Genomic DNA, 57,671 nt, shown 5'->3' on the forward strand with positions numbered 1-57,671 from the left:
CAACTTTTGATACTGATCCGACAATTGACTTTTTAGATGAGGTTCCTAGCGGATTCGAACCGCTGTGGACGGTTTTGCAGACCGCTACCTAGCCTCTCGGTCAAGGAACCATTCCCGTTGTTTTGGATTGCAAATATAGCAATAATTTCAGAAAAAAAAAGTTTAATACGATTTTTCTAAAATAACACTCACTTTTTCTACATGCCCACCAATAGGAGGATTCAGCTTTGATAATTTTACTTTTGCATACGTGACATTCGTAAGTTCTTGACCTATACGATCTAACACTCTTTTACAAACATGTTCCAAAAGTTTTGAACGTATACCTACTTCTTCCTTCACAATTTTATTTAACGAAACATAATCCAAAGCATCAACCAATTCATCCGATTCTGTTGCTTTCGTAAAGTCTGCATGCGCTTCCAAATCAACCAAATAATCAGAACCAATGCGCGCTTCTTCATCCAAACATCCGTGATTCGAATATATTTTTATATTTTCTAAAATTATTACTCCCATAGCCCAAAGATAAAAAAAGACTTGCGTATTTCTACACAAGTCTTGTATTGTTTAATTTTTTTAAACCTTATTATTTTGCAGATGCAAATCTTTCCGCAACTTTATCCCAGTTAATTACAGAGAAGAAAGCCTCGATATAATCAGGACGACGGTTTTGGTAATTTAAGTAATAAGCATGTTCCCAAACATCTAATCCTAAAACTGGAAATCCTTGTACATCAGCAACAGGCATCAAAGTAGAATCTTGATTTGGAGTTGATGTTACAACTAATTTTCCATCTTTTACGATTAACCAAGCCCATCCAGAACCAAAGCGTGTTGCAGCAGCTTTAGAAAACTCATCTTTGAAAGCTTCAAAAGATCCAAAAGCAGCGTTAATTGCATCAGCAACTTCTGCAGTTGGTTGATTAGCACCACCTGGAGTTAAAATTTCCCAGAATAAATTGTGATTATAGAAACCACCACCATTGTTACGAACAGCTGGTTTGTCAGTTCCTTTTGCTAAAATTTCTTCGATTGTAGCATTTGCTAAATCAGTTCCTTCAATAGCAGCATTCAAGTTATTTGTGTACGCAGCATGGTGTTTGTCATGGTGAATTTCCATTGTTTTTGCGTCAATATGAGGTTCTAATGCATCAAATGCATAAGGTAATTTTGCTAATTCAAAAGCCATAATATTTATTTTTTAGATTTAATTTTCTTGTATAAAGATACACAATAACTCAACAAATATGATTCCGAAATGATAGAATTTTAACATTATTTAATAGTAAAAGCTTATTTTAGTAAAAGATTCTAAATTTTTGAAATGAAAATACTTTGGAAAATAATAAAATGGTTCATCATAATCATTTGTGTATTAATCCTAATTCTTTATGCAACAGGGAATGACTACATTTTTCGTGGCGTAAAATTAACCTATATGAAAGGTGAAAGCACTGCAAATATCAACGATTACAAAGATTTTGATAACAATGTAATTTTGGCAGGTGCACCGCGAGTTTGGCATCAACATTTAGATTATAATCAATTTCCGTTGTCAGCTAATTTCGAAAAGGAGATGAACGATTTCGGAACTGCTGGGTTAGTTATTATAAAAGATAATCAAATTTTGAGCGAATATTATTTTAATGGATATGCGCAAAATGATATTACCAATTCTTTTTCGATGGCGAAAACATTCACAACAATGATGTTGGGAAAAGCGATTGAACAAGGTTATATCAAAGGTTTAGATCAAAAAATAACAGATTTCATTCCTGAATTTAAAGATGATAAATTTGGAGCTGAATGTACCGTTGGCGATTTATCTGCGATGACATCTGGTTATGATTGGGACGAAGATTATTATTTCCCACTCAATCCTACTGCTAAAGCGTATTATGGTGATGATATCGTTAAACAAATGTTAGATCGAAAATTTGTTTCTCAACCTGGCGGACATTTCAAATATCAATCGAGTGACACGCAATTATTAGGAATTGTGATTGAACGCGCAGTGAAAAATAAATCGTTATCACAATATTTTCAAGAAGAATTTTGGCAACCAATGGGTATGGAATTAGATGCGCAATGGTCGAAAGATAATCCGAAAGGAATGGAGAAAACCTATTGTTGCTTCAATGCAACAGCGCGAGATTTTGCCAAACTTGGACAATTATTATTGAATGATGGAAATTGGTACGGTAAACAAATTTTAGATTCAGCATTTGTTCAGAAAATGGTTTTACCAAACAAAAAAGCATTCGGACCAAATGAGCCACAAATTTATGGTTATTCAGTTTGGATGGATTACAATTACAAAACGCCTTTTTATGCAATGTTAGGACATTTGGGACAACGTATCATTGTAATTCCTTCAGAAAAATTAGTTGTTGTTCGAACTGGAAAAACGCATAATGATCAACCAAACAATCATCCAATTGCAGATGGCGATGTTTACCGATTGGTAGACGAAGCAATGCGAATTAATCAAAAAGTGAAAGAAAATGATCCAACGAATTCCTTACAGTAAAATATTATTTTTAGATATCGAAACGGTTCCACAAACCGATGATTGGAATCTTTTGTCTGAAAGAACACAAGCTCTTTGGGAAAAGAAAACGGCTTATCAACGCAATAATAATGAAATTTCTCCTGAAGAATTTTACCACGAACGTGCTGGAATTATGGCTGAATTTGGAAAAATTGTATGCATTTCAGTCGGAATTGTAGTTAAAGATTCTTTTATTCATATCAAAAGTTTTTATGGTCACGACGAAAAGAAATTGTTAGAAGATTTTAATTCAATGTTGATTGAAAATTTTTTCAAGCCTGATCATATTTTATGTGCACACAACGGAAAAGAGTTTGATTTTCCGTACATCGCTCGCCGAATGATGATTAATCAAATTGAAATTCCAGCTATTTTGCAATTATTTGGTAAAAAGCCATGGGAAGTTCAGCATTTGGATACAATGGAATTATGGAAATTTGGCGATTACAAGAACTTTACATCGTTAGATTTATTGGCAAATGTTTTCGAAATTCCAACACCAAAAGATGATATCGATGGTTCACAAGTTGCACGAGTTTATTACGATGAAAACAATGTAGAACGCATCAAAGATTATTGTGAAAAAGATGTTGTAACCTTGATTAATGTTTTCCGAAAAATGCGCTACGATCAACCTTTACAACGAAAAGAAGATTTATAAAAACAAAAAAATCCGCTAATGAGCGGATTTTTGTTCTATATTTTTTAATGATTAATTTTCATCATCTTCTGCTGAATCTGGTTCGTCGCGAAAGTTTTCAATCAATTCATCTTTCACTTTCAATTGAACTTGCTCAACAGAATTTCGGTACATTTTGATAATTGTTCCTGTATATTCTTCCAAATCAATCAAATCTCCTTCCGTTAATTCTTTATCAGGATAACATTCAGAAATCAATCCAGCCAACGTATCATAATGTTCACTTTCTTCGAATCTAAACGGTACTAAACGATTAATATCGCTTATCGCGTTGTGTGCATTTATATTATAAACACCTTCAGAAACACGAGAAACTATCGGATCTTCGTTATCATATTCGTCTTGAATTTCTCCAACCAACTCCTCCAAAATATCTTCCATCGAAACAATTCCTGCAACTTCACCAACTTCATTTGTTACAATTGCAATTTGCATATGTTTTTTCTGAAATTGTTTCATTACATTTTTAATCAACGCATTTTCTGAAATAAAAATTGGCTCACGCAACAATCCTTCAATTTCAGTTTGATTTGGATTTTCTAACAATTGCTTGATTAAATCTTTTGCGTATATGACACCTTTTATATTATCAAATTCTTCTTCGTAAACTGGATAACGCGAATAACCTTCGTTAATCGCATAATCTAATGCATCTTTTACAGAAGTATTAATATTAATTGCAGAAACATTTTTTCGTAAAGTTTGAATATTCATCACACGACGATCATCAAACTCAAACACATTTTGAATTAAATTACGCTCAGACTCCTCAATTGCTCCACCTTCAGAACTTTCTGTAATAATCATTTTCAACTCTTCTTCTGTGTGAATTTCACCTCCATGAATAGGATGAATTCCAATCGCACGAAGAATTACATTTGCCAAACCATTCATTAAAACAATAAGAGGTTTGAAAACAAAATAAAATGCACGAAGAGGCCAAGCTACTGTAAAAGTAGTTTTTGTTGGATACTGAATCGCAATAGATTTCGGCGCTAACTCACCAAAAACAATGTGCAAAATAGTAATGATAACGAAAGCTGCTGGGAATGCAACATTATGCGCAATCGCTGTCCAAGAAGGAGAAGTTAAACCAACTACTTCAAAAAGTTTTACGATTACAGGCGTTAAAGAGCTTTCTCCAACCCAACCAAGACCAAGCGAAGCTAATGTAATACCTAACTGTGTTGCGGCAAGATAAGAATCTAAATGATTAACGATTCGTTTTGCAGCATTTGAAGTTCTTTCGTTAATATCTTGATTAACTTCAATTTGTGACGAACGTACTTTTACAATTGCAAACTCGGCTGCAACGAAAAAACCATTTAATAAAACAAGGAAAATTGTAAGCAAAAGTTTTGCTACAGAAATTTCATCGGCGACATTGTGATTAGCGACTAAAAACAATGTCGAAATCTGGGAGTATGTATCCATTCTTCGAATTTAAAAGACTGACTTGTTATAAGTTTTTATAAGTCAGTAAATCAATACATCTAAATTAATAAAAAAAATTAAAAATCACAACGTTTTGATTCGTAGCAAAATTACAAAATTTATAAATACAAAATCTTAGAAATTATTGATTCGAGAAAATGACTAAAAAATCACTAAATTTCCACTTCATTTACCAAGCAACAATTTGCCATGCAAAAGCAAGATTTACATTATATTATCGAAGTCAAAAATTTATCGATTTCTTTTGGAGATAAACAAGTTCTGAATAACATCAATTTCAAAGTAGAACAAGGTGATACATTAGGAATTGTTGGAGAATCTGGCTCTGGAAAGTCGTTAACTTCATTAGCTATTATGGGTTTATTGTCTCCTAATGCAACAATTCATCCCGAAAGTGAAATTCTTTTTCGTCAAGATGATAAAATGATAGATTTGCTTAAACTTTCGCCTAAAGAACTGGAAAAAATAAGAGGAAATGAAATCGGAATGATTTTTCAAGAACCAATGACTTCTCTAAATCCAAGTTTACGTTGCGGGGAACAAGTGGAAGAAGCGATTCGTTTGCATCAAAATTTATCGAAAGAAGAAGCTAAAAAGAAAGTTCTTCATCTTTTTGAACAAGTAAAATTACCAAATCCCGAACGTATTTATAAAGCCTATCCGCACGAATTATCTGGCGGACAAAAGCAACGTGTAATGATAGCAATGGCGATTTCTTGCGAGCCGAAATTATTGATTGCGGATGAACCTACAACAGCTTTGGACGTTACGGTGCAAAAAGCGACGTTAGATTTATTGAAAGAATTACAAGAAAAAAATAACATGAGCATGTTGTTTATTTCTCACGATTTGGGTGTAATTGCAAATGTTTGCGAAGAAATTTTGGTGATGTTTCGTGGTGATGTTGTAGAACAAGGAAATGTTGAAACTATTTTTAATCATCCGAAAGAAAATTATACAAAAGGTTTAATTGCTTGTCGACCTCGATTGGATGAACGCGCAAAACGTTTACCTACGGTGAAAGATTTCTTAGAAAATCCAAATTTCAAAACTGAAATCTATACAGAAGAAGAACGCGAAGCTTTTCACGAAAAAATTTATGTAAATCCTCCAATTTTAGAGGTTAAGAACTTGAAGAAATATTTCTATCCTTCGACTCTATTTGGAAACGCTACAATCCCGAATGTAAAAGCTGTCGATGATATCTCGTTCAAAGTTTATCCAGGTGAAACAATGGGCTTGGTTGGCGAATCGGGTTCTGGAAAAACAACCTTGAGTAGAACGGTTTTGTTATTAGAAAAACCAACTGCCGGCGAAATTTATTATAATGGTATAGATATTACGAAACTGAAAAAAGAGGAAATTCGTAAATTAAGAAGAGAAATTCAGATTATTTTCCAAGACCCATATTCAAGTTTAAATCCTCGCCATACCGTTGCGCAAATTATTACGGAGCCAATGCAAGTACATAAAATTGGTCAGAATAAATCGGAACGATTACAAACGGCTTCATCTCTTTTACAAAAAGTAGGTTTATCAGATCAAGATTTGAACAAATATCCGCACGAATTTTCGGGTGGGCAACGTCAACGTATCGGGATTGCTCGTGCTTTGGCTTTAAATCCTAAATTTATCATTTGTGATGAATCTGTTTCTGCGTTGGATGTTTCTGTTCAGGCGCAAGTCTTGAATTTATTAAATGATTTGAAAACCGAGTTTGGTTTTACCTATATATTTATCTCGCACGATTTGGCGGTTGTAAAATATATGAGTGATCAATTATTGGTGATGCAACACGGAGAAATGAAAGAATTGGACGATGCAGACAAGGTTTATGCGCATCCGACAACAAACTATACTAAAGAATTGATCGAAGCGATTCCAAAGCTATAAAAGGAACCTGTATAAAAGCAAAAAGCGTTTGAAGTTTATTTCCTCAAACGCTTTTTTATTGATCGCAATAAATCAATATAAACTAAACTATTTCAAAATATAAAAAGCATCCAAATCTGAATGCTTTTTTGTAGTCCCTAGGGGAATCGAACCCCTCTTTCTAGAATGAAAATCTAGTGTCCTAACCGATAGACGAAGGGACCTCCTTTCGTATTATTGTGGTGCAAAAATAAACGTTTATTTTTTATTACCAAACAATTTTCGAAAATTTTATACTATTTTTTTTAATCAAGTCAAATTGTAGTCCCTAGGGGAATCGAACCCCTCTTTCTAGAATGAAAATCTAGTGTCCTAACCGATAGACGAAGGGACCACTTAATATGAATTAATTAATTCGAATATTCTTTATTTTGAATGAACGTCATTTTGTGTTGGGAGTTGTAGAAAAGTCGATGTATAATTCTAATAATTTGAACCAAGTTGAATTATACAGCGACATTTTCATTCCCGATTAATCATCTAAACATTATGATTAACCTTTACAAACAAAACACAAAAAACAATTTCCTTTACACAGTATTCTACTGGTTGTTTAAAAAATCAACAACTATGAACAAGGAAAAAAAAGATTGCAATAATGCAATCCATCTATTAATTTGTAGTCCCTAGGGGAATCGAACCCCTCTTTCTAGAATGAAAATCTAGTGTCCTAACCGATAGACGAAGGGACCACTTTTATTTTATTAAGCTAATCCCGCAATATGTTTCGCTAACTTTGATTTTAAGTTTGAAGCTTTATTCTTGTGAATAATGTTTCTTTTTGCTAACTTATCAATCATTGAAGAAACTTTTGGAAAAACTGTTTCTGCTTCATTTTTATCAGATTCAGATCTTAAAGCTTTAATAGCTGTACGAGCTGATTTGTGATAATATTTATTACGATCGCGTCTTACCGCTGATTGTCTAATTCTTTTTAATGCTGACTTATGATTTGCCATAACTTAAATCTCTTTCTATTTTAGTTCGGCAAAGATATAAACAAATATTTTATCTCGCCAAATTAATTTAATAATTTTCTAAAACACTTTTATGTAGCCCATAGGAGAATCGAACTCCTGTTTCCAGGATGAAAACCTGATGTCCTAACCACTAGACGAATGGGCCGCATGACGGCTTAACCACTTGTTGTGAAAAGCGAGTGCAAATGTAGAACTATTTTTTGTAGTTCCAAATTTATTTGAAAGTTTTTTTGAATAGATTTTTGTTAAAAAATGTTAAGGAAGTTAATATTTTGTCAAAACATCTCTTATATATAATGAGTTATATTTTTAACAATTACTTTAGCGGTGCTATTAAAATTTATACAAACGAATACTCAATATATGAAAGCATCGATATTAGGTGTAGCTGCAGTGGTTTGCACGATGTTTATTACATCATGTTCATCTTTAACCCCAGTTAGTGAAGCTACAGAATATTCTTCGAGAAGTTTCGTACCGAAACCAAGAGCTATTGAAGCTCAAGCTAAAATAATCAATAAACATGCCAATTTAGATGTTACACCAATAGAAATTAACGATGAAGCGAAATCTATGGTCGTGTTAAACAGCGTTTTAGAAGAAACGAATGAATTGTTTGCAGGATTTTTATTAAAAGAAGCAGAAACGTATATTGGTACACCTTACCGATACGGAGGCACAACAAGAAGTGGTATTGATTGCTCTGCCTTTGTTAGAAACGTTTTCGAGACTTTCAATAAAAATTTACCTCGTGTATCTGCAGATCAGGCAAGAGAAGGTTTTACAGTTAGTACAGACGAAGCAAAAGAAGGAGATTTAGTTTTCTTTGCAACAAGAGGTCGCGGTAGAGTTTCGCACGTAGGAATTGTTCATGGAAGAAATAAAGATGGAGTTTTAGAATTCATTCATTCATCTACTTCTCAAGGCGTTATGGTATCTTCTTTAAATGATAGATATTGGGGACCAAAATTCTTATATGTAAAAAGAATATTATAATATTATAATAGTATAATTTCATTATCATATAAAAAAAGCATCAAGTAATCTTGATGCTTTTTTTTGTCTTATTTTTTATTTTCGATGTTCTCGTAAAATCATCACAAACAATACAACTAATGGAACAATCATTCCTAAAATATAATATGTATTGATTTGTAAAATAGTTGGGTAAAATAATATTGCAGATAATAATCCCACAATTGCTCCACCTAAATGCGCTGAATGTCCGATGTTCCCTAAATTAGTTTTCATTCCATAAACTGAATATCCTAAATATAAGATCCCGAAAATCCAGGCTGGAATTGGTAAAGCAAAAAATAATCTTAATTCCATTTCAGGAAAAGCTGCAATTGCAGCGAATAAAACCCCTGTCACTCCACCAGAAGCTCCTACTGCCGAATAAAAAGTTTCTTTCTTGTGAATCAACAAAGACAAAAGATTTCCGCTAATAACCGCTGCTAAAAAAACTAAAAGAAACATTCCGTAACCTACATTTAGTTTTGCATTCGAGAAGTCGCCTAACAAAAATCCTTCTGGACTCGCAAAAAAAGCAATCACAGGATTCGCAAAAAAGTAAAGAGTTAACATATTGAATAACAAATGAGTAAAATCAACATGTAAAAATCCTGAACTTAAAATTCTATAGTATTCCTTATTATATAATATCGACCCTACTTGGAATTTATATTTTTCAAAAAAAGCTAAATCGTTAAAACCTTTCCAACTTACCAAAACATTCAATCCAATAACGACTAATGCCACAATAGAGATGTCTCCCATTATTCTTCTATATTTTCTTCTTCATTATTATCCTCCTCAATCGCATCAAATAGCGTCGGCTGCGGCTCTTCTTCTGACTCCTCCTCTTCTTCTGGTTCTTCGAATGGAAGCGGTTCTAACACATTAATCTGTTTTAATTTATATGTCGTCAATTGATTTCCTTGCGCTTTAATTCCTTTAACAGTAATAAATTCTTCTAAATTTATCACTTCTGGTTCTTTTTCTAAACCTTTTACTTTCGGGAAAATCAACTCAATAACTGGTAAGTAATCGGTCGAAACAACTTTGATTGATGATTTACCATCTTCTAACGTATAAAAAGCTTGTGGAGAAAACGTATCTTCTAAAAGGAAACGTTTCACAAAATAACGATCTTTTTCTGCATCATAATACACGCAAGAAATCGGTTTTGCAGGTTTCCATTTCTCGATAATCTCTAAATCTTCGTCAAAACGATTACTCAAATCAAACGAAACCAATTTCGCTTCACCTTTTTTATTAATCGTTAAAATTTTATCATCACCTTTGAAAGAACCTAATAAAAGTCCCAATCCATCAGCATTTAGACGTTTTGTATCCGTATCAAACCAAATTTGACGAGGAGCTAAAGTCGAAACTCCTTCCTCTTTCAATTCTACTTTTTTGATTGGATATTTTGTTACTAAATTACCTTTTGATGCACGACCTTTAATCGCTAAATCAGCAAAATTAATATCAAATTTTAATTTTTTGATTCGTTGATGAGTTTTTAAAATAATTGATACAACTTCGGCTTCTCCATTTGGATTTGCTGAAAAATACAACACTTCCGAACCTTTATTACCAGCCGTTAAATCATATTCTTTATCGCGAGTAATTCCCGTTACAGCAAAACGTTTTTGATAAGCCGGACCATTTTTACCATCGCGATAAATCAAGTTATAAATGGTACGTTTATCATTTTTATGCCAAATTCCAACATGAATAATTCCTTTTCCAACAAAAGTTTTTGCATCAACTTTTGTCACAATCATCGAACCATCATGTTTGAAAACCACAATATCATCAATATCAGAACACTCGAATAAATACTCGTCTTTTTTCAATGAAGTTCCGATAAAACCTTCGTTTCTATCCACATAAAAACGTGTATTTGCAACGGCAACTTTTGTCGCATCAATCGTATCAAATGTTCTAATTTCTGTTTTACGTTCTTTTCCTTTTCCGTATTTTGTCTTTAGGTTTTTGAAATAATCGATCGCATAATCAATCAAATTTGCTAAATGATGTTTTACATTCTCGATTTTATCTTCTAATGATTCAATAAATTGTTGTGCTTTATCTAAATCAAATTTTGAAATACGTTTGATTCGAATTTCTGTTAAACGCGTAATATCTTCTTCCGTAACTGGACGAATTAAATGCGCAATATGTGGCTTCAGCCCTTTATCAATCGCAGAAATTACACCTTCCCATGTTTCTTCTTCTTCAATATCGTGATAAATTCTATTCTCGATAAAAATTCGTTCCAACGAAGAAAAATGCCATTGTTCTTGCAGTTCATCTAACTCAATTTCTAACTCTTTTTTCAACAATTCAACTGTATTGTTTGTATTGTGAATTAAAATTTCAGAAACTGTTAAAAATTCTGGTGTTTGTTCATTAATCACACACGCATTTGGCGAAATAGAAATCTCGCAATCCGTGAATGCATACAATGCATCAATTGTTTTGTCTGGACTACTTCCTGGAACAAGATGAATTAAAATCTCAACTTCAGCCGCTGTATTATCTTCAATCTTTTTGATCTTGATTTTACCTTTATCATTGGCTTTCAAAACCGAATCAATCAAAGATCCTGTCGTTGTTCCGTACGGAATTTCAGTGATTTTTAGCGTCGTTTTATCTTCTTGCAAAATCTTTGCACGAATACGCACTTTACCTCCACGTAATCCATCATTATAATCGGAAACATCAACCAAACCAGAAGTTAAAAAATCTGGAAAAATTTGAAATTTCTTTCCTTTCAGATGTAAAATTGACGCATCAATTAACTCATTGAAATTATGCGGTAAAATCTTTGTTGACAAACCAACTGCAATTCCTTCAACTCCTTGTGCCAAAAGCAAAGGAAATTTGATTGGAAGATCGATTGGTTCTTTATTTCGACCATCATAAGAAGGTTGCCATTTTGTAGTTTTTGGATTATAGACAACTTCTAACGCAAATTTAGTCAATCGAGCTTCGATATAACGCGACGCAGCCGCTCGGTCACCAGTATAGATATTTCCCCAGTTTCCTTGCATATCGATCAACAATTCTTTTTGACCAATTTGAACCATTGCATCAGAAATCGCCATATCACCATGCGGGTGATATTTCATCGTATTTCCTACAATGTTCGCAACTTTGTTATATCGTCCGTCTTCCAACTCGCGCATTGAATGTAAAATTCTACGCTGAACTGGTTTCAACCCATCATAAATAGATGGAATTGCTCGTTCTAAAATTACATAAGAGGCATAGTCAAGAAACCATTCTTGGTACATACCAGAAACCTTCTTGATGCTCTCTTGATTGTCTTGCATCATGTTAAATAGCTACTTCTACATTGTTTTTGACCATACAATTAGACTCCACAATTTTGTCTAATTCAGTCAAAATAATATTAATATTTCGGTTAGAAATGAATGCTAAACGAAATTTGACTTTTGTTAAATTGGTAGGATTCTTTTTACTGTTAATATAAAAGACAACGTTTTTTGAAAGAATTCCTTTCTGAAAATCGTATTTGATCAATTTATACTTCGGTAAATCGATTTTGTTCGTTTTTGAATCTAAGAAGGATAAAAATCCAACATTCTTCGTTTCAAAAGTTATGGTTTCACCTTTTGTGTCTATCGCAAAAAATTGATTTCCACTTTTATAGCTTACATAAATAAACAACGCTATAAAAATTGCAACAACATAAGGTGGTATTATGTGATACTTGTAAGGTAAAATACCAGCATACATAATAAGGTTTAGAATGATTAAAATAACGATGGTGAAATTTAGCATTTTAAAGAGCTGTATCACATTTTTATTATTCTTCTTCATATTTATAAAATAGGTGTTTAGGTTAGATAGAAAGTAAGTTTTTTATATAATATTCTAATTTTTAATAGCTTCTACAGCCAAATTGTTAATAATAAATTCTTGTCTTGTTGGTGTATTTTTTCCCATGTAAAATTCTAAAAGACTTTCGATGGTTTGATCTTTTCCAATCATTACTGGTTCTAAACGAATATCTTTTCCGATAAAATGTTTGAACTCATCTGGCGAAATTTCACCTAATCCTTTGAATCGTGTAATCTCTGGATTTTTAACTTCTTCCAACGCTTTTATACGTTCTGGTTCAGAATAACAATAACGTGTTTCCTTCTTGTTTCTCACACGAAAAAGTGGTGTTTGCAAAATATACAAATGTCCCTCTTTGATCAATTCTGGGAAAAATTGTAAGAAAAATGTAATAATCAACAAACGAATGTGCATTCCATCGACGTCAGCATCAGTTGCAATTACAACATTATTGTAACGTAAATCTTCTAATCCTTCTTCGATGTTTAATGCCGCTTGTAAAAGATTAAATTCTTCGTTTTCATAAACAATTTTCTTTGTCAAACCGTATGAATTCAACGGTTTTCCTCTCAAACTAAAAACCGCTTGCGTTTCTACACTTCTACTTTTGGTAATCGATCCACTTGCCGAATCTCCCTCGGTAATAAAAATAGTTGTATCTAAACGTAATTCAGCTTTCGGATCATTATAATGTTGACGACAATCGCGCAATTTCTTGTTATGTAAACTAACTTTTTTGGCGCGATCACGCGCTAATTTTCGAATTCCAGAAAGCTCTTTTCGTTCCGTTTCTGATTGTTTAATCTTGCGTTCTAATGCTTGCGCAACTTCTGTATTTTTATGTAAAAAGTTGTCAAGATTCGTTTTGATAAAATCATTTACAAACGTGCGAACCGTTGTCATTCCTGGTCCAATTTCATTCGAACCAAGTTTAGTTTTTGTTTGCGATTCAAAAACTGGCTCAATTACTTTGATCGAAATTGCTCCAATAATTGATTTTCTAATATCCGCAGGATCATAATTTTTATTATAAAATTCGCGAACAGTTTTCACAACAGCCTCTTTAAAAGCTGTTAAATGTGTTCCTCCTTGCGTTGTATTTTGACCATTCACAAAAGAATAATACGTTTCCGAATATGATTTCGAGCTGTGCGTCATCGCAATTTCGATATCTTCTCCTTTCAAATGGATGATATCATAAATTGTTTCTTCCTCGATATTATCATTCAATAAATCTTTCAATCCGTCTTTCGAAAAGAATTCTTCTCCATTGAAAATAATTTTCAATCCTGGATTTAAGTAAACATAGTTTTTCAACATTTTGTCTACATATTCTTTTCTGAATTTAAAATTCAAGAAAATCGATTTATCTGGGATAAATGTAATTTTAGTTCCTTTTCGTAAAGATGTTTCTTTTTCATCTTCTTGATTTGCTAAAATCCCTTGCTCAAACTCTGCAATACGTGTTTTTCCATCTCGAATAGATTGCACTCGAAACGATGTTGATAACGCATTTACAGCTTTTGTACCAACACCATTTAAACCAACCGATTTTTTGAAAGCTTGTGAATCATATTTACCACCTGTATTCATCTTAGAAACGGCGTCAACCATTTTTCCAAGCGGAATTCCACGTCCATAATCACGAACCGTTACCTCATCTTCGCGCAGATTAATTTCGATTGTTTTTCCTGCACCCATCACAAATTCATCGATACAGTTATCTACAATCTCCTTCAACAAAATATAAATTCCATCATCTTGAGACGAACCATCTCCCAGCTTCCCAATATACATCCCAGGTCGCATGCGAATATGTTCGCGCCAATCAAGGGTTTTGATATTGTCTTCCGTATAATTTACTTGTTGATCTAATTCTGACATTTGAGTTGTTGAGTGTTAAACGAGTTTTACAAAAATAAGAAAAAATTTCCTAAAAATATTAAGGTTCATTGTTTTGATTTTGAGCAAAAACGACCTAATTTACCAATATGATAAAATCTAAACTACCCAATGTTTCGACAACCATTTTTTCGGTAATGAGTCAATTGGCAAATGAACATCAAGCGATTAATTTAGCGCAAGGTTTTCCTGACTTTAATGCAGATTCTGAATTAATTAGTCGTTTAAATTATTATTCAACACAAAATTACAATCAGTACGCGCCAATGACTGGCGTCGAAAAATTGCGTGTATTACTTTCAGAAAAATATTCTAATCTTTATCAATCTGATTACGATTTTCAGAATGAAATTAACATTACAAGCGGTGCAAGTCAAGCTATTTTTAATGTTATTTCTACATTAATTCTCCCAAATGATGAAGTGATTATTTTTGAGCCTGCTTACGATTTATATCAACCAACTATCGAATTATTTGGAGGAAAAATTATTCCAATTCAGCTGAAATATCCTGAATATTCAATCGATTTTGAAGAATTGAAGCAAAAAATTAATGATAAAACGAAATTAATTATCGTTAATAATCCGAATAATCCAACTGGAAAAATTTTATCCGAAAATGATTTAAAACAATTTGAACAAATCCTAAAAGATTCAAATTGTTATTTGCTTGCAGATGAAGTTTATGAGCACATTACATTTGATGGAAAATCGCATCAAAGTTTTGCAAAATTAAAATCAGTAAAAGACAAGATTTTCATCGTAGGTTCTTTCGGAAAATTATTTCACATTACAGGCTGGAAAATCGGTTACATTTTAGCCGAAAAAGAATTAATGAAAGAGTTTAGAAAATGTCATCAATTTAATACGTTTTCTACCCATACACCATCACAATATGCAATTGCAGATTATTTAGAAAACCCAGATCATTACTTGTATTTGAATGATTTTTTTCAACAAAAAAGAGATTTATTTGTTAAAGGTTTAACTTCAACAAATTTTGAAGTTTTGCCTTGTGAAGGAACTTATTTTGTAAGTGCAAATTATGCTAAAATAAGTGATTTACCTGATGATGAATTTGCAAAACAGTTAACCATCAAAAATAAAGTTGCAACGATACCAATTTCGGCATTTTACCATGATAAAACAGATAACAAAGTCATTCGATTTTGTTTTGCTAAAAAGGATGAAACACTTTTAATGGCTTTAGAAAATTTGAAGAATTTGTAGAAAAATAAAACGAGCCCTATTTCTAAAGCTCGTTTTTACAATTTTATTATTTTACAATTTTTCTTGAAATAACATTATCTCCAGAATAGAAATTAACGATATAAATTCCTTTTGGTAAAGCGGAAATATTCGCCTCTGATTGATTTACCTCTCTAACAAGATTACCTGACATATCAAATATTTTAATTTTTTTGACATCGTTTATTCCTGAAACTTTAACCAATCCATTATCTTGATAAACAGAAATAGTTGATTTATTAAGATCAGAAGTTGCTAATTTTTCTTGCGTGACTTTTACATCATCTAAACCAATGTATAAAATATCTGTACATTTATAATGTCTGAATACCAATTGAACATCTTGTCCAGCATATTTTGAAATATCTACATTAACTGTCTTAGCAACATCAAAATATCCAGCATCTAATGTTTCTTCAAAAGCTGCTGTTTCTGTACCAGTAAAAGTTGAATTTGCAGAAATTACATAAACCGCGTAATGTTCTTCAAAAAAACCTTCTTCATTATCTGCTGCAGAAACCTTAAAAGTCAATTCTGTTTTGTTTCCTTCAGGAATTTTAAAAACTGGACTTGTTAATGTATTATCAGGTGTTAAAGCCTCAAAAAACCATGACCAAGACCAAGCAAAAGAACCACTAAAAGAAGGAGTTTCAGCTTCTGCAGCATCTACAAACTCCCAAGTATCTTCGTCTCCATCTAATTCTCCAATCGTCCACAATGCTTGTCTTTCTGGGGTATCAAAGTTTTCTTCAAAAACGATTGTTTGTGCAAAAAGTTGAGGAGTCAAAAATAGACATCCTATAAAAAATAAATTTTTAATCATATTATTATGTGTTTAACTGTAAACTTAATAATTCAACAACAACAAACATAAAAAATTAAGAAAAAAGTAACTATTTTTAAATATTATTCAATTTTAAATAGGAAAAAATATTTTTAATAAAAAAAGCCGATGTATTTCTAGATCGGCTTTTACTTTTATAATTGAATTAATTATTACGCTTGTTGCGCTTTAATTAAATTTAATGCTGATCCAGCTTTGAACCATTCAATTTGTTGTGCATTGTATGTATGATTTGCAACAACTAAATCTTTCGATCCATCTGCATGAACAAACTCGATTGTCAAAGGTTTTCCAGGCGCAAATTCTGTTAAGTCTATAAAGTTGATTGTATCATCTTCTTGTACTTTATCATAATCTGCTTTGTCCGCAAATGTCAACGCTAACATTCCTTGCTTTTTAAGATTTGTTTCATGGATACGTGCAAAAGAACGTACCAATACTGCTACAGCACCTAAATGACGCGGTTGCATTGCAGCATGCTCACGAGAAGAACCTTCTCCGTAGTTTTCGTCACCAACAATTACAGAAGGCACACCTGCCGCTTTATATGCACGTGCAGTGTCTGGAACTGGTCCGTATTCTCCTGTTAATTGATTTTTAACTGAATTAGTTTCTTGGTTGAATGCATTTACAGCACCAATCAACGTGTTATTCGAAATATTATCTAAGTGTCCACGGAAACGTAACCAAGGTCCAGCCATAGAAATATGGTCAGTTGTACATTTACCAAATGCTTTTATTAATAATTTAGCTCCAATAATATTTTCACCATTCCAAGGTTTGAAACCTTCTAATAATTGTAAACGCTCAGAATTTGGATTTACGATCACTTCTACACGAGAACCGTCTTCAACTGGTGCTTGATATCCATTATCTTCGTAAGCATAACCTTTTGTTGGTAATTCCTCTCCTTTTGGAGCATCTAACATTACTTCTTCACCAAATTTATTGATTAATTTATCTGTTAATGGATTAAAATCTAAACGTCCAGAAATTGCAATAGCCGCAACCATTTCAGGTGATGTTACGAAAGCATATGTATTTGGATTTCCGTCCGCACGTTTTTTGAAGTTACGGTTGAATGAGTGAACGATTGTATTTTTTTCTTCTTTATCCGCTCCTTCACGATCCCATTGACCAATACAAGGTCCACAAGCATTTGTAAAGATAACTGCATCTAAATCCTCGAAAGTTTTTAATAAACCATCACGATCAGCAGTATAACGAACGACCTCTGAACCTGGATTAATTCCGAAAGATGATTTTGCTTCTAAACCTTTGTCTAAAGCTTGTTGCGCAATCGAAGCAGCACGCGTCAAATCTTCGTAAGAAGAGTTTGTACAAGAACCGATTAATCCCCATTCAACATCTAAAGGCCAACCATTTGCTGCTGCAGTTTCTTTCATTTTAGAAACCGGTGTCATTAAATCTGGCGTAAAAGGACCATTCAAACGAGGCTCTAATTCAGATAAGTTGATTTCAATTAATTGATCATAGAAGTTTTCTGGATTTGCATAAACTTCATCATCCGAACGTAAATAAGATTTGTGAGCATTTGCAGCATCTGCTACATCATTACGATCAGTTGCTCTTAAATATCTTTCTGAAGCATCATCATAAGCGAAGATTGAAGTTGTTGCTCCAATTTCTGCACCCATGTTACAAATTGTTCCTTTACCTGTTGCAGATAAAGACTCAGCTCCTTCTCCAAAATACTCTACAATTGCTCCTGTTCCACCTTTTACAGTTAAACGTCCAGCAACTTCTAAGATAACGTCTTTTGGAGCAGCCCAACCAGATAATTTACCTGTTAATTTAACTCCGATTAATTTTGGCATTTTTAATTCCCAAGCCATTCCAGACATTACATCAACAGCATCGGCACCACCAACACCAATTGCTACCATTCCTAATCCACCTGCATTTGGCGTGTGAGAATCGGTACCAATCATCATTCCTCCTGGAAATGCATAGTTTTCTAATACTACTTGGTGAATAATTCCTGCACCTGGTTTCCAGAATCCAATTCCATATTTATTCGAAACTGATTCTAAGAAATTAAATACTTCTGATGATTTATTGATTGCTTCTTGCAAATCGGTTTTTGCCCCAACTTTAGCCTGAATCAAGTGATCACAGTGAACCGTAGAAGGAACAGCCGTTTTGGTTTTTCCAGCTTGCATAAATTGCAACAAAGCCATTTGAGCAGTTGCATCTTGCATTGCTACACGATCTGGCGCAAAATCTACATAAGATTCTCCTCTAGTATACGCTTGCGTTGGTTTTCCGTCAAACAAGTGAGCATATAAAATTTTCTCTGAGTACGTTAAAGGTCGACCTACGATAGTTTTCGCAGCATCTACTCGTTCTTGCATTTTGGCATAAACGCCTTTAATCATATTTATATCAAATGCCATAATAATTGATTTATTTAATTGGTTTTAATTTATCAAAAAACATACCCCAATATACTGAATTATTTAATATTTAACGTGTATAAATGGTTAATAACCTTATTTAAATCAATTCTAACTTATTTATTTGCAATATTATATATTTATCACAAAAAAAGGCTAACACCGAAATGTTAGCCTTTATTATATCATTTTCTACAAACAATTAGTTCATTGAAATTGGTTTAAACTTTGTTAAGTTAATACCTTCAACTGCAGTTTTGTACTCTTCGATAGAAGGAATACGTCCTAAAATCGCTGATAAAACAACTACTGGAGTTGATGCTAATAAAGATTCTCCTTTTTTGCCATCACGGTCTTCAACCACACGACCTTGGAATAAACGTGTAGATGTCGCCATTACTGTATCTCCTTTTGCTGCTTTTTCTTGGTTACCCATACATAAGTTACAACCAGGACGCTCTAAGTACATAATGTTTTCGTATTCTGTACGTGCAGTAGATTTTGGTAATAAATCGCTAAACTCAAATCCTGAGTATTTTTGTAACATTTCCCAATCACCTTCCGCTTTCAATTCGTCGATAATGTTGTAAGTAGGTGCAGCAACAACTAAAGGAGCTTTAAACTCAACTTTACCATTCGCTTTTTCTACGTTACGTAACATTTGAGAAACGATTTTTAAATCGTCTTTGTGAACCATACAAGAACCTACGAAACCTAAATCTACGTGTTTATCACCTCCATAGTAAGTTAAATCGCGGATGGTGTCGTGTGTATAACGTTTAGAAACGTCAGCATTGTTTACGTCTGGATCGGCAATCATTGGCTCTTCGATAATATCTAAGTCAATTACAACTTCCGCATAATATTTAGCATTTGCATCTGGAGTTAAAGCAGGTTTAGCCCCCGATTTAATTTCTTCGATACGTTTGTTTGCTTTATCGATTAACCCTTTTAACACTTGATTTTTGTTATCCATTCCTTTCTCGATCATGATTTGGATACGAGATTTTGCAATTTCTAACGATTCGATTAATGTTTCGTCTTGAGAAATACAGATAGATGCTTTTGCTTTCATTTCTGCCGTCCAGTCTGTGAATGTAAACGCTTGGTCTGCTAATAATGTTCCGATGTGAACCTCAATAATACGACCTTGGAATACGTTTTCACCATCAAACTGTTGTAACATTTGTAATTGTGTAGCATGAACCACATCACGGAAATCCATGTGAGGTTTCATCTCACCTTTGAATGTTACTTTTACAGATTCTGGAATTGGCATAGAAGCCTCACCAGTAGCTAAAGCTAAAGCCACAGTACCAGAGTCAGCACCAAAAGCTACACCTTTAGACATACGTGTATGAGAGTCACCACCAATAATGATTGCCCATTCGTCAATCGTGATATCATTCAATACTTTGTGGATAACGTCAGTCATTGAATGATAAACACCTTTAGGGTCACGCGCTGTAATTACACCGAAATCATTCATAAATTTCATCAATTTAGGAATATTTGCTTGCGCTTTTTTATCCCAAACAGAAGCTGTATGACATCCTGATTGGTATGCACCGTCAACCGTTGGAGCGATAACTGTAGCAGCCATTGCTTCTAACTCTTGCGATGTCATCAAACCAGTTGTATCCTGAGAACCTACGATGTTTACTTTAACACGAACGTCAGAACCAGCATGTAAAACTTTTCCTGGAGTAGATCCAACCGCATTGTTATTGAAGATTTTTTCAACCGCAGTTAAACCTTGACCATCATTTGAAATCTCTTTTGAAGGAGCGAAAACCACAGGAGCTTCGATACCTAAAGTTTGAGCAGCAAATGTTTGGATTTTTTTACCAAAAACGATTGCGTAAGAACCACCCGCTTTGATAAATTCCATTTTTTGAGGAGTCAATGATCTTGAAATATCAATTAACTCTTGATCTCCGTTGTATAATTTTTGCGTTTTTGTATTGATTGTTAAAACAGTACCTGTAGCAACTGAATAAACTTCTTCTAAAACAGGATCCCCCGCTTCGTTACGAACCACATCTCCGTTTGCATCAACTTGTTTTTTCCAGTTTTTCAAATCGATTCCGATACCTCCTGTTACATCAACAGTTGTTAAGAAAATTGGAGAAATTCCGTTTGTACCTGCAACAATTGGCGCAATATTTACGAAAGGAACGTAAGGCGATGCTTGTTTTCCTGTCCATAAAGCCACGTTGTTAACACCTGACATACGAGAAGAACCTACTCCCATTGTACCTTTTTCAGCGATTAACATCACAGAAGCATCTGGATGTTGCGCTTGTAACGCTTTAATTTCAGCTTGAGCAGCAGGTGTAATCATACATTGACCGTGCAATTCTCTATCAGAACGAGAGTGCGCTTGGTTACCTGGAGATAATAAATCCGTAGAAATATCACCCTCAGCAGCGATGTACGTTACTACTTTAATTTCTTCTGCAACTGCTGGCAATTCTGTAAAGAACTCTGCTTTTGCATAACTTTCTAAAATATCTTTTGCGATTACATTTCCTGCATTAAAAGCATCAGCTAAACGAGCTGTATCTGCATCGTATAAGAAAACTTGTGTTTTAAGAACTTCAGCAGCTTGTTTTGCAATTGCTTCATCATTTCCTAAAGCTAAGTCCAAAAGAACCTCGATAGATGGTCCTCCTTTCATGTGAGATAACAATTCGAATGCAAATGTTGGTGTAATTTCAGCAACTGTAGCTTCTCCTAAAATAATCTCTTTTAAAAATTTTGCTTTTACACCTGCAGCAGAAGTTGTTCCTGGCAACGTGTTATAGATAAAGAATTTAACAGAATCCTCGCGGTATTCGTTGTTAACATCTTTAATTTGATTAATGATTTCACTTAGTAATTCTGCACCATCAATTGGTTTTGGATGTAAACCTTGACCTTTTCTTTCTTCAATCTCGTTAAGATACTCTTGGTAAAGACTCATAATTATCTATCTTTTCTTTTTAATATTAAAGATTGTTTAAAACCAAGCTACTTACACCTGATTTCATCCAATCAAAATGAATTATATAATAACACTTCGCTGTATCGTCACATCTTATGCAAAAATTATTTTCAACAAAAATCATTTTTGGCATAGGTAACCACTGTTATCAGAATACAAACTAAGTATGTAATTTTTTCGAAGGGTAATTTTTAATCATTTAACTCACACAAACTCAACATACATAAGCATTTGAGTCAGAGTTTTATTCTAAAACTTACATTAACAATCATCTAAACAAATACGCGTTTAGCTATAAATTGGTACACAAAATTACGTTTATAGTAAAGATTTTTCATCAAAGAATGATATATTTTAGTTATATTTCAATAATTTAGAATTATTATAAAAAAGGTCTAAATTTCACTTTAACAATGTTTTAAACGTAAATAAATAGAAGTTAAAAATTAAAAGGTTCTTAAAATATCAACTCCATAATTTTTGGGTCATTTTTTTACGAAATTGAATTATTTCGAAATATTAATAAACATTCAATAATCAATCTTTCGAAATGCTATCAATCGTCTAAACATTCTCAAAAAACAATCAAAAATATTCAATATGAATAAATATTTATGATTATTAATAATTATACAACTTTAATGAGATATTATACAACTTTTTACTAACTTTGCGCCCTTAATTCATTATTATAGATATGAAACTTTGGGACAAAGGTTTTACCATTAATGATAAAATCGAAAAATTTACTGTTGGAAAAGACAGAGAATTAGATGCTCATCTTGCAAAATACGATGCTTTAGCGTCGAAAGCGCAGGCAAATATGCTGGCAAAAACAGGTTTGATTACCAATGAAGAAAATGATGCGTTGCAAATTGCTTTGGATGAAGTTTTGGTTCTGATTGCGGAAAATAATTTCGAAGTCGACGAAAATTACGAAGATATACATTCAAAAATTGAGGCTTTTTTAATTGAGAAAACTGGCGACGCTGGGAAAAAAATTCACGTTGCGCGTTCTCGAAATGATCAAGTTTTGGTTGCAATTCAACTTTTTGAGAAAGAGTACTTAAAACATACAACAGAGAAAATTGTCAATTTAATTGAGATTTTCTTACAAAAAGCAGACGAATTCAAGAATCATCAATTACCAGGATACACACATTTTCAGGCGGCAATGCCAAGTAGTTTTGGAATGTGGTTTTCGGCATATGCAGAAAGTTTATTGACGGATTTATACTTTTTTGAGGCTGCATATAAAATTTCTGATCAAAATCCTTTGGGTTCTGGTGCAGGTTTCGGAACAAGTTTCCCAATTGATCGTTTGCAAACAACACAAGAATTAGGTTTTTCAGAAATCTTAGTTTCTTCTGTTGGTGCACAAATGCTTCGTGGAAAAACAGAAAAATCTGTCGCAACAGCTTTGGCAATGATTTGTGGAACGTTGTCTAAAATGTCGTACGATTTGGTTTTATACAATTCACAAGATTTAGCTTTTGTGAAGTTGCCAAACGAAATGACAACAGGTTCATCGATTATGCCGCACAAGAAAAACCCAGATGTGTTTGAGTTAACTCGTGCGCATTGCAATAGAATTCAGGCGTTGCCGAATGATATTATGATGACGATCAATAATCTTCCAAGTGGATATCACCGTGATTATCAAATATTGAAAGAAATATTATTCGAACCAATGATGCAATTTGATAATATTATTGACATCTTAACATTTGCGATTCCTCAACTTCAGATTAAAGATAACTATATGAATCAGGATAAATATGATCCGATTTATACCGTTGAAAATATTAATGAAGCGATTAAAAATGGAACACCTTTCCGTGATGCTTACAAAGAAGTTGGTTTATCTGTAGAAAATGGAACATATGTACCACACAAAGAATTTCAAACTTCGCATATCGGAAGTATTCATAATTTGAGATTGGATTTAATTCAAAATAAAATCGAAAAATTCAAATTAGAAGCACAAGTTTTAAAATAAACACTTGTAATAAGTCAAAAATCATCCTCAAAATTATAGAATTTGAGGATTTTTTTGTCTTATAAATTTTATAATTTCGGAAAATATAAACGTTTAAATAATTGTAATTCTATATTTTGTAAAATAAAAAATGTTTTACAAAATAATTACAATCATTTTTTATTATATCAGGTCAAAATCATTCTAACTTTGACATATCAAATTAATCGATTAAAATTTAAAAAGATGAAAAAATTTTTCGCAGTAGTTGCAGTAGCAGCTTTATCATTAGGAGCAGTATCTTGTGGAGAGAAAACTGAAGAAGCACCAGTAGAAGAAGCACCAGCAGTTGATTCTTTAGCTACAGCAGCTAACGATTCTACAGCAGTTGATTCTACAGCAGTTGCTCCAACTGATTCTACAGCAGTTGCTCCAGTAGCTGATTCTACAGCAGTTGCTAAATAATTTATAGCGAAGCTAAAATATAAATGCGCTCAACTAGGTTGAGCGCATTTTTTATGTCTTAAATTTACGAATCTATATACAAAACGAGAGTCACCTCTCCTTTATCATCTTTATAAACTTCGATATCCGTTAAATACAAATCGATTAAATCATGACCCCAAATCCCATATTTACCATTCGTTTCATTTCGATTGATTAAACCTTCACGTTTTTCTAAAGGAATTGGTTTTGTATCAGCAGACTCCTCTTCTTCTTTATAAACTTGTTTATACTTTTCCTGTATCGTTAAAATCAAATCTCGTCGCGTAAAACCCTTGTCATTCTGAAGATCAAAACTTACAGGTTTTTTAAGGGGATAATCAATAATCAGCCGAATCTTTTTCTCATTTAGAACAATCTTATCTGCATCAATAAGCTGACTTAAATATTGGTCAGCATTCTCTATCGATATTCCAACCAAAGCATCGCTTCCTACTTCTTTTTTTTGTTCAGTATTAGGATAACTTAATATTGGAATAGTAGAAATAGGTGTTCCATAATCTCTTAAATTAAGTGTAGACTCTTGCTCTAAATTAAAGTCTATTGGCGCTTCTGATTTTTTTGGAATACAACTATTCATCAAGAATAATGTGCAAAGTAGACGAAATGTAAAATTCATAGTAATAAATTTACTACATAATATACATAAAAAACGGAAACCTTAGATAAGATTTCCGTCAAATTTTCCTGATTGTATTTTCTTATCCAATTCTGCTTGAATATCCTCTAAAACAGGACGAACAGTAGATTCTGGAATATCCGAAACTCTAATATACATTAAGCCATCAATTGCATCATTAAATTTAGGATCAACATTGAAAGCAATCACTTTTGCGTTTTGTTTGATGTATTTCTTAATCAAAACAGGTAATCTCAACATATTGGGCTCAAGCTCATCAATTAACTTATCAAATTTATTCAAATCAGCTTCAGATTCATCGAAAATAAATTCTTTATCCTCTTCTTTCAGCTTAACTTTAAACTCATTTTTTGCTCTCACATACTGCGCTACAGTAGAATCGTAATAATGAGATTTCATAAATTCGATCATCAAAGATTTTGAGAAATCAGAAAACTGATTACTAATACTCACTCCTCCAATAATAAATTTCTGATTTGGATTTCTCAACGTTACATGCACAATTCCTCTCCATAATAAGAACAATGGCATCGGCTTTTGTTGATATTCAGCTGAAACGAAAGCACGTCCCATTTCGATACATTTCTTGAAAAATGGATGAATTTCTGGATCAAAATTGAATAATTCATGAACATAAAATCCATTAATTCCATATTTTTCATACACTTCCGAACCAATCGCCATACGATATGCTCCAACAATTTTATTCGTATCCTTATCCCACAAAAATAAATGGTGATAATGATTATCAAATCGATCAAGGTCAATTTCATCATTTGTACCTTCACCTATCGCACGGAATGTTATCTCGCGTAAACGACCAATTTCCCTTAATATATTTGGAATTTGTTGAGCTGTAGAAAAGAAACATTCGTAATTATTATTTGTAAACAATAATGCTTGTTCATCTTTTCGTAAAGTTTCAATATCTTGAATTAATAAGTCTAAAGCTGTTTCCGAAATAATCGGCTTAACCTTTTTACTAGAAGAAGATAAGCTTGGTAAATTCGGAATTTTCAACTCAATATTCGAAGGGTTTTTCAATACTTGAGTTAAACTTCTTTTTTGTTTGTAATATGACGAAAGCATGTACGTTTTCTTTCTCAAAAACTCAGAATAATCTTCTATAGACACATGCTCGTCTTGTTGTTTTTGTAAAATTGGTTTTCCAATACGAATCTGAATTGGACGTGTTCTTTTCTTCATCATTTCAGCTGGCAACATTGCCGTTTGAAAATCTGGATGAATCTTCGCTACACGGTAAAAAATATTACTATTTCGCGCTCTAAAAAACATTGGCACAACAGGAACTTTCGCTTTTTTGATCAACTTCATTGCTGATTCTTGCCATTCTCTGTCAATAATTCTACTTTCGTCATCTCGATAAGAAACTTCTCCCGCAGGAAAAATCCCTAAACAACCTCCAGCTCTTAACAATTTTAATGCATCGCGCATTCCTGAAAGGCTACTGTATGCATCTTTACGTGTTTCGAAAGGATTAACTGGAATAATCATAGGTTCTAATGGTTTAATTTTTTGCAATAAAAAATTACCCATTACCTTGAAATCAGGACGAATTTTTGACATAAAATGCATCAAAATAATTCCATCCAACGCTCCAAGCGGATGATTAGAAATAATAATAAAAGGTCCTTCTTTTGGAATACGTTTTAAATCTTCTTCATGGATTTCGTAATCCATTCCCAAATCATCAATCAAATAATCCAAAAAAGGTTCGCATTGCAAATGCTTTCCACGATTGTACAAATCGTTTAACTGATCTATACTGAAAATTTTTTTCAATGCCCAAGCCACAGGTTTTCCTAAAACACCAATTTTAGAAAGACCCGAAGCTGAATAGATATCTTGTGTCGTGATTAAACTCATTTAAGCTTTAACAACTATTTGTAATGTTTCGCGCACTGTTTGTCGCAATAATTCTTTTTCTTTTGAAACAACTTTGTCAGAATCTGCATCGAAATGGCGAATTGTGTACAATAAAACATTGTTTTCTTCTTGCACTTTATACTCTTCGTTCATATCTGCAACAAACTTTTCTAAGTTGTCATATTTATCCTCCAAACATAAAGATAATGAAATTGCTGAATTTTGCATCAAATTTACTTTGATTTGATAATCATATAGTTTATTGAAAATTCCGCTCAATTTATCTTCTGTAATAAAAGAGAAATCTTTACTTGATAAACGAATCAAATGTTGCTCTCTTTTTAGGATAAAACAAGGTACTTTTGGATCTAATGGTTGACCTTTCGCTACCTCTGTTCCTGCTTCTGTAGGATTAATAAATGATTTTACGAAGAAAGGAATTTCTTTTTGTTGAAGCGGCTGTAACGTTTTCGGGTGAATAACAGATGCACCATAATACGCCAATTCTATCGCTTCTTCATAAGAAATATGATTTAACAACTCTGCATTCTCGAAATAACGAGGATCAGCATTCAAAACTCCTGGAACATCTTTCCAAATCGTCATGCTATCTGCATTTAAACAATAAGCAAAAATCGCCGCAGAATAATCTGAACCCTCGCGTCCTAAAGTTGTCGTGAAAAAGTTAGGATCAGAACCTAAGAAACCTTGTGTAATAAACAAACCTGTATTTGGTAAACGTTTAATACTTTCTTCTGTTAACGCCCAATTTACTTTTCCTTCGCGGTATGTATTATCTGTTTTGATATAATCGCGAACATCTAACCATTCATTATTAATTTGTATAGAATTAAGATACATACTAATAATTTTTGTCGAGATTAATTCTCCACAACAAACCACTTGATCGTATACATAGCTATAATTTGGTGATTTGTTACGTCTTAAAAACGAGACGATATCATCAAAAAATTGTGAAATTTCGTTCGAAACCTCAGCTGGATTATCAAATAATTCTGTCGCTAAAGCAATGTGCTGTTCTTTTACTTCGTTAATTGTTTTTTCGAAATCTTGTTTTTCAAAATAGCGTTTGACTACCTCTTCCAATGCATTTGTTGTCTTGCCCATAGCAGAAACAATGATACATGTATTTTCGTAACCAACAGATTGCAATAAACTCGCAACATTTCTAACGCCGGCTGCATCTTTCACCGAAGCACCACCGAATTTGAAAACTTTCATTTCTATAAAAACTTTTTTTTGTAAATATTTAACTTGCAAATATAACCAAACTACACTTTATATGTTGACCGAATTTAATTAAAATGAAAAATAAATTTGAATGATGATTTTCACGTATTTAGATTAATTTCAAACGTTTGAAATGATATAAAATTGAGTTTTTATTCCGATATTTGACCAGCAAAACATAATTATGAATACTAATTCTCATCAAACTCTTGGAGAGTTTATCATAGAAAATCAAGCAGATTTTATTTACTCTTCCGGAGAATTATCTAGATTACTGAGTTCTATTAAATTAGCAACAAAAGTTGTTAATTATAAAGTAAACAAAGCAGGACTTGTAAATATTTTAGGCGAATTCGGAAATGAAAATGTCCAAGGAGAAAAACAACAAAAATTAGATGTTTTCGCAAACGATACGTTTATCGAAACGTTGTCGCAACGCGAAGTTGTTTGTGGTATTGCTTCGGAAGAAAACGAAGATTTTATCGCAATTCAACCTTCAAAAAATTCAAAAAACAGTAAATATGTAGTATTGATTGACCCACTTGATGGTTCATCAAACATCGACGTAAATGTTTCTGTTGGAACAATTTTCTCTATCTACCACCGTGTTTCTGAACCTGGAACACCTGTTACAAAAGAAGATTTTTTACAACCAGGTAACAAGCAAGTTGCTGCGGGATATGTGATTTACGGAACATCGACAATGTTGGTTTACACAACAGGAAATGGTGTAAATGGATTTACATTAAACCCAGGAATCGGAACGTTCTATTTATCTCATCCAAATATGTGTATTCCAGAAGATGGACATATTTATTCAGTTAACGAAGGTAATTATGTAAAATTCCCACAAGGAGTTAAGAATTACATCAAATACTGTCAGGCAGATGAAGAAGACCGTCCTTACACTTCTCGTTACATTGGTTCTTTATGTTCAGATTTTCACCGAAACATGTTGAAAGGAGGAATTTATATTTATCCTTCTGGAACAAATAATCCGAACGGAAAATTACGTTTATTGTACGAATGTAATCCAATGGCTTTTATTGCAGAACAAGCTGGAGGAAAAGCTTCTGACGGTTTCCAACGCATTATGGATATTGAACCTACAGAATTACACCAGCGCATTCCTTTCTTTTGTGGATCGAAAAATATGGTCGAAAAAGCAGAAGAATTTATGCGAAATGAAGAATTGAAATAATTATTTCTAAAAAAATAATCAAATAAAAAAATCCGCTCGATGAGCGGATTTTTTATTATCTAAACATCCAATTAAGGAATTGCAATACCTGGATAATTCCCTGGGTAAACATGTCTTAAAGTTGAATGATATTTTTTATTGATTGCATCAGCAAACATATTTGCGACAATTGCATATCCAGTTCCTGTTAAGTGAACTCCATCTAATGAGAACGCTCCACCAGAAACGAAAGTTGTTGTATATGTTTGTCCGTAATATTTAATTCCTGATTGAGAACTTAATTTTTTCATTTCAGAATATGTATCAACTAAAGCTAAATTATAAGCAGTTGCTAATTCAGCAATTGCTGCATTGTATTTAATTACAGCTGCTTCTGCTTTCGCAGTTTCTTTTGCTGTTAATACATAATTATCTGTCATTGGATAACTAACACCTACTACTGCTAATTTACCAGCTTCTTCTTGAGTTAATCCTAATTTCATTAACGCTGCAACTTGATTTGTATCAACTTTTCCAATTACAGAAGAAGAAGTTAAAACCAATAAATCTTTCGCTGTTGCTTGACGAGCTTGACCATAAATCATCCCAAATAAAGTTGCTTTTGCAGCTCCAATTTTAGGAGTAAGTGCAGCAGTGATTGTAGCTGATAAATCTGCTAAATCTTTATCTTTAATTACTACAGCACTTGCAGCATTCTTAGAAAAAAAGATTTTTCTTTCTGAAGCTCCAACCGCATCAAATACTTGATTTAATCCTGCATAAGTTGCATTCAATTCATCAATCATTGGTGCAAAACTTGGGTTTGCAGGTGATAATGGCGCGTATGGAACCGTTGTAAAATATGGAATAGATGTTACAGAAGGAATATTTGCAATAACTCCTTTCGCCCCTACCGCTGTTAATGCTTTTAATCCATCATTAATTGTAGATTTTACCACATTTACATTAGAAATATCTGAACTTCCATAAGTCCTTGGATCAACATTATTTGTTTCATTATGATCTACTCCAACTCCACCAGATGTTGCATAACCTAAAACATCATTATTCCCAATCCAATAAGAGAAGAATGTTGGTTTTTGAGCAACTGCATCTGCAACTACAGAAGTTGTCGCATTACTTGCAAAACGTACAAAATAAGGGTTCGCTGTTGCTGGATTAGTTTTTAAGCCTGCTGGATTTCCATAACCTGGCGCAACTAAATGATAAGACTTAGCACCTGGAACTCCCATATTTTGAAACTTTCCTTTATCTGCTAAGATATCTAAAGCCCCACCCGCAGGACTTGGAACTGGTGTTAAAGCTCCATTTACAATTTGTAAATTCAATTTACCTGGAAAACCTGGTAAATCAGTAAATCCACCTGTATCATTTTGCATATAAGGAATTTTAAATTCTCCTCCTCCTGCAGCTTTCATCAATCCAGCTAACATGTTTGGGTAAGAATTTTCTTGTCCAGATTTGTACAATGCATTATCTCTATAACCAGAAGTTAACGAGTTTCCTAATGCGATATATGTTTTAAAATTAGCTTCACCTGCAGAAACTTGAATATCTTCAATTGGATGATCAAAATCTTCGCTACAGTTAAACATCGTAGCAGCTAATGCAACTAATACTATTTTATTTAAGTGTTTCATTTTTGTCTTATTTTAGGTTGTACGATACGCCTAAACCAAAGTTTATAGCACGCATTTTAACATCTCCAGAGAAGTTTTGTTGAATATTATCAATATGTCTTTCGTCTCCTTTTACATATGATCCAAATAAATCAACATGAAAACCTGACTCAAATCTAAATCCTAATCCAGCTGAAACTGAATTTAAGTTAGAACTTGGTGTTTCTGATGACCAATAAGCTGATGGCACTGGCGATTTATCGTGATAATAACCAACACGTCCAACAATCATCTCGCTGAAAGTATACTCTGCTCCAAAACGGAATAATGTATTGTCTTTCCAGTTTTTCGTAGAAGATGATGTATAGAAAGTATTAGAAGCATCATTATATAAATTGATATCCAAACTTTTGTAACGTGTCCAGTTTTGCCAAACTACATCTCCAAAAAGTTCTAATTGTGGTAAAACTTTGTACGACATTCCAAATGTAAACTCTGATGGTAATGGTAAAGTTGTATTCCATTTATCTGTATTAAAAGGCACATTAGATGCAATTCCAGAAGGAACATTCGACCATGTAACATCACCTTTGTTTGCAGAAATATCTACATTAGAACGGTACGCAATTCCAACTCCAAATTTATCTGTTGGCTTGAACATTGCTCCAACATTAAATCCTAAACCATGAGCATCTTTATCCTCTAATTTAAGTTTAATATCATTTCCAGCAACTGTTTGTACTTTCTCTAATTTAGCTGTTCCGTGTGTATAAATGAAACCTACACCCAAACTAAACCAATCAGAAAAACGATATGCAACCGTTGGCTGAATATTGAATGCTTTCAAGTCAATATGTGTAATATTTGCTTTGTTTTGCCAATCTTCTGGCCACGTAACCGAACTACCAAAAGGTGTCGTAACACTCAATCCAATTGCTAAATCATCTACAGGCTTGTAACTAACTGCCAAATACATTGGTGTTCCTAATTTACTATCTGTTTCTGCTTTTTGTAACGTCATTGGATCTTGCCATTTTACGTCAGTTTTTACACCAAAACCTCCGACAGCAATACTCAATTTACTATCAACAAAAGCTAAACCTGCAGGATTATAAAACGCAACACTCGCATCGTGAGTTTGTGTTGCAGAAGTTCCCCCCAATGCTGCTTGGCGAACTCCTTGTAAAGCAACTCGGTATCCACCTGCAAATGCAGAAGAAGATAAGCCGATTAATGCTAAGGTTAAGAAAATTTTCTTCATATTTTTTGTTCGTTTTTAATAATTCCTTTAAACAAAAATAACATAATTTTATAATAATGTTATGTTAACATAATAAATTTTGAAAAAATCTTTATTCTTAAGGCTTTCAGCCAGAATAACATTCGTGTAAAATATACACTATTGATAAATTTCTTTGATTTTTTCAGATATAATATAACCTTCAGACCAACACGCCTGAAAATTGAATCCACCTGTTATAGCATCAATATTTAAAACCTCTCCAGCCATAAACAATTGTGGGATTTTTTTTGCTTGCATCGAATGAAAATCAATTTCTTTCAAATCGACACCGCCTGCCGTTACAAACTCATCTTTGAACGTACTTTTTCCATTAATTTGGTATTTTCCTTGCGTCAATTCTCTTGCAATTGCTTCGATGTGTTTTTTCGATAAATCTGCATAAACCTTGTTTTCATCTACATTACAATAGCTCAGAATACTAAACCAAAAACGCTTCGGAAAATCGAATGGATTATTTTTATGCACATTTTTCTTAGCATCAACTTGTTTTTTATCATTCAAAAATGAAATGATTTCGTCTTTAGATTGATTTACAAAATTGATTTCAGTTTCGAATTTATAATTGCTTTCATTCAATTTTAAAGCACCCCAAGCCGATAATCTCAAAATCGCTGGTCCACTAAATCCCCAATGCGTAATTAGTAACGGACCTTCTTCTTCTAATTTTTGTTGATTGATTTTGACTTCAGCATTATCGAAAGAAATTCCCATCAATCCTTCAATTCGAGGATCTTTGCAATTAAACGTGAATAAAGAAGGAACTGGTTGAACGATTTTCAAACCTATATTTTTCAAACTTTTCCAAAATTTAGGCGTACTTCCTGTTGTCACAATCACCGTTTCGAAAAAATGTTTTCCTGATTTTGTTATCAATTCATAACCACCATCAACTTTATTAATTTCTTGCACACCGTCTGAGAAATTAAGCTGAACTTTATTTTTATCAACCGCTTTTGTCAAAGCCTCTATAATCGAAAGTGAAGAATCGCTAACTGGAAAAATACGGTTATCGTCTTCTATTTTCAATTCTACTCCGCGCTCATCAAACCAAGCCATTGTATCACCCGGTTGAAACGTGTAAAAAACACTTAATAATTCCTTTCTTCCACGCGGATAAAACTCGACCAAATCAAGCGGATCAAAACATGCATGCGTAACATTACATCTTCCTCCGCCCGAAATGCGTACTTTTTGAAGCGGTAAATTTGCTTGTTCAAACAATATAGTTTGTTGTCCTACAGTTTTTCCAAGGTTTGCAGCAACAAAATATCCTGCGGCACCACCTCCTACTATGGCTATTCTTTTCACGAGACAAAGGTAAAGTTTTATTTTTAACAGAATTTTTGATAAAAAAAGGAAATGTTTTCACATCTCCTTCTAAACTTTTTGTTCATGAAAAACGAACAAAGGTGTAATATTTTTATTTGCAATTTTCTTTGTAAATCCTGGTGAAAAAATCTTATCAAAAAACCCTTTATTGCGGCTTACAACCGTCAACAAATCTATTTGTTTTTCCTTAATGAAATCCAACACTGCATTTACAGGATCTGCATCATGATAAACTTCGAATACAATTGGATCTCCAGCAAACTGATCTTGCCAATCTTTCATCGCTTGTTCATTAAACTTTCCGTCTTTCGAAACGTGCATACAATGAATTTTTGCATGATGACGATTAGCAATTTCAATCAAATATTTCAACGCATCTTTATCTTTTTGATCAAAAACAGTAGTAAAACCAATATTTTTAAACCCTTTGAAAGACATTCCATGCGGAATACTAAGAATTGGAACTTTCATCGATGTAATCGCATTTATCGTATTCGAACCGAAAAGCATTTTCTCAATTCCTGAATTTCCATCCGTTCCCATCACTACAAAATCAACGCTTTCTTCACCAATAATTTCGCGTAGAATGTATAAGAAATTTCCTTCTTCTAAAATAAACTTGATTGGAATTTCATTCAAACCATTATCATCAGCAATTTGTCTTAGTTGCGGAATATTATCTTTAAAGTTATCGAAACTTCCTAATTCTACCGTTTCATATACATTCTGAATCAATCCAGCACTCAAACTTCCAGTAATCATTGGCAATTCGTAAACATGCAACACATAAACTTGTGCATCGATACTTTTTGCAAGATTTAGTGCATATAAAAAGGCGTTATTGGCAGTTTCTGAGAAATCTGTTGGGAACAATATTTTTTTCATCTTTTCGTGTTTTGTACTCAAAAGTTACGAATAATTTTATTTCAACACGAAAAAAGCTCAATCTATTTCTACAGATTGAGCTTTGTATATTCAGTATAAATTATCTTATTCGTGGAAAACAAACAAAGGCACGTTGTGTTGCGTCAAAATTTTCTTTGTAAAACTTGGTGAAAATAATTTCTCAAAGAAGCCTTTGTTACGGCTGACTACTGTCAACAAATCAATTTTTTCTTCTTTAATAAACTCCAAAACTGCATCAACAGATTCATCCGCAGTATAAATAGAAAAATCTACAGGTTCATCTTTATAATATTCTTTCCAATGATTAAGCGTCGGAATATCATAATTTCCATCTTTCGAAACGTGTAAACAATGCACTTTTGCTTTGTAACGATAAGCGATTTCTGTTAAATAATCTAAGGCTTTGCGGTCTTTATCTTGGAAAATTGTCGTAAATCCAATGTTATTTATTCCTTTGAATTCGTAACCATTTGGTACGCTCAATACCGGAATCTTAAGATGTTTGATTGCATTCATCGTATTCGAACCAAAAAGAACTTTGTCAAATCCTGTATTTCCAGTCGTTCCCATTACCACAAAATCTACTTTTTCTTCTTCGATAAATGTTGGCAACACATACGAAAGCATTCCTTCTTTCACAAAAAATTTCAAATCAACATTTGCAAAACCATTGTCCTCAGCCATTTTTCTCAAGAACGGAATATGATCTTTTAAATTCTCGAAATTATTTAATTCAATTGTATCATAAACATCTTGTAAAATGCCCGCATCGATTCCTCCACTTACCATTGGATACTGAAAAGCGTGCAAAACATACAATTCTGCATTCTGATTTTCGGTTAAATTTAACGCATACAAAAACGCATTATTTGCTGTTTCTGAAAAGTCTGTTGGAAATAATATTTTTTTCATAATCTGTCTGTTTAATAGCTTTTTAAAGATACGAATTATAAAATTTCTAAATTTTAATTTGATGTTAAATCTTATTGTTTTTTATTATTTACGATGATTAAAAATATTATCATTTTCGTGTAAATAGTAATCCGTAACTTTGTATCTTAAATAATTTTTCAATTCATGAATAATAAATATTTTCAAAAAACCATTGTTCGATGGTCAGATTTGGATGCTAATCGCCATTTAGCGAACGCTTCGTATATGAATTTTACAAGTTTTGCACGTATTGCTTTTTTGAGAGATTATGGCATTTCGATGAAAAATTTAGCTGAATACGGAATTGGACCAGCTATTTTGCACGAACAATTTTCTTTTTTTAAGGAAGCAATGGAAGGTGAAGAAATTTATATTTCGGTAGAAATTGGTGGAATGTCGGAAGATGGAATGATTTATCAATTTATTCATAATCTATATAACCAAGATGGTGTACATCTTTGCCATTCTGAATTGACAGGTGTTTGGTTTTCGATGTCGAAAAGAAAAATGCAAGCTCCACCAACAGAAATGTTAGAAAATATTAAAAAATCATTTGAAGGACAAACCGTGAAAACAATGTCAAAACAAGACATTATCAATTTACCTTTTCGTTCAGAAAATATAGATCCTTCAATCTTTACTCAAAAATAAAATCATGTTAGAAGATAAAAACGTTTCAAAAACAAGTTTAGCCGAAATTGGAGAATTTGGTTTAATTAATCAAATCAAAGAAGGTTTTCCGATCAAATTAGAAAGCTCTATCAAAGGAATTGGTGATGACGCGGCTGTTCTTGATTATAAAAAAGATAAAATTGTCGTTTCTACTGATATGTTGGTAGAAGGTGTAAATTTTAGCTGGTCGTATATGCCTTTGCGCCATTTGGGTTATAAAGCAGTTGTGACAGCGATTAGTGATATTTTGGCGATGAATGCTATTCCAAAACAATTGTTGGTTTCGATGGCAATTTCGAATCGTTTTACGATAGAAGCTGTGGACGAAATTTACAACGGAATGAAATACGCTTGCGACAAATACAATATTGATATTGTGGGAGGCGATACAACTTCTTCTGTTAGCGGACTTGTTTTGAGTATGACTGCAATTGGCTCGGCTCCAGAAAAAGATTTGACTTATAGAAATGGTGCGAAGGAAAATGATTTGGTTGTTCTTTCTGGTGATTTAGGTGCTTCTTTTCTTGGTTTGCAAGTTTTGGAACGCGAAGCGCAAGTATCAAAAGTAAATCCTAATAATCAACCAGATTTCGAAAACTATTCATATTTAATTGAACGCCAATTAAAACCTGAGGCACGTTTGGATATTATCAATCTCTTGAAAGAATTGAAAGTTAAACCAACTTCTATGATTGATATTTCGGACGGATTATCTTCGGAAATTATTCATCTTTCGAAAGAAAGTGGTGTTGGAATTAATATTTACGAAGAAAAAATTCCATTAGATTCTATTGTGATTCGCACAGCCGAAGAATTCAAAATTAATCCAATCACATGTGCATTAAGCGGTGGAGAAGATTATGAATTGCTGTTTACAATTGATCAAAAAGATTTTGAAAAAATCAAAGGAAATCCGCATTTAACGGTGATTGGTCATGTAACTGGTAAAAACGAAGAAAACTATTTGATTACACGTGGAAGCGAACAAATGGTTCCATTAACAGCACAAGGTTGGGGAGTTGAAACGGAGGAAGAATAGGTTAATGAGATAATTCGCTAATTAAAAAATGTGATCCTTAAACGAGTTCAGATGACTTAACGAATTATCAAAACAAAACGTGTCAAGCTGATTTCATTTCAGCTTCTCTTCAAAATAATAAAATCAAAAAGCATTCAAGAAATTGGATGCTTTTTTAGTTGAAATAAGTTGTATTTTAGATTTTATAAAACTTCGATGAACACAGAAAAACTAACAGAGTTAATAGGCGATTTAACTATTTTTGATTTGAATATCGATTTCAAAAATAAATCAATTATAATGAATCTTGGTTATTTACCTTTTGAAAAAAATGCAATTAAGAAAATTACTTTTAATGATGTTTTTTGGCAAGATTTCTCTAGTTTTCATAAAGAAAATATTCAAGGTTCGATAGAATATACAAATGATTTCAATATTTTTCTTGAACATAAAAAAGATTATATTGAAAAGAATATAAAGTATTTACCAATTGATTTTTTAGAAACTCTAAAAAATAATCAACATCATTATTATTATTCTAAACCAACTCTCGGCTTTGAATTTTTAATTATTACTCAAACAGAAATTATTATTTCAGATTTATAATATCAAAAACATACAAGAAATTGAGTGCTTTTTTAGTTGAAATAAGTTGTATTTTAGTTTATTTTTTAAATTATGTCTAGAAAATTTTCAATAAAAAATACGTTATTCTCAACAGGAATTGTTTTGATATCATTATCATTCATAATGTTTATTTATGCGATTGCAATGTTTTCTTCAAGAGGAAATTACAACAAATTTGCTATAAAAATTTCTGAAATCTGTCTCGTATTTTGGTTTCCAATTTTAATTATTGGAATCATTATTTTTATAATTGCTTCAATATTAAAAAACAAAAAAAGCTCGAACCAATAAGTTCGAGCTTTTATATTGTTAGCATTTTCGCTGTCGAATTATCAATTAAGATAATGGTTCAACTGAAACGTAAGATCTATCGTTACGTTTTTTAGTGAAAACTACTTTTCCGTCAATTAAAGCGAATAATGTGTGATCTTTACCGATTCCTACATTATCACCAGGATGATGTTGAGTACCTCTTTGACGAACAATAATGTTACCAGCGATTGCTGCTTGTCCACCAAAAATTTTAACACCTAAACGTTTCGAATGTGATTCACGACCATTTTTCGAACTTCCGACCCCTTTCTTATGTGCCATTTCGTTTTGTTTTTAAGAGTTAATAATTAATCTCAGCTCAATCTTAACCGATTGAAGCTACTTCAATTTTAGTGAATTGTTGACGATGACCGTTAGACTTTTGGTAACCTTTTCTTCTTTTCTTTTTGAAAACGATTACTTTGTCTCCTTTCACGTGTTCAACGATTTTAGCTACTACGGTAACTCCTTCTATAACTGGGGCGCCGACAGTGATTGCTCCGTTATCTGTTAATAAAACACGGTCGAATTTTACTTCGTCACCTGCTTCACCAGCTAAACGGTTTACAAACAATTGTTGGTCTTTTTCAACTTTGTATTGAAGCCCTGCTATCTCTACAATTGCGTACATAAATTAATGTTTATAAATGAAAATTGAGTGCAAAGATAATCAAAATTTTGAATTTAGATACTTGAATTCATTGAAATTTAATTAGAAAGATAAAAAAACTATGACATATCTTCTATTTGGATTAATTAAAAATAAGTATCTTTGCCTTTGAGATAATTCATAGATAGATTGGTAGAAATGATTGAAAATTATTCTTTAAAAGATTTAAAAATTGGCGAACAAGCAGTTGTAACAGGGTTTAGTACCGAAGATATTCCTGCAAAGTTTTATGAAATGGGCTTTATTCCTGGAACAAGTTTATTGGTAAAAAATAAGGCTCCGTTTGGTGGTCCTATTTGCATCAGTATCATCTCTAACAAGTCTGTTTTAGCTTTAAGAAGAAACGAAGCCGATAAAATTTTGATAACAAAAAAATAATGAATCATTATAAAATTGCCTTAATTGGTAACCCAAATGTTGGTAAAACTTCGTTATTTAATAAATTAACAAATCTTCGTCAAAAAGTTGGGAATTATCCTGGTGTGACGGTAGAAAAGCGCGAAGGTAAAATAGAACGAAATGGAAATAAATTCCAAATTACAGATTTTCCCGGAACGTATACAATTTATCCAAGTTCTTTGGATGAAGAAATTGTATTCAAAACTTTAGGAGACAAAACCAATAGTCATTACCCAAATTTAGCAGTTGTTATTGGTGAGCCATCTAATCTAAAACGATCGATTTTGTTGTATCAACAAGTTCGAGATTTAGACGTTCCTGCAATTTTTGTCATCAATATGAAAGATGAAATCAAAAGCAAGGGACTTAATATTGATTTGAAAAAGTTAGAAGATTTTCTTCAAACAAAAATATACTTAACAAACGCGCGTACAAGCGAAGGAATTGATGAATTAGTAGAAGCTTTTACAAAAGAGGCAACTCCATATAATCGTCATTACGAAATTCCGAAAGAGTATCTTTCTATTGTAGAAAAAATCAAGAATGAATTTAATCTTAAATCTGATTATTTAGCTTGGCAATATCTTTCACAGAAAGAAGTTCCGTTCGAATCGAAAGAAAATCTAAGTAAATTAGATACAATTAAAAAAGAAAATTCTATTGTTTCGAAACGATTACAAGTCAAAGAAGCCTTAGATCGAAATAAAATTTTAGAGGAAAAATTAAACGATATTATTTCGTATAATTTTGACGGAAATGAAACCTTAACCGATAAAATTGATAAAACATTGATTCATCCAGTTTTTGGATACATCATCTTTTTAGGAATTTTATTATTAATCTTTCAAGCTGTTTATGCGTGGTCTGCACCATTAATGACAATGGTCGAAGATTTATTTGGTTGGATTGACGAAAAAGCAATTAGTTTAATACCTGAAGGTCCTATCAACGAAATCATTGGAGGTGCAATAATCCCAGGTATAGAAGGGATTGCCGTTTTCGTTCCGCAAATTGCCATTTTGTTTTTATTCATTTCAATAATGGAAGAAACGGGCTACATGAGCCGCGTGGTTTATTTAATGGACAGATGGTTAAAACCATTTGGATTAAGCGGAAAAAGTGTCGTTCCGTTAATTTCTGGAGTTGCCTGTGCCGTTCCTGCAATCATGTCTGCACGTAATATCGAAAATGACAAAGAGCGTCTATTAACGATACTTGTAACGCCTTTTATGACGTGTTCGGCTCGTTTACCAATTTACATCGTTTTAATTGCTTTAGTAATTCCCGACGAACATATTTTTGGATTAAGTTACCAAGCTTTGGCGTTATTTGTGATGTACATTTTAGGTGTTTTAGGCGCATTGGGAAGTGCTATTTTATTGAATTTAATCATTAAAGCAAAACATAAAAGTTACCTAATTTTAGAAATGCCAACATACAAACTTCCTGATTGGAAAAATGTTGGAATTAATGTTTGGGAAAAAACGTTAGGATTTTTAGTTGATGCGGGTAAAATCATATTTGCAATTTCGATTATTCTATGGGTTTTAGGAACTTTTGGACCTGGAGAACAATTCAGAAATGCAGAAGAAATTGTAACTGCTCATCACCCAAAAATGAATGAAGAAGATTTAGCAAATGAAATTGCTTCTTACAAATTAGAACATTCATATTTAGGGAGATTAGGTTCAGTTATAGAGCCAGTTGTAGAGCCATTAGGATATGATTGGAAGATGGGAATTGGTTTAATTTCATCATTCGCTGCGCGTGAAGTTTTTGTTGGAACAATGTCAACGGTTTACAGCTTAGGAGAAGTTGATGTTGAAGACAATGGTCAAAAAGATCGTTTACTTCATCGTATGAAAAATGAGATTAACCAAAACACAGGAGAACCAGCATATAACCTTGCTACAGGAGTTTCGTTATTGTTATTTTATGCATTCGCAATGCAATGTATGAGTACAATTGCGATCGTAAAACGCGAAACAAATTCTTGGAAATGGACATTGATTCAGACAGGGTTTATGACAGGTTTGGCATATGTAGTTGCATTTATTGCATATCATTTTTTAAAATAGTAGTATGGACAATATTTGGATACAATATATTTTTATCGCTTTCCTTTTCGGATTTGCAGTTTGGTATGTTGTAAAATTAATTAGAAACTCATTTAGCTCAAAAGGAGGCGGATGCTCAAAAGGCTGTGGTTGTTCTCCAAGCAAAGATGAATTTCAAAAAAAGGCTAACTCTTAAAAGTTAGCCTTTTTTATTTCAAAATTTCGGAGTATTTTTACAATAGTATAATCAGTAAAAATTAATTATTTTAATGATTATCAATTAGTTTTATTTTATTAATTCGGAATATAAATTTTACAAAAATGGAAACTTGGTTAATCATTTTATTAATAGTTTTAGCTATAATTATCTTAGGATTAATTATTTACTTTGTTTCCAAAAAAACTAAACAATCAACTGAGATTTCTACTGAAAAAATTAATTCTGTAAAAGAAATTAAAGAAATTCCTTCTGAACCAATCAAAGAAGAGGTTACAAATAAAATAATTCCTCCAACTCCATCAACAGAGGTCATCATTGAAGAAAAACCAATGAATAACCTTAGCATTTCATCTAAAACCGAAAATGATTTACTTCGAAAATTAGAATTGTTCGAGAAAAATAAAGGATTTATAAAGAAAGATGTTAACCTTGCTTTATTATCCAAACAATTTGAGACGAATACAAAATATCTTTCCGAAATCATTAAAACGCATCGCCAAAAACAATTTAATTCCTATTTAAATGAGTTGAGAGTAAATTACATTGTGAATCGCCTTCAAAATGAGCCAAAATACATTAATACGAAAGTAAGTTATTTAGCAAGCGATTGCGGATTTGCTTCTCATAGTACGTTTACCACAACTTTTACTCAAATCATGAACGAATCTCCTTCTGCTTTTGTAAAAAGAATTAAAGCGGAACAAAAAAATTCGTAATTACGAATTAATAAAATTTATATAACTGAATTTTAAATAGATAATCATTTATATTCATTTTATTTTTTACACCAATTAATACAAGAGCTATATAAAATAATTTCATAAATCTCGATTGTATTTTTTTATTCTTAATTAAGACTTTATCTTTAATGTAAGATTGTGTCTTATGCGAAAAATTGACCCCGAAATACTTGCTCAAAAAATAAAAGAAGGTGATCGTTTTGCCTTATCAAGAGCTATTACACTTGCCGAAAGCAATCGTTTAGACGATTTAAAATTAGCGCAACATATCATTAGTTTATTACCTGTTTCCAAAACTTCAAAAAGAATTGCCATTACTGGAATTCCTGGTGTTGGGAAAAGTACTTTTATCGAATCTCTGGGGAAATATATTCTGAGTAAAGATGAAAAAGTAGCAATTTTAGCAATTGACCCGAGTAGTTCACTTTCCAAAGGAAGTATTTTAGGTGACAAAACGCGCATGGAGGACTTATCGCGAGAAGAGAATGCTTATATACGTCCAAGCGCTTCTAATGGCTCTTTAGGCGGTGTTACATCGCGCACATATGAAGCAATTTTATTATGCGAAGCAGCAGGATTTGAAAATATTTTGATTGAAACTGTTGGTGTTGGACAATCTGAGACCTTAGTAAATGAAATTTCAGATCTCTTCCTATTTCTTCAACTTCCGGGTTCTGGAGATGATTTACAAGGAATAAAACGCGGAATTATGGAAATGGCTGATTTGATTTTCGTTAATAAATCAGATTCGTTTCAAGAAAAATTAGTGAAAGATGCAAAATTGGACATTGTTCATTCGTTGCAATTTTTACCAACCAAATCTTCTCAATGGAAAAGAAAATCAATTATCGGTTCTGGATTAATTGGAAAAGGAATTCCTGAACTTTGGGAATTGGTCAATGATTATTTCAATTTTATTAATGAAAATAATTATTACGCTTCAAATCGAGAAAAACAACAGCTAAATCAAGCGGAACGCTACACAATTGATTTGGTTAATCAACAATTTTTAAAATTACTTAAGGAGCAACCACTAGAATTGAGCAAAAATTTATCTGCATTCGAAATGGCAAAAGATTGGTTGAATAACCATACTGAAATTGATATAAAATAAAAAAAGACAATCAAATTGATTGTCTTTTTTGCTCCTCCTCTTGGGCTCGAACCAAGGACCCTCTGATTAACAGTCAGATGCTCTAACCAACTGAGCTAAGGAGGAAAATCCTATATTTTAAATTTATTTTTAAGTCTTTGTTTGACATTTCACTAAAAAGCTCCTCCTCTTGGGCTCGAACCAAGGACCCTCTGATTAACAGTCAGATGCTCTAACCAACTGAGCTAAGGAGGAATGTTGCTTAATTGTGGGTGCAAATATAGAAGTATTTTTTACACCCACAAAAAATATTTTAAAATTTATTTAAAAATCATATTCACAATATCATTCCCGAAGATGAATACCATTAATCCTAAGATAATTACAACTCCAACCATTTGTGCTTTTTCTAAAACTTTTTCACTTGGTTTTTTACCTGTCACCATTTCATAGATAGCAAAAACGGCATGTCCACCGTCCAAACCTGGGATTGGTAATAAGTTTATGAATGCTAACCAAGCAGAAATCATTGCCGTGAATGACCAGAAAAATAACCAGTTCCATTCTTTTGGCATTTGTTTTACCATTCCAATTGGTCCAGCAACTTGTTTACGACCGTCTTTTACTTGGAACAATGTTCCAATTCCACGAACTTGTGTTGCAATCGCTTCAAATGGCTCTACAATTCCTTTTGCGATTCCTTCACCAATTGTATAATCTTCCTTAGAAATTAATGAATCTAAATATGCTGTTGATCTTAGGAATCCAATGCTTCCATCTTTATCTACATTTACCATCAACTCTACAGGCTCGCCTTTTCTTTCAACACTTAAAGAAACTGTTTTTCCTTTGTATTCTTTTAATTTATTTGTTAAATCTGAAAATAGAGGTGTTGTGAAACCATCAATAGCAATTACTTTATCATCTTTTAATAAACCTGCTTTTTGTGCTGCACTATTCTCAACAACAGAATCCACAACGGTTGGCATTTGAGGAATAAAGAAAGCGCCTTTAGCGTTTAAAATTTCAGTTCTGAAATCTTCTGTAATTGGTAAAGAAACTTCTTTTCCTTGACGTTTTACATCTAAAGTTTCACCACCCAACAAGGCTTCTTTTCCTATTTCATTTAATGCTTGATATTTAACACCATTTACACCAACTGGAATATCACCTTTTTGCAAGCCGAATTTAGTTTGCGTTGCATTCGCTTCGATTCCATATTGCATTTTGTTTACATCAACAAAGCTTTTTCCTTGAGAAATGAATAAAATAGTATAAATAATCATCGCTAAAATGATATTTACAATAATACCTCCTAACATGATGATTAATCGTTGCCAAGCTGGTTTTACGCGGAATTCCCATGGTTTTGGTTCTTGTTTCATTTGTTCCAAATCCATACTTTCGTCAATCATTCCCGAAAGTTTTACGTATCCTCCAAGAGGCAACCAACCGATACCGTAAACAGTATCACCAATTTTCTTTTTCCAAATGGCAAATTTCACATCGAAAAAACAAAAGAAACGTTCGACACGAACGCCAAACCATCGCGCTGTTACATAATGTCCTAGTTCGTGCAACATTACTAAAAGCATCAAACTAAGCATTAAGGTAGCTATCTGTATTAACATATTGTTTTAAATTTATTTATGTTCTAATTTTATTAAACGATTACAAAATTAATCGAATTTATTTATCAAAGCGGTTTATTTTTTCCATTCTAAGGTTTCTAACAATTTTTTTACATCTTTTTTGATATAATCAACTGCTGGAGCTAAAGAATCGGGTTTTGGTTGAGTTTTGAAATAAACCGAACCTGCTAAAAAATTCTTTACACTATCCGTCGCATGAAACTGAATATTAATCGCTGATTCTCCTCCTAATTCATACATAGTACCAAAAACCTTTTTTTCTGGAAAAGAAAATTCTTGTGGCGAGATAAAACTGGCTTTAACCGTCTGTTCTTGCACAAAACTTTCACTTTCTTTTATTTGAACGATTAAATCTTGTGGAGACTGAACTGGAAAATATGTCAGGTAAATTGTCGCTTTCATTCTTGGATAAACAATATTGAAAGAGTTTGGTTTTTTACCCATAATGACCTTCCCAAAGTTTGAGTATTGAAAAGTATAGGGTACATTTTCTTTGAAAGACAGATAAGTTTGTTGCGGATATTCGAGGCGAACTTGTCCTAAAGGTTTGGCAACTTCCTCGCTTTTATTGCACGACACAAAAAAAATAGCACTACTACATAATGCTATTATAGTTTTAAAATTCATTGTATAACGTAAAACGTTAAGTTTTGTAAAATTCATTTAATTTTTTAATTTCTAAAAAGGCAAATCGTCTTCTCCTTCGTCTATAAAAGGAGGCTCGACAACTGTTGTGTTTTGTTGACTTTGCTGAACTTTGTTCTGATCATTTTGCATGGCTTGACGTTGTTCATTGTCAATTTTTGGTGTCAAAAACTCGATTGAATTTGCTACGATTTCCGTTGTATAACGAGTTTGTCCGTTATCGTCCCATTTGCGCGTTTTAATGCGTCCTCCGACAAAAACTTTATCTCCTTTTTTCAGATAACGATCACATAATTCTGCCAATTTATTGCGTGTCACAATATTGTGCCATTCTGTTTCTGTAATTCGCTCTCCCGTTCTCGATATATAAGATTCTGTCGTTGCAATAGGAAATCGTCCAATACAATTTTGTTCATCAAAATGATGCAATTTTACATCATCACCCAAATTTCCGATCAAAAGTACTTTATTCGTTGTTCCATTCATAGTTGTAATAGGTTTTTAGTGGCTTGTTATTTACAAAGTTAATCCAAATAATGTTTATTTATAAATTTTTCTATTGGTTTTGGAAGCGGATAATGTTCGAGATCGTTTAAAGCAATCATTTCAAAATCATTTTCGGCTTTCAAATTTGTTATATCTCTTAAAGATACATTTAATTTCCAATATTTTATAAATAAATTTTGATGCGACAAAATGTGTTTCTCTTCTTCGATAAAAGTTAGATTATTTTCAAGATTTTGATCTAAAATCCAACCTTTGTCTAATAAATCAGTTTCAGTTTCGATTTTTGGAAAAGTGAATAAATTTTTCCAAACATCATTTCCAATTCGTTTAGACAAGGCAATTTTATCTTCATTTTCGATGAGAATAAAATGTAAAAAACGATTCGAAATTTTTGTCTTTTTCAATTTTATTGGCAATTCGTTAACTTTATTTAATCGAAGCGCTTCACAAGATTCGTTAAGTGGACAAATTTCGCATTTTGGTTGTTTCGGTGTACAAATCGTTGCTCCCAAATCCATCACCGCCTGATTAAAATCACCCGGACGTTTTTTATCAATGATTTCTAAGCCCAAATCCCAGAAAACCTTCTTTGTTTTTGGCGAACTTATATCATCTGTAATATTAAAATATCGCGCAAAAACTCGAAACATATTTCCGTCTACAGCAGGCACAGATTCATCATATACAATAGATGCAATTGCAGCAGCAGTGTAATCTCCTACGCCTTTTAGCTTTTTTAAATCTTTGAAATTATTCGGAAATTGTCCAATTAATTCATCAGCAATCGTCTTTGCCGTGAAGTGCAAATTTCTGGCACGGGAATAATAACCCAGTCCTTGCCAGAGTTTTAGGACTTTTTGTTCGTCGGCATTTGCCAAATCGAAAATAGTCTCAAATTCTTGTATGAAATTATTGTAAAATTTCATACCTTGGTCAACCTTTGTTTGTTGGAGAATAATTTCCGACAACCAAATGTGAAATGGGTCTTTTGTATGACGCCAAGGTAAATCTCGTTTATTTTTGTCAAAATATGACAAAATCAGATAGTTGAAGTTCATAAAAACTGAAAAAATCTTTTTTTGTTGGGATACTATCGTTATATTTGCACCCGCTTTCAAATTTAAGAATAATAAGAGGAATTATGACAAAGGCAGAAATAGTAAATAACATTTCAGGTAAATTAGGACTTGAAAAGAGCGATACTCAAAGAGTGGTAGAATCGTTTATGGAGGAGGTGATTAAATCATTAGTAGAAGGAGAAAATGTATACTTAAGAGGATTTGGTTCTTTTACTATTAAAACTAGAGCTGAAAAAACAGGTAGAAACATTACGAAAGGTACTTCTATCATTATCCCAGCACACAACGTTCCTACATTTAAACCAGCTAAGACTTTCATCGAAGATGTAAAGACTAGCGAAGCAAACATAATCAAATAACAATAAAATAATTGTATCATGCCAAGCGGAAAAAAACGTAAAAGACATAAGGTAGCGACGCACAAACGCAAAAAACGTCGTCGTCTTAACAGACACAAAAAGAAAAAATAATTAGTAGCTAAGCTATTAATAATTTAGTCTTTTTACAAGATAGCACTTTTCAATGGAAATTTTGGAAAGTGCTTTTATCATTTTTAAAAACATAATTTTTTGATGAGTAAAGAATTAGTGATTTCAGCCTTAGCTGATCAAGTACGCATCGCAGTTTTAGATGAAGGTCGCTTGATGGAATTTCATCAAGATACTGCAAATGATGGCTTTGCAGTTGGCGACATTTACTTGGGTAAAATCAAAAAATTAGCTCCTAGTTTAAATGCAACCTTTGTTGACATTGGTTATTCGAAAGATGCATTTTTACATTATCATGACTTAGGTCCACAAATACGTTCGTCAAATGCATACAACAAAATTGTAGCAAATGGCACGTACAAAACCGAAAAATTGAAGAACTTCCGTATGGAAGAGCCGATTGACAAAGATGGACAAATTACAGAAATCTTTGCTCCAGGTGATTCCGTTTTGGTTCAAATTACAAAAGAACCAATCCATACGAAAGGACCAAGAATTACTTCTGAAATTTCAATTGCTGGTCGCTATTTAGTTTTAGTTCCATTTTCGGAACGTGTTTCGATTTCGCAAAAAATCAAACAAAAACCAGAACGCGATCGTTTAATCAAAATTTTAGAAGGTTTAACACCAGAAGGCTTCGGAGTTATTATCAGAACAGTTGCCGAAGAGAAGAACGCAGAAGAGTTGCAAGCAGATTTGGCTTATTTGTTAAACAAATGGACTCAAATCTTCAAAAATCTTCAGAAAAAGAAAGCCCCAGCTAAAATTCTTAGCGAAATGGACAGAGCTTCTTCTATTTTAAGAGATAATTTTAATGATGATTTTATTAAAATTTCTGTTGATGATGACGAATTAGCTGACGAAATGCGCGAATATTTGGAAGTTATTGCACCAGATAAAATTAATTTGGTAAAAGAATACGACGATCCATTTGTTCCAATTTTTGAGAAGTTTAATGTCGAAAGACAAATTAAACAAGCTTTTGGTAAAACGGTAACTATTCCACAATCTAAAGGTGCATATCTTGTGATTGAACATACAGAAGCGTTACACGTAATTGATGTGAATTCGGGAAATATTTCTCGTAATTCTAAAAATCAGGAAGATTCAGCTTTTGCCGTAAACAAAATTGCTGCTTCTGAAATTGCACGTCAATTGCGATTACGTGATATGGGAGGAATTGTTGTGGTCGATTTTATTGACATGACGGATGTAGAACATAAAAAAGAATTGTTCGAGCATCTGAGAGCTGAAATGGCGAAAGATAAAGCAAAACATAAGATTTTGCCACCAAGTAAATTTGGATTGATTCAGATTACAAGACAACGTGTTCGCCCAGAAGTGAATTTCGTTACAACTGAAGAAAATCCTAACCAAGAATCGAATGAAGTTGAAGCACCTATCGTTACAATTGATAAAATTGAACAAGTGCTCTTGAATATCCTTGATAGAAAAGATAAGGATTTACGAAAAATGTCGTTGCACGTGCATCCTTTCGTAGCTGCTTATTTACAACATGGATTGCCAAGCATTCAGATGAAATGGTTTTTTAAGCATAAAAAGTGGATTAAGATTGTACCAAGAGATGCGTACAAATACTTACAATTTAATTTCTTGGACAAAGATCATAATACACTTTACAACGAATCAAATTAAGAAGAACCTCGCAATTGCGAGGTTTTTTGTTTTATTTATCAATACCTTGTTTTTGTGATTCTTTAAATTTTTCATCAATCTTTCGATAATATTCGGAGATAAAATCATTAAATTCAACATCATTCATTTGTTGCCCTTTATTAGGTTTTTGAATAGATATTTTATTATCAAGCTTAATAGATTCTAATTTCATGGATGTATAAGTTGTTGGTTTTTCAATAACTGTAGATTTTACCTCTAAAATTAATCCTGGTAAATTATTGTACTTATTAGGTCCACATTTACTTTTAATATCTTTTGCAAACCAAGCTTCTATTAAGTGAGTATCATTGTTTAAAGTAGCTTTTCTAACATTATAACCATTTATGGTTTTAGTTTCTTTTGTAAGTTTCCAATCATTACTTTCGATTATATCATTCACCAAATACGCTTTTCCATCAACACTTTTTTCAATGATTTTTTCATTAGAATCAAAATCCAAATATGTTTGTTTGTCTACCACATCGCCTTCTACAACTAATATAGCCATTCTGCTTCCTTGAGAATTATCAATTCGTTGAACTTCTTTGGATAAACATTTATTCTTATCAACAAATAATTCGTAATATTTAGGTTTTGAATATGCTTCTTCTAATTGTTTTGCCTTTTCGGGTGATGTATTAGAAACGGTTACAAAATTTCGAATTTCATATTCGACCTTAAATTTTTCTTGAGCGAAATTGAAAATAGGAAGTACAATTAGCAATAAGTATCTCATTCGTATTTAATTAAAAGTAAATTTTAAAGATAAATAAAACTAGTTTTAATTATCATTTATTTTTCTATAAATTAGCTTTTCAACCTTTTACAATGAAAAAAATCTTCAGAATCCTACTCAAAACGTTAGGCGTTTTAGTTTTATTAATTGTGGTGTATCTACTTGCGGTAGTTTTATTGCCAATGATACCTGTTAACAAAGAAAAACAGAAGCCTAACGACAAAATCACTGCGTATATTTTGACAAATGGTGTACATACAGACATTGTAGTTCCTGTAAAATCTGAAGCGATAGATTGGTCGACTTTTGTACCTTTCTTGGATACAAAATCGAAAAAAGAATACAAATATATTGCCTTTGGTTGGGGTGATAAAGGTTTCTATTTGGATACACCGGAATGGAAAGATCTTAAATTCTCTACAGCTTTCAACGCTGCGTTTTGGTTAGGAGATTCGGCGATTCATACTACTTTTTATGATAATATGACGATAGATGACAATTGTAAAAAAGTTGATTTGAGTGTAGAAGAGTATCAAAAATTAATTGTTTACATCAAGCAATCATTTGATTTGGATCTAAATAACAAAGTCGAATTAATAAAAACAGATGCTGTTTATGGAGATAGTGATTCGTTTTACGAAGCAAAAGGAAGTTATAGTTTATTTTTTACGTGTAATACGTGGGCTGCAAGCGCGTTAAAAGCAGCAAATAAAGAAGCCCCCTTGTGGACGGCAACACAACAAGGAATTTTTCGTCATTATGAATAATTTTTTTAAATTATTTCTGATTCATTTTCAAAGAGTTGTCTATTAATGCGACTTGTAGAACGAAAAAAAATACTTTTAAGATTTGGAAGTAATAAAATTTGCTCTATATTTGCAACACAATATCGATAACGATACTCCTCCTTAGCTCAGTTGGTTAGAGCATCTGACTGTTAATCAGAGGGTCCTTGGTTCGAGCCCAAGAGGAGGAGCAAAAAAGACAATCAATTGATTGTCTTTTTTTTATTTCACAAATATTTAACATTCCCTCACACAACCATTCACCCAACTTTCGCATCTTACTAATAGAAAAACAAATAAAATCAAATTAGTATGAAACTTAGAAAAGTATTTAGCATTTTAGCATTATTAATGGTTATGGTAACATTCGCACAAAAAAATATGAAAATAGATTATTCAATGTATCCAAAAGCAAAAGATGGATATGAACAGAAAATTATCACTTTAAAACCACAAGCCAATGAAGAAAACTATTTAGTTGAAATATTTGCTGGGAAAAAAACAAAGGTTGATTCTTGTAATCAATTTTTCTTAAGTGGAAGTTTTGATCAAAAAACTGTTGATAGTTGGGGTTATGATTATTTTAATTTCGAAACTGCTGGAAATATAGCAGGAACTTTAATGGGATGTTTTGACAATAAATCTGTCGAAAAAATTGTACACGCTCAATCTTTGCAGACGCGTTACAATAGCAAATCACCAATCGTAGTTTACGTACCAAAAGGCTATACATTAGAATATAGAATTTGGAAAGCAGATGAAAAACTTAACATAGTTAAGTAATATTTATAGTTGTTAATTGAAAAAGCTCGAGAAATTCTCGAGCTTTTATATTTTAATGAAATACCAATTGCGTAATCATGTAAATAACTAAACCAACAAGTCCTCCAACTAACGTTCCGTTAATCCGAATAAATTGCAGGTCTTTCCCAACTTCCAACTCTAGCTTTTCGCTCAATTCTTTTCCTTCCCATTTATCAACTGTATTACTAATCAAACTTTCAACCTCTTTGACATTTCGTAAAATCATACGGTAAATAAAATGACGCACCCAACCATTAATCTTATCAATCATTTCTTGATTATCGTTCAAATTTTCGGTCAATTTTTTTATATTTTTCTTAATGTAAACTTGCATTGCAGAGTTTTCATCATCAAAACTTTCGGTCAAATTTTGTTTAATCGCCAACCACAAATCCAAAGCATAATCATTCAATCGTTCTTTTGTGATAAAATCATCTCGAAGCGATTCTAACCTAAATTTCCAATCGGGAGATTCTTTTATATTCTGAATATTTTCTCGGATAATTCGTTCGATATTATGACGAATTGGATGCTCTTTGTCCGCTTCAACCTCATCCAAAAAACTAACCACGCCTTCCACTACTCCTTTCGATATTTTTTTACCAGCAAAAAATGAAATGAAAGGATGTTTTTCATTTAATTTATCTTTAATAATCAAATCACTTTCTAAGATATACTCTTTCGCTTTTGGAATGATTGCTTCTAAAATTTCGTCGTGTTTTTCCTTTTCTAAAATATACTCTAAACTTGATGATACTAATTCAGGTAAATCAAATTGTTTTAAAATTTCATCACCTTTCAAGGTTATAAAATCAACGACATCTTTATCATCTAAGTCTTTGACAATTTTCTTGGAGAAATTAATCAACTCTTCTTGCAACATTTCTTGATTCGTAGGTTTATTCAACCAATCTGCTGCGTATTTTACAACTTCTAATTTCTCGATATATGGACGAATTGTAGATGGCGTCAAAAAATTCTCAGTTACAAACTGTCCCAAATTATCTCCGATTGCATTTTTACTATTTTCAATCAGATTTGTATGCGGAATTTTAAGTCCAAGCGGATATTTGAACAAAGCTGTAACCGCAAACCAATCGGCAAGCGCACCAACCATCGCTGCTTCGGTAAATGCCTCTACATATCCGATCCATTTCGCTGGCGAATGTTGACTTAGATACACCATCAAAAAGTAAATAAAAGCCATCAGAATAAATAATCCTGTCGCAATAGCTTTATGTTTTTTGAGGTTTTGTATTTTCTGAAGTTCCGTCATAAAAGTGTTTTGAAAATTTGTTGCAAAAATTTAGCCAATCAAAAAAGCGGAGAATTCTCCGCTCTAAGTTTTATGTTTTTGATTTATTTACTTTCCTGAAAAACCAATAATGCAACATTTGCACTCGACAATAATCGTTGGCTATGATTGATTGTAAATAATCTTTCGAAAGATGATAATTCACGGTGAACAACACCTAAAACATCGATGTTGTTTTTTGTACAATAAGTGATTAAACCATCTTCTACATCTTTATTCGGTTCAATTGTAATCATCGCTTCAGGATATTCTTCTTCCCATTCTTTTTTCACGCTTAACATTTGTGGAGTAATCGATTTATCATCAACATGTACAATGTTCAACAATTTATCGTAACGTTTTGTCACTTCTTCCATTTGCGCCAAAGCTTTTGCTTCTTTTTGATTGAACAATGTAGCGTAAGCAAAATTTCTTTCTTCTTTAAATTTTACATTATTTGGAACAACCAACACAGGTGCAGGCGAATTGTTAATGACATTTACCGTGTTAGAACCAAAAAACTTTTTGCCTAAACTATTTTGTCCATTCGTTCCCATCACCACGTATTGTATATCTTCTTTGTTGATAATATCCAAAATCATCAACAACAAATCGCCAACAACCAAAGAACTCTCTATTTTAACGTGTTCAAGGTTATTTTCTTTTGCAATATTTTTAAGTTTATTGATATAATTTTCGAAGTTTTCTTCTGTAACTTCAAGATAATTTTTAAGATTTGATTGTACCGAGACTAACTTAATATTAGTTTTGAGAACTTTTGCAAGGTTTAACGCATACAAAAAAGCATTGTTCGCTGTTTCCGAAAAATCGGTTGGAAATAATATTTTAGCCATAATAATTAAATTCTAGAATAGATTGTTCTATAAATTTACAACTAAAATTTAGGTAAAGCCACAAAAAAAGTCTTGATTTCTCAAGACTTATCTATTTTTTAACCGTTTTTAATAACCAAAACGACGCAAATCATTCTCTTTGCTTCTCCAGTCTTTTCGCACTTTCACGAAAAGTTTCAAGAATACTTTTTTATCAAAGAATTTCTCTAACTCTTCTCTTGCTTCTTTTCCTACTTTCGATAAAGACTCTCCTTTATGTCCAATAATAATTCCTTTCTGAGAGTCACGCTCAACAAAAATTTCAGCTTCGATAGAAATTAAATTCAAATCTTCTTTGAAACGTTCTGTTACTACCTCAACAGAATATGGAATCTCTTTTTGATAGTTTAATAAAATCTTTTCGCGAATAACTTCATTTACAATAAAACGCTCCGAACGGTCTGTTAATTGATCTTCTGGATAATATTGCGGACCTTCTGGAATAATTGCTTTGATCTTATTAATCAACAAATCTACATTCACGTTTTCTTTTGCCGAAATAGGTAAAATCTCTGCTTTTGGTAATAATTCGTGCCAATATTCTACTGCTTCATTTAATCGATCTGGCGTAGCTGTATCAATTTTATTCAATAATAAAATAATTGGTGTAGATGTTTTTTGCAGACGTTCGAAAACTTGTTCATTTTTCAATCGTTTTTCTCCAATTTCTACAACATAAAGAATCACATCAGCATCCACCAACGATTCATTTACTGCATCCATCATTTTTGTTTGCAGTTCATAAGCAGGATCCAAAACACCAGGCGTATCCGAAAATACAATCTGATAATCTTCTCCTGTCAAAATACCTTTGATACGATGACGCGTCGTTTGCGCTTTATGTGTTGCGATAACCAAACGCTCTTTCATCAACATATTCATCAAAGTAGATTTCCCAACATTTGGATTTCCTATGATGTTTACAAAACCGGATTTAAATTTATTTTCGTCTGACATTCTGCAAATTTAGTGATTTCTTTAATATTATTTCAGATTAATATGTTGAAGAAAAGATTAATATTCTAATGAAATTTTAATTTCATAAAATTGATTTTGGTCTGTATTTTGAATAATTCTAATTAAGTTCAAAAAAATATGACGAAAGTTATGGTTTATTGAAAAATATGATTAATTTCATATATGTGTTATGGAAGATTAAATTAACCAAAATTTAAAAAAATGATGAAAGCAGAACTTATCGAAAAAGAAGAAGTAAGAAACTATAAATTTTTAGACGCGCCAAAAGACGAAGTAACGGTAGAGGCAAACAAATTGAATGGTGCAGTAAGATTAGGAAACGAATTCAAATCTAAAGCATATATTACATTTCAAACAGATCAAGGTCCTAAGAAAATTGAGACGACTGTTTGGTCTGTTACGGATAAATTTTTACAAATTAAGAATGGAGTTTTGATTCCGTTAAAATCTTTAATTGATATTCAATACTAAAAATTGTTTATTGCTTAAATTAAAAAAGGGATACGACGATGTCGTATCCCTTTTTTAATTAATTATTATCGTTAGATTCTTTCAACAATCTAATTAATTCTGCTCTAATAGGGGCTTTATCATTACTTTTTGGAAAATCTCCGATAAAAAATGTTTGTTGCGGAACTTCATAAGATTCTAATTCACTTTTTGGTATATCAACGTGTTCTGCAAATCGACTTTCTATTACCAAAGAAATTACATCTTCTGTAGATCCTTTTTTCGGAAAAGCAATCACAATAAAATTATAATCGATATATGGTTTTAATTTCTCTTCGATCAATTCTAAATTCACCACATCTTTCCCATTCAACTTACACTCATTTCTAGAAATCCATCTAAACTTTTTCTGATCATCCGAAACAATAGCCTGTCTATATAAATTTAGTGATTCTTTTTCGTAAGGCGAATTCAAGACTAAATTACCTTTTTCATCTTCCGAAAGTTCTATTTTATCTAAAACTGTATAATCTGTTTCATCTATTTTTTTTACTGCAATTGGAAGCCCATTCGCGGTAAAAACTTGATAAAAAGTTGTTTTCGTTTGATCATTCAATTTACTTTTCAAATCATCTGACAAATCATCACTTTCGACAGCAATTTTTTCGATTCTTGCTAAATCTTCAAAAGAATTTTCAATCTGTTTCTTTGTCAAATAAGCATAATTTAATGCGTATCCTATTACGTCTTGACTTTCGTCTGTTAATGGAATCTTCACTTTATCCGAATCCTCATGACAATACAAATCAAAACCTCCTTCTATGGCCTGAACCAATGAAATTTCTCCTTCATTTTCTAAAACCGATGAACTTAAAAGCGTAGAATCACCTTTTTTCAATCCTAAAAAATTATTTAACGAATGAAACGTTTCATTCACAAATCGAGGATCAAAATTTGATATATAAACATTATCTTCTCTCGAATAATGGAAATTAACTTTTTCTTCTTTTGAATCGATCTTTTTCATCAAATCAAAAATATCATTTTGCCATTGAAAGGTATTTTTATCCTGAAATTCACTCAGAATCTCTGGAATCGTTCTCTTGCTAAAATCTAACTTCATAATAATTACTTTTGTGTGTTTTTAATTTACTGATAATCAAATTAAATCAATAATTTTACCAAAAAACTCGATTAAAATGTTTTTTCAACTTTTGTTGACAAAAAGTTGAAAAAAGCAGTTTCAAAAATTGGTAATTTTATAAAATTTAATGGATAATTATTTATCTTAGCAAGATGAATCACAAAACAGATTTTTCGAATTTAAGATTTAAACGAAATCTAAATTCTAATCCATCACATATAGAGTCATTTGAATTAGATAGTTTACAAGTCAAAAGTGATTACAATTACGATGATGTAAAAAATCTGAAACAGATTAACTTTTTACCCGGAGTTGCCCCATATTTACGCGGTCCTTATACGACAATGTATGTTCGTCAACCTTGGACAATTCGCCAATATGCAGGTTTTTCTACTGCAGAAGAATCGAATGCTTTTTATAAAAGAAATTTAGCTGCTGGTCAGAAAGGGCTTTCTGTTGCCTTTGATTTGGCTACTCACCGCGGTTACGACTCAGATCATGAACGTGTTGTAGGAGATGTAGGTAAAGCTGGCGTTGCGATAGATTCTGTAGAAGATATGAAGATTTTGTTCAATGAAATTCCATTGGATAAAATTTCGGTTTCGATGACAATGAACGGAGCTGTTCTTCCTATTTTAGCTTTTTACATTGTAGCTGCAGAAGAGCAAGGTGTTTCGCAAGATCAACTTTCTGGTACAATTCAGAATGATATTTTGAAAGAGTTCATGGTGCGTAATACATACATTTATCCGCCAACTCCTTCAATGAAAATTATTGCAGATATTTTCGAATATACTTCTCAAAAAATTCCTCGCTTCAATTCGATTTCTATTTCGGGTTATCACATGCAAGAAGCTGGAGCTACGCCTGTTTTGGAAATGGCTTATACCCTTGCAGATGGTTACGAATATGTAAAAACTGGTTTGGAAGCAGGATTGAAAGTTGATGATTTTGCTCCTCGTTTATCATTTTTCTGGGCGATTGGAATGAATTTCCCTCAAGAAATTGCAAAAATGAGAGCTGCTCGTATGTTATGGGCAAAATTGATGCAAGAATTTGAGCCTCAAAATAAAAAATCATTAATGTTGAGAACGCACTGTCAGACTTCTGGTTGGAGTTTAACAGAGCAAGAACCTTATAACAATATTGGTCGTACAGCGATAGAAGCGTTAGCTGCTGCTTTAGGAGGAACGCAGTCTTTGCATACCAATGCGTTGGACGAAGCAATTGCTTTGCCAACAGATTTCTCGGCTCGTATTGCACGTAATACACAAATCATTTTACA

General features: G+C 32.4%; 51 protein-coding genes and 8 tRNA genes (1 of these 59 running past the window's edge). 22 read left to right on the forward strand and 37 right to left on the reverse strand.

Annotated features, from left to right (window positions below; genetic code table 11):
* Positions 1 to 39: 39 nt before the first annotated feature.
* The 3 genes from B3R94_RS05200 to B3R94_RS05210 form a co-directional block, all read right to left on the reverse strand.
* Positions 40 to 110: transfer RNA gene (locus B3R94_RS05200), tRNA-Cys, on the reverse strand.
* A 52-nt stretch (positions 111 to 162) separates the two neighbouring features.
* A complete protein-coding gene (gene folB / locus B3R94_RS05205; RefSeq protein ID WP_038334989.1) occupies positions 163 to 519 on the reverse strand; it encodes a dihydroneopterin aldolase in 357 nt (118 codons plus the stop codon).
* A 70-nt stretch (positions 520 to 589) separates the two neighbouring features.
* Entirely contained in the window at positions 590 to 1,192 is a 603-nt protein-coding gene (locus B3R94_RS05210; protein ID WP_038334988.1) for a superoxide dismutase, read from the reverse strand.
* A 135-nt stretch (positions 1,193 to 1,327) separates the two neighbouring features.
* Between B3R94_RS05210 and B3R94_RS05215 the strand changes: the two genes are divergently transcribed.
* Both B3R94_RS05215 and B3R94_RS05220 read left to right on the forward strand, forming a co-directional pair.
* Positions 1,328 to 2,533: a serine hydrolase domain-containing protein gene (locus tag B3R94_RS05215; protein ID WP_291099123.1), complete on the forward strand. Its 1,206-nt coding sequence runs from the start codon at positions 1,328 to 1,330 to the stop codon at positions 2,531 to 2,533.
* The gene (locus B3R94_RS05220; RefSeq protein ID WP_038334981.1) at positions 2,508 to 3,215 is read left to right on the forward strand and encodes a 3'-5' exonuclease; all 708 of its coding nucleotides are present in this window, start codon (positions 2,508 to 2,510) and stop codon (positions 3,213 to 3,215) included. The genes B3R94_RS05215 and B3R94_RS05220 overlap by 26 nt, the downstream gene beginning before the upstream one ends.
* Positions 3,216 to 3,266: 51 nt before the next feature.
* Here B3R94_RS05220 and B3R94_RS05225 read toward each other — a convergent pair whose 3' ends face one another.
* On the reverse strand, positions 3,267 to 4,688 hold the full coding sequence (locus tag B3R94_RS05225) for a hemolysin family protein (RefSeq protein WP_180905690.1): 1,422 nt from the start codon (positions 4,686 to 4,688) through the stop codon (positions 3,267 to 3,269).
* 177 nt (positions 4,689 to 4,865) lie between these two features.
* Here B3R94_RS05225 and B3R94_RS05230 point away from each other — a divergent pair, with 177 nt between their 5' ends.
* Positions 4,866 to 6,602: an ABC transporter ATP-binding protein gene (locus B3R94_RS05230; protein ID WP_291099296.1), complete on the forward strand. Its 1,737-nt coding sequence runs from the start codon at positions 4,866 to 4,868 to the stop codon at positions 6,600 to 6,602.
* Between the two features lie 131 nt (positions 6,603 to 6,733).
* On the opposite strand, the gene B3R94_RS05235 is transcribed toward B3R94_RS05230, so the two are convergent.
* The 5 genes from B3R94_RS05235 to B3R94_RS05255 form a co-directional block, all read right to left on the reverse strand.
* Positions 6,734 to 6,805, reverse strand: a tRNA-Glu gene (locus B3R94_RS05235).
* A gap of 98 nt (positions 6,806 to 6,903) precedes the next feature.
* A tRNA-Glu gene (locus tag B3R94_RS05240) sits at positions 6,904 to 6,975 on the reverse strand.
* A gap of 286 nt (positions 6,976 to 7,261) precedes the next feature.
* Positions 7,262 to 7,333 (reverse strand) — tRNA-Glu (locus B3R94_RS05245).
* Positions 7,334 to 7,345: 12 nt separating this feature from the next.
* Positions 7,346 to 7,600 (reverse strand): 30S ribosomal protein S20, encoded by a 255-nt coding sequence (rpsT, locus tag B3R94_RS05250; RefSeq protein WP_038334974.1) that lies wholly within the window; start codon positions 7,598 to 7,600, stop codon positions 7,346 to 7,348.
* A gap of 94 nt (positions 7,601 to 7,694) precedes the next feature.
* Positions 7,695 to 7,766, reverse strand: a tRNA-Glu gene (locus tag B3R94_RS05255).
* Between the two features lie 218 nt (positions 7,767 to 7,984).
* Between B3R94_RS05255 and B3R94_RS05260 the strand changes: the two genes are divergently transcribed.
* Positions 7,985 to 8,617 (forward strand): C40 family peptidase, encoded by a 633-nt coding sequence (locus B3R94_RS05260; RefSeq protein ID WP_038334971.1) that lies wholly within the window; start codon positions 7,985 to 7,987, stop codon positions 8,615 to 8,617.
* A gap of 75 nt (positions 8,618 to 8,692) precedes the next feature.
* Here the strand turns inward: B3R94_RS05260 and B3R94_RS05265 are convergent, their stop codons facing one another.
* The 4 genes from B3R94_RS05265 to B3R94_RS05280 form a co-directional block, all read right to left on the reverse strand.
* Positions 8,693 to 9,400, reverse strand: a complete 708-nt coding sequence (locus tag B3R94_RS05265) for a rhomboid family intramembrane serine protease (protein ID WP_291099126.1) — start codon at positions 9,398 to 9,400, stop codon at positions 8,693 to 8,695.
* The gene (locus B3R94_RS05270; protein WP_291062380.1) at positions 9,400 to 11,967 is read right to left on the reverse strand and encodes a DNA gyrase/topoisomerase IV subunit A; all 2,568 of its coding nucleotides are present in this window, start codon (positions 11,965 to 11,967) and stop codon (positions 9,400 to 9,402) included. Before B3R94_RS05270 ends, B3R94_RS05265 begins: the two co-directional genes overlap by 1 nt.
* A gap of 4 nt (positions 11,968 to 11,971) precedes the next feature.
* Complete coding sequence (locus tag B3R94_RS05275; protein ID WP_221854409.1) at positions 11,972 to 12,439, reverse strand: hypothetical protein; 468 nt, start codon at positions 12,437 to 12,439, stop codon at positions 11,972 to 11,974.
* Positions 12,440 to 12,532: 93 nt separating this feature from the next.
* Positions 12,533 to 14,383: a DNA topoisomerase IV subunit B gene (locus tag B3R94_RS05280; RefSeq protein WP_125348938.1), complete on the reverse strand. Its 1,851-nt coding sequence runs from the start codon at positions 14,381 to 14,383 to the stop codon at positions 12,533 to 12,535.
* Between the two features lie 107 nt (positions 14,384 to 14,490).
* On the opposite strand from B3R94_RS05280, the gene B3R94_RS05285 reads away from it, so the two are divergent.
* Positions 14,491 to 15,630 (forward strand): methionine aminotransferase, encoded by a 1,140-nt coding sequence (locus B3R94_RS05285; protein ID WP_291099129.1) that lies wholly within the window; start codon positions 14,491 to 14,493, stop codon positions 15,628 to 15,630.
* A gap of 46 nt (positions 15,631 to 15,676) precedes the next feature.
* Here the strand turns inward: B3R94_RS05285 and B3R94_RS05290 are convergent, their stop codons facing one another.
* The 3 genes from B3R94_RS05290 to B3R94_RS05300 all read right to left on the reverse strand — a co-directional run bounded on the left by B3R94_RS05290 (position 15,677) and on the right by B3R94_RS05300 (position 21,874).
* Positions 15,677 to 16,471: a T9SS-dependent choice-of-anchor J family protein gene (locus B3R94_RS05290; protein ID WP_114998291.1), complete on the reverse strand. Its 795-nt coding sequence runs from the start codon at positions 16,469 to 16,471 to the stop codon at positions 15,677 to 15,679.
* A gap of 173 nt (positions 16,472 to 16,644) precedes the next feature.
* Positions 16,645 to 18,909 carry an aconitate hydratase gene (locus tag B3R94_RS05295; RefSeq protein ID WP_280062201.1) on the reverse strand — a complete coding sequence of 755 codons (2,265 nt, stop codon included), beginning with the start codon at positions 18,907 to 18,909 and terminating at the stop codon, positions 16,645 to 16,647.
* Between the two features lie 202 nt (positions 18,910 to 19,111).
* Positions 19,112 to 21,874 (reverse strand): bifunctional aconitate hydratase 2/2-methylisocitrate dehydratase, encoded by a 2,763-nt coding sequence (locus B3R94_RS05300; RefSeq protein ID WP_291099135.1) that lies wholly within the window; start codon positions 21,872 to 21,874, stop codon positions 19,112 to 19,114.
* 718 nt (positions 21,875 to 22,592) lie between these two features.
* Between B3R94_RS05300 and argH the strand changes: the two genes are divergently transcribed.
* Together argH and B3R94_RS05310 are read left to right on the forward strand one after the other, a co-directional pair.
* Positions 22,593 to 23,894: an argininosuccinate lyase gene (argH, locus tag B3R94_RS05305; RefSeq protein WP_291099138.1), complete on the forward strand. Its 1,302-nt coding sequence runs from the start codon at positions 22,593 to 22,595 to the stop codon at positions 23,892 to 23,894.
* Between the two features lie 225 nt (positions 23,895 to 24,119).
* Positions 24,120 to 24,338 (forward strand): hypothetical protein, encoded by a 219-nt coding sequence (locus tag B3R94_RS05310; protein WP_219034267.1) that lies wholly within the window; start codon positions 24,120 to 24,122, stop codon positions 24,336 to 24,338.
* 64 nt (positions 24,339 to 24,402) lie between these two features.
* Here the strand turns inward: B3R94_RS05310 and B3R94_RS05315 are convergent, their stop codons facing one another.
* From B3R94_RS05315 to B3R94_RS05325, 3 genes are read right to left on the reverse strand one after another with little or no spacing between them, the layout of a single operon-like run.
* Positions 24,403 to 24,996 (reverse strand): hypothetical protein, encoded by a 594-nt coding sequence (locus B3R94_RS05315; protein WP_291099141.1) that lies wholly within the window; start codon positions 24,994 to 24,996, stop codon positions 24,403 to 24,405.
* A gap of 42 nt (positions 24,997 to 25,038) precedes the next feature.
* Complete coding sequence (locus tag B3R94_RS05320; RefSeq protein ID WP_291099144.1) at positions 25,039 to 26,904, reverse strand: lysophospholipid acyltransferase family protein; 1,866 nt, start codon at positions 26,902 to 26,904, stop codon at positions 25,039 to 25,041.
* Entirely contained in the window at positions 26,905 to 28,146 is a 1,242-nt protein-coding gene (locus B3R94_RS05325) for an aspartate kinase (protein WP_114998303.1), read from the reverse strand.
* Positions 28,147 to 28,339: 193 nt separating this feature from the next.
* Between B3R94_RS05325 and fbp the strand changes: the two genes are divergently transcribed.
* On the forward strand, positions 28,340 to 29,356 hold the full coding sequence (gene fbp / locus B3R94_RS05330; protein ID WP_221854420.1) for a class 1 fructose-bisphosphatase: 1,017 nt from the start codon (positions 28,340 to 28,342) through the stop codon (positions 29,354 to 29,356).
* A 71-nt stretch (positions 29,357 to 29,427) separates the two neighbouring features.
* Here the strand turns inward: fbp and B3R94_RS05335 are convergent, their stop codons facing one another.
* From B3R94_RS05335 to B3R94_RS05355, 5 genes are all read right to left on the reverse strand, one after another.
* Positions 29,428 to 30,996, reverse strand: a complete 1,569-nt coding sequence (locus B3R94_RS05335) for a G-D-S-L family lipolytic protein (protein ID WP_291099149.1) — start codon at positions 30,994 to 30,996, stop codon at positions 29,428 to 29,430.
* Between the two features lie 7 nt (positions 30,997 to 31,003).
* Positions 31,004 to 32,236 (reverse strand): OmpP1/FadL family transporter, encoded by a 1,233-nt coding sequence (locus B3R94_RS05340; protein ID WP_291099152.1) that lies wholly within the window; start codon positions 32,234 to 32,236, stop codon positions 31,004 to 31,006.
* A 138-nt stretch (positions 32,237 to 32,374) separates the two neighbouring features.
* Complete coding sequence (locus tag B3R94_RS05345) at positions 32,375 to 33,586, reverse strand: NAD(P)/FAD-dependent oxidoreductase (protein WP_125349925.1); 1,212 nt, start codon at positions 33,584 to 33,586, stop codon at positions 32,375 to 32,377.
* Between the two features lie 69 nt (positions 33,587 to 33,655).
* Positions 33,656 to 34,492, reverse strand: a complete 837-nt coding sequence (locus B3R94_RS05350; RefSeq protein WP_291099155.1) for a universal stress protein — start codon at positions 34,490 to 34,492, stop codon at positions 33,656 to 33,658.
* Positions 34,493 to 34,597: 105 nt separating this feature from the next.
* Positions 34,598 to 35,425 (reverse strand): universal stress protein, encoded by an 828-nt coding sequence (locus tag B3R94_RS05355; protein WP_291099158.1) that lies wholly within the window; start codon positions 35,423 to 35,425, stop codon positions 34,598 to 34,600.
* A gap of 165 nt (positions 35,426 to 35,590) precedes the next feature.
* Between B3R94_RS05355 and B3R94_RS05360 the strand changes: the two genes are divergently transcribed.
* The 3 genes from B3R94_RS05360 to B3R94_RS05370 all read left to right on the forward strand — a co-directional run bounded on the left by B3R94_RS05360 (position 35,591) and on the right by B3R94_RS05370 (position 37,742).
* Positions 35,591 to 36,097, forward strand: a complete 507-nt coding sequence (locus tag B3R94_RS05360) for an acyl-CoA thioesterase (RefSeq protein WP_038334897.1) — start codon at positions 35,591 to 35,593, stop codon at positions 36,095 to 36,097.
* A gap of 4 nt (positions 36,098 to 36,101) precedes the next feature.
* Positions 36,102 to 37,157 (forward strand): thiamine-phosphate kinase, encoded by a 1,056-nt coding sequence (thiL, locus tag B3R94_RS05365; protein ID WP_291099162.1) that lies wholly within the window; start codon positions 36,102 to 36,104, stop codon positions 37,155 to 37,157.
* 195 nt (positions 37,158 to 37,352) lie between these two features.
* A complete protein-coding gene (locus B3R94_RS05370) occupies positions 37,353 to 37,742 on the forward strand; it encodes a hypothetical protein (protein WP_114998319.1) in 390 nt (129 codons plus the stop codon).
* A gap of 357 nt (positions 37,743 to 38,099) precedes the next feature.
* Here B3R94_RS05370 and rpmA read toward each other — a convergent pair whose 3' ends face one another.
* Both rpmA and rplU read right to left on the reverse strand, forming a co-directional pair.
* Positions 38,100 to 38,357 carry a 50S ribosomal protein L27 gene (gene rpmA / locus B3R94_RS05375; RefSeq protein WP_038334883.1) on the reverse strand — a complete coding sequence of 86 codons (258 nt, stop codon included), beginning with the start codon at positions 38,355 to 38,357 and terminating at the stop codon, positions 38,100 to 38,102.
* Between the two features lie 43 nt (positions 38,358 to 38,400).
* Complete coding sequence (gene rplU, locus B3R94_RS05380) at positions 38,401 to 38,706, reverse strand: 50S ribosomal protein L21 (protein WP_125349931.1); 306 nt, start codon at positions 38,704 to 38,706, stop codon at positions 38,401 to 38,403.
* A 177-nt stretch (positions 38,707 to 38,883) separates the two neighbouring features.
* Between rplU and B3R94_RS05385 the strand changes: the two genes are divergently transcribed.
* From B3R94_RS05385 to meaB, 4 genes are all read left to right on the forward strand, one after another.
* The gene (locus B3R94_RS05385; protein WP_114998322.1) at positions 38,884 to 39,123 is read left to right on the forward strand and encodes a FeoA family protein; all 240 of its coding nucleotides are present in this window, start codon (positions 38,884 to 38,886) and stop codon (positions 39,121 to 39,123) included.
* Positions 39,123 to 41,222, forward strand: coding sequence for a ferrous iron transport protein B (gene feoB / locus B3R94_RS05390; protein ID WP_291099167.1), 2,100 nt, complete (start codon positions 39,123 to 39,125; stop codon positions 41,220 to 41,222). The genes B3R94_RS05385 and feoB overlap by 1 nt, the downstream gene beginning before the upstream one ends.
* Positions 41,223 to 41,522: 300 nt before the next feature.
* Complete coding sequence (locus B3R94_RS05395; RefSeq protein WP_280037686.1) at positions 41,523 to 42,137, forward strand: helix-turn-helix domain-containing protein; 615 nt, start codon at positions 41,523 to 41,525, stop codon at positions 42,135 to 42,137.
* A gap of 169 nt (positions 42,138 to 42,306) precedes the next feature.
* Positions 42,307 to 43,275 carry a methylmalonyl Co-A mutase-associated GTPase MeaB gene (gene meaB / locus B3R94_RS05400; RefSeq protein ID WP_291099169.1) on the forward strand — a complete coding sequence of 323 codons (969 nt, stop codon included), beginning with the start codon at positions 42,307 to 42,309 and terminating at the stop codon, positions 43,273 to 43,275.
* A 31-nt stretch (positions 43,276 to 43,306) separates the two neighbouring features.
* On the opposite strand, the gene B3R94_RS05405 is transcribed toward meaB, so the two are convergent.
* The 6 genes from B3R94_RS05405 to mutY form a co-directional block, all read right to left on the reverse strand.
* Positions 43,307 to 43,380: transfer RNA gene (locus B3R94_RS05405), tRNA-Asn, on the reverse strand.
* Positions 43,381 to 43,435: 55 nt separating this feature from the next.
* Positions 43,436 to 43,509: transfer RNA gene (locus B3R94_RS05410), tRNA-Asn, on the reverse strand.
* Between the two features lie 65 nt (positions 43,510 to 43,574).
* Positions 43,575 to 44,885: an RIP metalloprotease RseP gene (gene rseP / locus B3R94_RS05415; RefSeq protein WP_038334862.1), complete on the reverse strand. Its 1,311-nt coding sequence runs from the start codon at positions 44,883 to 44,885 to the stop codon at positions 43,575 to 43,577.
* A 75-nt stretch (positions 44,886 to 44,960) separates the two neighbouring features.
* Positions 44,961 to 45,569, reverse strand: coding sequence for a gliding motility lipoprotein GldD (locus tag B3R94_RS05420; protein WP_257468083.1), 609 nt, complete (start codon positions 45,567 to 45,569; stop codon positions 44,961 to 44,963).
* A gap of 15 nt (positions 45,570 to 45,584) precedes the next feature.
* Entirely contained in the window at positions 45,585 to 46,037 is a 453-nt protein-coding gene (locus B3R94_RS05425; RefSeq protein WP_291099175.1) for a single-stranded DNA-binding protein, read from the reverse strand.
* Positions 46,038 to 46,075: 38 nt separating this feature from the next.
* Positions 46,076 to 47,095, reverse strand: coding sequence for an A/G-specific adenine glycosylase (gene mutY, locus B3R94_RS05430; RefSeq protein ID WP_291066358.1), 1,020 nt, complete (start codon positions 47,093 to 47,095; stop codon positions 46,076 to 46,078).
* 104 nt (positions 47,096 to 47,199) lie between these two features.
* On the opposite strand from mutY, the gene B3R94_RS05435 reads away from it, so the two are divergent.
* The gene (locus B3R94_RS05435; RefSeq protein WP_291066360.1) at positions 47,200 to 47,496 is read left to right on the forward strand and encodes an HU family DNA-binding protein; all 297 of its coding nucleotides are present in this window, start codon (positions 47,200 to 47,202) and stop codon (positions 47,494 to 47,496) included.
* 213 nt (positions 47,497 to 47,709) lie between these two features.
* Entirely contained in the window at positions 47,710 to 49,281 is a 1,572-nt protein-coding gene (locus tag B3R94_RS05440) for an Rne/Rng family ribonuclease (protein WP_038334846.1), read from the forward strand.
* A gap of 31 nt (positions 49,282 to 49,312) precedes the next feature.
* On the opposite strand, the gene B3R94_RS05445 is transcribed toward B3R94_RS05440, so the two are convergent.
* A complete protein-coding gene (locus B3R94_RS05445; protein WP_291090736.1) occupies positions 49,313 to 50,038 on the reverse strand; it encodes a GLPGLI family protein in 726 nt (241 codons plus the stop codon).
* 92 nt (positions 50,039 to 50,130) lie between these two features.
* Between B3R94_RS05445 and B3R94_RS05450 the strand changes: the two genes are divergently transcribed.
* The 3 genes from B3R94_RS05450 (at position 50,131) to B3R94_RS05460 (ending at position 51,606) form a co-directional block, all read left to right on the forward strand.
* On the forward strand, positions 50,131 to 50,805 hold the full coding sequence (locus tag B3R94_RS05450; RefSeq protein WP_291099178.1) for a TIGR02117 family protein: 675 nt from the start codon (positions 50,131 to 50,133) through the stop codon (positions 50,803 to 50,805).
* Between the two features lie 135 nt (positions 50,806 to 50,940).
* A tRNA-Asn gene (locus B3R94_RS05455) sits at positions 50,941 to 51,014 on the forward strand.
* Between the two features lie 121 nt (positions 51,015 to 51,135).
* The gene (locus B3R94_RS05460) at positions 51,136 to 51,606 is read left to right on the forward strand and encodes an ecotin family protein (RefSeq protein WP_291099181.1); all 471 of its coding nucleotides are present in this window, start codon (positions 51,136 to 51,138) and stop codon (positions 51,604 to 51,606) included.
* Positions 51,607 to 51,658: 52 nt separating this feature from the next.
* Here B3R94_RS05460 and B3R94_RS05465 read toward each other — a convergent pair whose 3' ends face one another.
* The 3 genes from B3R94_RS05465 to era form a co-directional block, all read right to left on the reverse strand.
* The gene (locus B3R94_RS05465) at positions 51,659 to 52,903 is read right to left on the reverse strand and encodes a DUF445 domain-containing protein (RefSeq protein WP_291099183.1); all 1,245 of its coding nucleotides are present in this window, start codon (positions 52,901 to 52,903) and stop codon (positions 51,659 to 51,661) included.
* An 83-nt stretch (positions 52,904 to 52,986) separates the two neighbouring features.
* Positions 52,987 to 53,775 carry a universal stress protein gene (locus B3R94_RS05470; protein ID WP_221854431.1) on the reverse strand — a complete coding sequence of 263 codons (789 nt, stop codon included), beginning with the start codon at positions 53,773 to 53,775 and terminating at the stop codon, positions 52,987 to 52,989.
* A 108-nt stretch (positions 53,776 to 53,883) separates the two neighbouring features.
* On the reverse strand, positions 53,884 to 54,771 hold the full coding sequence (era, locus tag B3R94_RS05475; RefSeq protein WP_291099186.1) for a GTPase Era: 888 nt from the start codon (positions 54,769 to 54,771) through the stop codon (positions 53,884 to 53,886).
* A 222-nt stretch (positions 54,772 to 54,993) separates the two neighbouring features.
* On the opposite strand from era, the gene B3R94_RS05480 reads away from it, so the two are divergent.
* Positions 54,994 to 55,263, forward strand: a complete 270-nt coding sequence (locus tag B3R94_RS05480) for a hypothetical protein (protein ID WP_038334819.1) — start codon at positions 54,994 to 54,996, stop codon at positions 55,261 to 55,263.
* A gap of 58 nt (positions 55,264 to 55,321) precedes the next feature.
* On the opposite strand, the gene B3R94_RS05485 is transcribed toward B3R94_RS05480, so the two are convergent.
* Positions 55,322 to 56,365 (reverse strand): hypothetical protein, encoded by a 1,044-nt coding sequence (locus tag B3R94_RS05485; RefSeq protein WP_291099189.1) that lies wholly within the window; start codon positions 56,363 to 56,365, stop codon positions 55,322 to 55,324.
* A gap of 173 nt (positions 56,366 to 56,538) precedes the next feature.
* On the opposite strand from B3R94_RS05485, the gene scpA reads away from it, so the two are divergent.
* Positions 56,539 to 57,671: the 5' portion of a methylmalonyl-CoA mutase gene (gene scpA / locus B3R94_RS05490; RefSeq protein WP_125350662.1), read on the forward strand. The gene runs 1,000 nt beyond the window's last position; only the first 1,133 of its 2,133 coding nucleotides appear in the window; it begins with the start codon at positions 56,539 to 56,541; its stop codon lies beyond the right edge, outside the window.

Source organism: Empedobacter sp. UBA7611, assembly GCF_002484365.1.
In the GTDB taxonomy this organism is placed as follows: Bacteria; Bacteroidota; Bacteroidia; order Flavobacteriales; family Weeksellaceae; genus Empedobacter; species Empedobacter falsenii_B.

What these genes read in the sequence shown, in the direction of transcription:
- fbp (WP_221854420.1), top strand. Translation starts at nt 28,340, where the DNA reads ATGAATACTAATTCTCATCAAACTCTTGGAGAGTTTATCATAGAAAAT.
- B3R94_RS05210 (WP_038334988.1), bottom strand. Translation starts at nt 1,192, where the DNA reads ATGGCTTTTGAATTAGCAAAATTACCTTATGCATTTGATGCATTAGAA.
- B3R94_RS05335 (WP_291099149.1), bottom strand. Translation starts at nt 30,996, where the DNA reads ATGAAACACTTAAATAAAATAGTATTAGTTGCATTAGCTGCTACGATG.
- B3R94_RS05260 (WP_038334971.1), top strand. Translation starts at nt 7,985, where the DNA reads ATGAAAGCATCGATATTAGGTGTAGCTGCAGTGGTTTGCACGATGTTT.
- B3R94_RS05485 (WP_291099189.1), bottom strand. Translation starts at nt 56,365, where the DNA reads ATGAAGTTAGATTTTAGCAAGAGAACGATTCCAGAGATTCTGAGTGAA.
- B3R94_RS05450 (WP_291099178.1), top strand. Translation starts at nt 50,131, where the DNA reads ATGAAAAAAATCTTCAGAATCCTACTCAAAACGTTAGGCGTTTTAGTT.
- B3R94_RS05295 (WP_280062201.1), bottom strand. Translation starts at nt 18,909, where the DNA reads ATGGCATTTGATATAAATATGATTAAAGGCGTTTATGCCAAAATGCAA.
- B3R94_RS05290 (WP_114998291.1), bottom strand. Translation starts at nt 16,471, where the DNA reads ATGATTAAAAATTTATTTTTTATAGGATGTCTATTTTTGACTCCTCAA.
- rpsT (WP_038334974.1), bottom strand. Translation starts at nt 7,600, where the DNA reads ATGGCAAATCATAAGTCAGCATTAAAAAGAATTAGACAATCAGCGGTA.
- B3R94_RS05360 (WP_038334897.1), top strand. Translation starts at nt 35,591, where the DNA reads ATGAATAATAAATATTTTCAAAAAACCATTGTTCGATGGTCAGATTTG.
- B3R94_RS05440 (WP_038334846.1), top strand. Translation starts at nt 47,710, where the DNA reads ATGAGTAAAGAATTAGTGATTTCAGCCTTAGCTGATCAAGTACGCATC.
- B3R94_RS05320 (WP_291099144.1), bottom strand. Translation starts at nt 26,904, where the DNA reads ATGAGTTTAATCACGACACAAGATATCTATTCAGCTTCGGGTCTTTCT.
- B3R94_RS05315 (WP_291099141.1), bottom strand. Translation starts at nt 24,996, where the DNA reads ATGAATTTTACATTTCGTCTACTTTGCACATTATTCTTGATGAATAGT.
- argH (WP_291099138.1), top strand. Translation starts at nt 22,593, where the DNA reads ATGAAACTTTGGGACAAAGGTTTTACCATTAATGATAAAATCGAAAAA.
- folB (WP_038334989.1), bottom strand. Translation starts at nt 519, where the DNA reads ATGGGAGTAATAATTTTAGAAAATATAAAAATATATTCGAATCACGGA.
- B3R94_RS05265 (WP_291099126.1), bottom strand. Translation starts at nt 9,400, where the DNA reads ATGGGAGACATCTCTATTGTGGCATTAGTCGTTATTGGATTGAATGTT.
- rseP (WP_038334862.1), bottom strand. Translation starts at nt 44,885, where the DNA reads ATGTTAATACAGATAGCTACCTTAATGCTTAGTTTGATGCTTTTAGTA.
- thiL (WP_291099162.1), top strand. Translation starts at nt 36,102, where the DNA reads ATGTTAGAAGATAAAAACGTTTCAAAAACAAGTTTAGCCGAAATTGGA.
- B3R94_RS05325 (WP_114998303.1), bottom strand. Translation starts at nt 28,146, where the DNA reads ATGAAAGTTTTCAAATTCGGTGGTGCTTCGGTGAAAGATGCAGCCGGC.
- B3R94_RS05445 (WP_291090736.1), bottom strand. Translation starts at nt 50,038, where the DNA reads ATGAGATACTTATTGCTAATTGTACTTCCTATTTTCAATTTCGCTCAA.
- rplU (WP_125349931.1), bottom strand. Translation starts at nt 38,706, where the DNA reads ATGTACGCAATTGTAGAGATAGCAGGGCTTCAATACAAAGTTGAAAAA.
- B3R94_RS05465 (WP_291099183.1), bottom strand. Translation starts at nt 52,903, where the DNA reads ATGACGGAACTTCAGAAAATACAAAACCTCAAAAAACATAAAGCTATT.
- B3R94_RS05395 (WP_280037686.1), top strand. Translation starts at nt 41,523, where the DNA reads ATGGAAACTTGGTTAATCATTTTATTAATAGTTTTAGCTATAATTATC.
- B3R94_RS05480 (WP_038334819.1), top strand. Translation starts at nt 54,994, where the DNA reads ATGATGAAAGCAGAACTTATCGAAAAAGAAGAAGTAAGAAACTATAAA.
- B3R94_RS05350 (WP_291099155.1), bottom strand. Translation starts at nt 34,492, where the DNA reads ATGAAAAAAATATTGTTCCCAACAGATTTCTCAGAAACTGCCAATAAC.
- B3R94_RS05340 (WP_291099152.1), bottom strand. Translation starts at nt 32,236, where the DNA reads ATGAAGAAAATTTTCTTAACCTTAGCATTAATCGGCTTATCTTCTTCT.
- B3R94_RS05270 (WP_291062380.1), bottom strand. Translation starts at nt 11,967, where the DNA reads ATGCAAGACAATCAAGAGAGCATCAAGAAGGTTTCTGGTATGTACCAA.
- B3R94_RS05285 (WP_291099129.1), top strand. Translation starts at nt 14,491, where the DNA reads ATGATAAAATCTAAACTACCCAATGTTTCGACAACCATTTTTTCGGTA.
- era (WP_291099186.1), bottom strand. Translation starts at nt 54,771, where the DNA reads ATGTCAGACGAAAATAAATTTAAATCCGGTTTTGTAAACATCATAGGA.
- B3R94_RS05385 (WP_114998322.1), top strand. Translation starts at nt 38,884, where the DNA reads ATGATTGAAAATTATTCTTTAAAAGATTTAAAAATTGGCGAACAAGCA.
- B3R94_RS05355 (WP_291099158.1), bottom strand. Translation starts at nt 35,425, where the DNA reads ATGAAAAAAATATTATTTCCAACAGACTTTTCAGAAACAGCAAATAAT.
- B3R94_RS05370 (WP_114998319.1), top strand. Translation starts at nt 37,353, where the DNA reads ATGAACACAGAAAAACTAACAGAGTTAATAGGCGATTTAACTATTTTT.
- B3R94_RS05300 (WP_291099135.1), bottom strand. Translation starts at nt 21,874, where the DNA reads ATGAGTCTTTACCAAGAGTATCTTAACGAGATTGAAGAAAGAAAAGGT.
- B3R94_RS05420 (WP_257468083.1), bottom strand. Translation starts at nt 45,569, where the DNA reads ATGAATTTTACAAAACTTAACGTTTTACGTTATACAATGAATTTTAAA.
- B3R94_RS05215 (WP_291099123.1), top strand. Translation starts at nt 1,328, where the DNA reads ATGAAAATACTTTGGAAAATAATAAAATGGTTCATCATAATCATTTGT.
- B3R94_RS05225 (WP_180905690.1), bottom strand. Translation starts at nt 4,688, where the DNA reads ATGGATACATACTCCCAGATTTCGACATTGTTTTTAGTCGCTAATCAC.
- B3R94_RS05435 (WP_291066360.1), top strand. Translation starts at nt 47,200, where the DNA reads ATGACAAAGGCAGAAATAGTAAATAACATTTCAGGTAAATTAGGACTT.
- B3R94_RS05460 (WP_291099181.1), top strand. Translation starts at nt 51,136, where the DNA reads ATGAAACTTAGAAAAGTATTTAGCATTTTAGCATTATTAATGGTTATG.
- B3R94_RS05310 (WP_219034267.1), top strand. Translation starts at nt 24,120, where the DNA reads ATGAAAAAATTTTTCGCAGTAGTTGCAGTAGCAGCTTTATCATTAGGA.
- B3R94_RS05280 (WP_125348938.1), bottom strand. Translation starts at nt 14,383, where the DNA reads ATGTCAGAATTAGATCAACAAGTAAATTATACGGAAGACAATATCAAA.
- feoB (WP_291099167.1), top strand. Translation starts at nt 39,123, where the DNA reads ATGAATCATTATAAAATTGCCTTAATTGGTAACCCAAATGTTGGTAAA.
- B3R94_RS05275 (WP_221854409.1), bottom strand. Translation starts at nt 12,439, where the DNA reads ATGCTAAATTTCACCATCGTTATTTTAATCATTCTAAACCTTATTATG.
- B3R94_RS05220 (WP_038334981.1), top strand. Translation starts at nt 2,508, where the DNA reads ATGATCCAACGAATTCCTTACAGTAAAATATTATTTTTAGATATCGAA.
- rpmA (WP_038334883.1), bottom strand. Translation starts at nt 38,357, where the DNA reads ATGGCACATAAGAAAGGGGTCGGAAGTTCGAAAAATGGTCGTGAATCA.
- B3R94_RS05425 (WP_291099175.1), bottom strand. Translation starts at nt 46,037, where the DNA reads ATGAATGGAACAACGAATAAAGTACTTTTGATCGGAAATTTGGGTGAT.
- meaB (WP_291099169.1), top strand. Translation starts at nt 42,307, where the DNA reads ATGCGAAAAATTGACCCCGAAATACTTGCTCAAAAAATAAAAGAAGGT.
- B3R94_RS05470 (WP_221854431.1), bottom strand. Translation starts at nt 53,775, where the DNA reads ATGGCTAAAATATTATTTCCAACCGATTTTTCGGAAACAGCGAACAAT.